Source organism: Silvimonas amylolytica, assembly GCF_014645555.1.
Classification (GTDB): Bacteria; Pseudomonadota; Gammaproteobacteria; order Burkholderiales; family Chitinibacteraceae; genus Silvimonas; species Silvimonas amylolytica.
Genome location: NZ_BMLY01000010.1, coordinates 1 through 57,671, shown reverse-complemented (window position 1 = coordinate 57,671; position 57,671 = coordinate 1). Strand labels below are relative to the sequence as shown.

The 57,671-nt window shown below is 58.2% G+C and carries 48 protein-coding genes (1 of these 48 running past the window's edge); 17 read left to right on the top strand and 31 right to left on the bottom strand.

Features of this window, described 5'->3' with window-relative positions:
• Together IEX44_RS19860 and IEX44_RS19855 are read left to right on the top strand one after the other, a co-directional pair.
• On the top strand, positions 1-454 hold the 3' end of the coding sequence (locus IEX44_RS19860; RefSeq protein ID WP_188698341.1) for a hypothetical protein. Its footprint begins 773 nt before the window's first position; only the last 454 of its 1,227 coding nucleotides appear in the window; its start codon lies off the left edge, out of view; its stop codon occupies positions 452-454.
• A gap of 164 nt (positions 455-618) precedes the next feature.
• Positions 619-1,536, top strand: a complete 918-nt coding sequence (locus IEX44_RS19855; RefSeq protein WP_188698338.1) for a bestrophin family protein — start codon at positions 619-621, stop codon at positions 1,534-1,536.
• Positions 1,537-1,549: 13 nt separating this feature from the next.
• Here IEX44_RS19855 and IEX44_RS19850 read toward each other — a convergent pair whose 3' ends face one another.
• Positions 1,550-2,575 carry a sensor domain-containing diguanylate cyclase gene (locus IEX44_RS19850; RefSeq protein WP_188698337.1) on the bottom strand — a complete coding sequence of 342 codons (1,026 nt, stop codon included), beginning with the start codon at positions 2,573-2,575 and terminating at the stop codon, positions 1,550-1,552.
• A 467-nt stretch (positions 2,576-3,042) separates the two neighbouring features.
• On the opposite strand from IEX44_RS19850, the gene IEX44_RS19845 reads away from it, so the two are divergent.
• Together IEX44_RS19845 and IEX44_RS19840 are read left to right on the top strand one after the other, a co-directional pair.
• Complete coding sequence (locus IEX44_RS19845; RefSeq protein WP_188698335.1) at positions 3,043-4,692, top strand: sensor domain-containing diguanylate cyclase; 1,650 nt, start codon at positions 3,043-3,045, stop codon at positions 4,690-4,692.
• Entirely contained in the window at positions 4,685-5,104 is a 420-nt protein-coding gene (locus IEX44_RS19840) for a YybH family protein (RefSeq protein WP_188698333.1), read from the top strand. Before IEX44_RS19845 ends, IEX44_RS19840 begins: the two co-directional genes overlap by 8 nt.
• On the opposite strand, the gene IEX44_RS19835 is transcribed toward IEX44_RS19840, so the two are convergent.
• Together IEX44_RS19835 and IEX44_RS19830 are read right to left on the bottom strand one after the other, a co-directional pair.
• Entirely contained in the window at positions 5,101-5,748 is a 648-nt protein-coding gene (locus IEX44_RS19835; RefSeq protein WP_188698331.1) for a DUF429 domain-containing protein, read from the bottom strand. The two genes, IEX44_RS19840 and IEX44_RS19835, sit on opposite strands and share 4 nt — an antisense overlap.
• A complete protein-coding gene (locus IEX44_RS19830; RefSeq protein WP_188698329.1) occupies positions 5,745-6,437 on the bottom strand; it encodes an ArsR/SmtB family transcription factor in 693 nt (230 codons plus the stop codon). Before IEX44_RS19830 ends, IEX44_RS19835 begins: the two co-directional genes overlap by 4 nt.
• 176 nt (positions 6,438-6,613) lie before the next feature.
• On the opposite strand from IEX44_RS19830, the gene IEX44_RS19825 reads away from it, so the two are divergent.
• Both IEX44_RS19825 and IEX44_RS19820 read left to right on the top strand, forming a co-directional pair.
• Positions 6,614-8,113: a hypothetical protein gene (locus tag IEX44_RS19825; RefSeq protein WP_188698327.1), complete on the top strand. Its 1,500-nt coding sequence runs from the start codon at positions 6,614-6,616 to the stop codon at positions 8,111-8,113.
• 169 nt (positions 8,114-8,282) lie between these two features.
• Positions 8,283-8,621 (top strand): DMT family transporter, encoded by a 339-nt coding sequence (locus IEX44_RS19820; RefSeq protein ID WP_188698325.1) that lies wholly within the window; start codon positions 8,283-8,285, stop codon positions 8,619-8,621.
• 11 nt (positions 8,622-8,632) lie between these two features.
• Here IEX44_RS19820 and IEX44_RS19815 read toward each other — a convergent pair whose 3' ends face one another.
• On the bottom strand, positions 8,633-9,412 hold the full coding sequence (locus tag IEX44_RS19815; protein WP_188698323.1) for an SDR family NAD(P)-dependent oxidoreductase: 780 nt from the start codon (positions 9,410-9,412) through the stop codon (positions 8,633-8,635).
• 137 nt (positions 9,413-9,549) lie between these two features.
• Here IEX44_RS19815 and IEX44_RS19810 point away from each other — a divergent pair, with 137 nt between their 5' ends.
• Positions 9,550-10,467 carry an AraC family transcriptional regulator gene (locus IEX44_RS19810; RefSeq protein WP_229679353.1) on the top strand — a complete coding sequence of 306 codons (918 nt, stop codon included), beginning with the start codon at positions 9,550-9,552 and terminating at the stop codon, positions 10,465-10,467.
• A 94-nt stretch (positions 10,468-10,561) separates the two neighbouring features.
• A complete protein-coding gene (locus IEX44_RS19805) occupies positions 10,562-11,320 on the top strand; it encodes a COG4705 family protein (RefSeq protein WP_188698320.1) in 759 nt (252 codons plus the stop codon).
• Positions 11,321-11,330: 10 nt separating this feature from the next.
• On the opposite strand, the gene IEX44_RS19800 is transcribed toward IEX44_RS19805, so the two are convergent.
• The 11 genes from IEX44_RS19800 to IEX44_RS19755 form a co-directional block, all read right to left on the bottom strand.
• Positions 11,331-11,948: a TetR/AcrR family transcriptional regulator gene (locus tag IEX44_RS19800; RefSeq protein ID WP_188698431.1), complete on the bottom strand. Its 618-nt coding sequence runs from the start codon at positions 11,946-11,948 to the stop codon at positions 11,331-11,333.
• A 52-nt stretch (positions 11,949-12,000) separates the two neighbouring features.
• Positions 12,001-13,065, bottom strand: a complete 1,065-nt coding sequence (locus IEX44_RS19795; RefSeq protein WP_188698317.1) for an MBL fold metallo-hydrolase — start codon at positions 13,063-13,065, stop codon at positions 12,001-12,003.
• Positions 13,066-13,124: 59 nt separating this feature from the next.
• Positions 13,125-13,781 (bottom strand): peroxiredoxin, encoded by a 657-nt coding sequence (locus IEX44_RS19790; protein ID WP_188698315.1) that lies wholly within the window; start codon positions 13,779-13,781, stop codon positions 13,125-13,127.
• A 113-nt stretch (positions 13,782-13,894) separates the two neighbouring features.
• Positions 13,895-14,560, bottom strand: coding sequence for a Crp/Fnr family transcriptional regulator (locus IEX44_RS19785; protein ID WP_188698313.1), 666 nt, complete (start codon positions 14,558-14,560; stop codon positions 13,895-13,897).
• A 50-nt stretch (positions 14,561-14,610) separates the two neighbouring features.
• Positions 14,611-15,180, bottom strand: a complete 570-nt coding sequence (locus tag IEX44_RS19780; RefSeq protein ID WP_188698310.1) for a cysteine dioxygenase family protein — start codon at positions 15,178-15,180, stop codon at positions 14,611-14,613.
• 126 nt (positions 15,181-15,306) lie between these two features.
• Complete coding sequence (locus IEX44_RS19775; protein ID WP_188698307.1) at positions 15,307-15,849, bottom strand: thioredoxin family protein; 543 nt, start codon at positions 15,847-15,849, stop codon at positions 15,307-15,309.
• A gap of 86 nt (positions 15,850-15,935) precedes the next feature.
• On the bottom strand, positions 15,936-16,352 hold the full coding sequence (locus IEX44_RS19770; protein WP_188698304.1) for an organic hydroperoxide resistance protein: 417 nt from the start codon (positions 16,350-16,352) through the stop codon (positions 15,936-15,938).
• Positions 16,353-16,643: 291 nt separating this feature from the next.
• The gene (locus tag IEX44_RS19765; protein WP_188698301.1) at positions 16,644-17,654 is read right to left on the bottom strand and encodes an alpha/beta fold hydrolase; all 1,011 of its coding nucleotides are present in this window, start codon (positions 17,652-17,654) and stop codon (positions 16,644-16,646) included.
• A gap of 118 nt (positions 17,655-17,772) precedes the next feature.
• Positions 17,773-19,107 carry an ATP-binding protein gene (locus IEX44_RS19760; protein WP_188698298.1) on the bottom strand — a complete coding sequence of 445 codons (1,335 nt, stop codon included), beginning with the start codon at positions 19,105-19,107 and terminating at the stop codon, positions 17,773-17,775.
• Positions 19,104-19,226 carry a hypothetical protein gene (locus IEX44_RS21210; RefSeq protein WP_268238911.1) on the bottom strand — a complete coding sequence of 41 codons (123 nt, stop codon included), beginning with the start codon at positions 19,224-19,226 and terminating at the stop codon, positions 19,104-19,106. The genes IEX44_RS19760 and IEX44_RS21210 overlap by 4 nt, the downstream gene beginning before the upstream one ends.
• Before the next feature lie 183 nt (positions 19,227-19,409).
• Positions 19,410-20,873 carry an HD domain-containing phosphohydrolase gene (locus tag IEX44_RS19755; RefSeq protein WP_188698295.1) on the bottom strand — a complete coding sequence of 488 codons (1,464 nt, stop codon included), beginning with the start codon at positions 20,871-20,873 and terminating at the stop codon, positions 19,410-19,412.
• Between the two features lie 149 nt (positions 20,874-21,022).
• Between IEX44_RS19755 and IEX44_RS19750 the strand changes: the two genes are divergently transcribed.
• Complete coding sequence (locus IEX44_RS19750) at positions 21,023-21,799, top strand: alpha/beta fold hydrolase (protein ID WP_188698292.1); 777 nt, start codon at positions 21,023-21,025, stop codon at positions 21,797-21,799.
• A 67-nt stretch (positions 21,800-21,866) separates the two neighbouring features.
• On the opposite strand, the gene IEX44_RS19745 is transcribed toward IEX44_RS19750, so the two are convergent.
• The 6 genes from IEX44_RS19745 to IEX44_RS19720 form a co-directional block, all read right to left on the bottom strand.
• Positions 21,867-22,616 (bottom strand): response regulator, encoded by a 750-nt coding sequence (locus IEX44_RS19745; RefSeq protein ID WP_188698289.1) that lies wholly within the window; start codon positions 22,614-22,616, stop codon positions 21,867-21,869.
• 217 nt (positions 22,617-22,833) lie between these two features.
• On the bottom strand, positions 22,834-23,703 hold the full coding sequence (locus IEX44_RS19740) for an HDOD domain-containing protein (RefSeq protein ID WP_188698287.1): 870 nt from the start codon (positions 23,701-23,703) through the stop codon (positions 22,834-22,836).
• Between the two features lie 169 nt (positions 23,704-23,872).
• Positions 23,873-24,061, bottom strand: coding sequence for a hypothetical protein (locus IEX44_RS19735; RefSeq protein ID WP_188698284.1), 189 nt, complete (start codon positions 24,059-24,061; stop codon positions 23,873-23,875).
• An 83-nt stretch (positions 24,062-24,144) separates the two neighbouring features.
• Positions 24,145-25,560 carry an efflux transporter outer membrane subunit gene (locus tag IEX44_RS19730; RefSeq protein ID WP_188698280.1) on the bottom strand — a complete coding sequence of 472 codons (1,416 nt, stop codon included), beginning with the start codon at positions 25,558-25,560 and terminating at the stop codon, positions 24,145-24,147.
• The gene (locus tag IEX44_RS19725; protein WP_188698276.1) at positions 25,547-28,693 is read right to left on the bottom strand and encodes an efflux RND transporter permease subunit; all 3,147 of its coding nucleotides are present in this window, start codon (positions 28,691-28,693) and stop codon (positions 25,547-25,549) included. Before IEX44_RS19725 ends, IEX44_RS19730 begins: the two co-directional genes overlap by 14 nt.
• A 9-nt stretch (positions 28,694-28,702) precedes the next feature.
• Positions 28,703-29,896, bottom strand: a complete 1,194-nt coding sequence (locus tag IEX44_RS19720; RefSeq protein ID WP_188698273.1) for an efflux RND transporter periplasmic adaptor subunit — start codon at positions 29,894-29,896, stop codon at positions 28,703-28,705.
• A 155-nt stretch (positions 29,897-30,051) separates the two neighbouring features.
• Between IEX44_RS19720 and baeS the strand changes: the two genes are divergently transcribed.
• Together baeS and IEX44_RS19710 are read left to right on the top strand one after the other, a co-directional pair.
• A complete protein-coding gene (gene baeS / locus IEX44_RS19715) occupies positions 30,052-31,428 on the top strand; it encodes a sensor histidine kinase efflux regulator BaeS (RefSeq protein ID WP_188698270.1) in 1,377 nt (458 codons plus the stop codon).
• Positions 31,425-32,093 (top strand): response regulator, encoded by a 669-nt coding sequence (locus IEX44_RS19710; RefSeq protein ID WP_188698267.1) that lies wholly within the window; start codon positions 31,425-31,427, stop codon positions 32,091-32,093. Before baeS ends, IEX44_RS19710 begins: the two co-directional genes overlap by 4 nt.
• Here IEX44_RS19710 and IEX44_RS19705 read toward each other — a convergent pair.
• Both IEX44_RS19705 and IEX44_RS19700 read right to left on the bottom strand, forming a co-directional pair.
• The gene (locus IEX44_RS19705) at positions 32,075-33,385 is read right to left on the bottom strand and encodes a cytochrome-c peroxidase (RefSeq protein ID WP_188698264.1); all 1,311 of its coding nucleotides are present in this window, start codon (positions 33,383-33,385) and stop codon (positions 32,075-32,077) included. The genes IEX44_RS19710 and IEX44_RS19705 overlap by 19 nt on opposite strands.
• A 9-nt stretch (positions 33,386-33,394) precedes the next feature.
• Positions 33,395-35,965, bottom strand: coding sequence for an alkaline phosphatase family protein (locus IEX44_RS19700; RefSeq protein WP_188698261.1), 2,571 nt, complete (start codon positions 35,963-35,965; stop codon positions 33,395-33,397).
• Between the two features lie 420 nt (positions 35,966-36,385).
• Here IEX44_RS19700 and IEX44_RS19695 point away from each other — a divergent pair, with 420 nt between their 5' ends.
• Positions 36,386-38,464 (top strand): putative bifunctional diguanylate cyclase/phosphodiesterase, encoded by a 2,079-nt coding sequence (locus IEX44_RS19695; RefSeq protein ID WP_188698259.1) that lies wholly within the window; start codon positions 36,386-36,388, stop codon positions 38,462-38,464.
• Positions 38,465-38,615: 151 nt separating this feature from the next.
• Here the strand turns inward: IEX44_RS19695 and IEX44_RS19690 are convergent, their stop codons facing one another.
• Both IEX44_RS19690 and IEX44_RS19685 read right to left on the bottom strand, forming a co-directional pair.
• A complete protein-coding gene (locus IEX44_RS19690; RefSeq protein ID WP_229679351.1) occupies positions 38,616-40,874 on the bottom strand; it encodes an SdiA-regulated domain-containing protein in 2,259 nt (752 codons plus the stop codon).
• A gap of 373 nt (positions 40,875-41,247) precedes the next feature.
• Positions 41,248-42,600, bottom strand: coding sequence for a carotenoid oxygenase family protein (locus IEX44_RS19685; protein ID WP_188698256.1), 1,353 nt, complete (start codon positions 42,598-42,600; stop codon positions 41,248-41,250).
• A 421-nt stretch (positions 42,601-43,021) separates the two neighbouring features.
• Here IEX44_RS19685 and IEX44_RS19680 point away from each other — a divergent pair, with 421 nt between their 5' ends.
• On the top strand, positions 43,022-43,657 hold the full coding sequence (locus IEX44_RS19680) for a hypothetical protein (RefSeq protein ID WP_188698254.1): 636 nt from the start codon (positions 43,022-43,024) through the stop codon (positions 43,655-43,657).
• A gap of 115 nt (positions 43,658-43,772) precedes the next feature.
• On the opposite strand, the gene IEX44_RS19675 is transcribed toward IEX44_RS19680, so the two are convergent.
• From IEX44_RS19675 to IEX44_RS19660, 4 genes are all read right to left on the bottom strand, one after another.
• Entirely contained in the window at positions 43,773-44,585 is an 813-nt protein-coding gene (locus IEX44_RS19675; RefSeq protein ID WP_188698251.1) for an MBL fold metallo-hydrolase, read from the bottom strand.
• On the bottom strand, positions 44,582-45,295 hold the full coding sequence (locus IEX44_RS19670) for a cysteine hydrolase family protein (RefSeq protein WP_188698425.1): 714 nt from the start codon (positions 45,293-45,295) through the stop codon (positions 44,582-44,584). The genes IEX44_RS19675 and IEX44_RS19670 overlap by 4 nt, the downstream gene beginning before the upstream one ends.
• A gap of 10 nt (positions 45,296-45,305) precedes the next feature.
• A complete protein-coding gene (locus tag IEX44_RS19665) occupies positions 45,306-46,268 on the bottom strand; it encodes an aliphatic sulfonate ABC transporter substrate-binding protein (protein WP_188698248.1) in 963 nt (320 codons plus the stop codon).
• Between the two features lie 95 nt (positions 46,269-46,363).
• The gene (locus tag IEX44_RS19660; protein ID WP_188698246.1) at positions 46,364-47,353 is read right to left on the bottom strand and encodes a LysR family transcriptional regulator; all 990 of its coding nucleotides are present in this window, start codon (positions 47,351-47,353) and stop codon (positions 46,364-46,366) included.
• A 332-nt stretch (positions 47,354-47,685) separates the two neighbouring features.
• On the opposite strand from IEX44_RS19660, the gene IEX44_RS19655 reads away from it, so the two are divergent.
• On the top strand, positions 47,686-48,870 hold the full coding sequence (locus tag IEX44_RS19655) for an NHL repeat-containing protein (protein WP_188698244.1): 1,185 nt from the start codon (positions 47,686-47,688) through the stop codon (positions 48,868-48,870).
• A gap of 372 nt (positions 48,871-49,242) precedes the next feature.
• On the opposite strand, the gene IEX44_RS19650 is transcribed toward IEX44_RS19655, so the two are convergent.
• Entirely contained in the window at positions 49,243-49,623 is a 381-nt protein-coding gene (locus IEX44_RS19650; protein ID WP_188698240.1) for a VOC family protein, read from the bottom strand.
• A gap of 551 nt (positions 49,624-50,174) precedes the next feature.
• On the opposite strand from IEX44_RS19650, the gene IEX44_RS19645 reads away from it, so the two are divergent.
• From IEX44_RS19645 to dsr1, 3 genes are all read left to right on the top strand, one after another.
• Positions 50,175-50,564 carry a hypothetical protein gene (locus IEX44_RS19645; RefSeq protein ID WP_188698237.1) on the top strand — a complete coding sequence of 130 codons (390 nt, stop codon included), beginning with the start codon at positions 50,175-50,177 and terminating at the stop codon, positions 50,562-50,564.
• Between the two features lie 232 nt (positions 50,565-50,796).
• The gene (locus IEX44_RS19640; RefSeq protein WP_188698235.1) at positions 50,797-51,951 is read left to right on the top strand and encodes an RpiR family transcriptional regulator; all 1,155 of its coding nucleotides are present in this window, start codon (positions 50,797-50,799) and stop codon (positions 51,949-51,951) included.
• Positions 51,952-52,047: 96 nt separating this feature from the next.
• Positions 52,048-55,872: an anti-phage defense-associated sirtuin Dsr1 gene (dsr1, locus tag IEX44_RS19635; protein WP_188698232.1), complete on the top strand. Its 3,825-nt coding sequence runs from the start codon at positions 52,048-52,050 to the stop codon at positions 55,870-55,872.
• A gap of 465 nt (positions 55,873-56,337) precedes the next feature.
• Here the strand turns inward: dsr1 and IEX44_RS19630 are convergent, their stop codons facing one another.
• Positions 56,338-57,363 carry an alpha/beta fold hydrolase gene (locus IEX44_RS19630; protein ID WP_188698228.1) on the bottom strand — a complete coding sequence of 342 codons (1,026 nt, stop codon included), beginning with the start codon at positions 57,361-57,363 and terminating at the stop codon, positions 56,338-56,340.
• Positions 57,364-57,671: the final 308 nt, after the last annotated feature.

The window sequence follows — 57,671 nt, the reverse complement described above, 5'->3', positions numbered from 1 at the left end:
TGCGCCGACATCCTCCACGCCAGCGCCCGCCCCAACCAGCGGGAGCAGCACGGGCAATGGCCAGAACGACTGGCTGGGCTCCTTGTTGCAGTTTGAATCCAGCGCGGTGAGTTTTCTCGTGAACCTGAACGACACCTTGTTCAAGCAAATGAGTGACTGGCTGTCCGCACTAAACGGCGCCACCGTCACGACGAGCAATGCCGGTAGCGGTGATACGTCAGGCCATACAGGCACAACGGGTAACAACGCGGATACCGGTGTGGGCAGCACCAGCACGGCAACCGATGCCAGCGGCACGACAAGCGTCACCATCACCGACGAAAACGGGCTGCATCAACTGGGTACCGGTACCAGTCTGACCAATTACACCCCAACGCCGGCATCCTCCAGCAAAGTGGGCGACACGTATTCCGGCAGCAGTCCGACGCCCAGTTCAGTCAGCGTTTCTGCCTGAAGCCATCCACCAAAGACCAGGTTGCCCCGCCTTATCTGGCGGGGCTTTTGTTTTTCAGTACCTGAATCCGGCAAAAGTTAAAAATTGCCATTACAACGCTTGAGCAGCATCAAAGCGCTCAGGAGTAACATACCAACCCGTCCTCCCGCAGCCATGACAACGCCATGATCATCCGCCCCCACGGCCACTGGATTTCCCTTCTGTTTGTCTGGCGCGGCTCCGTGCTCGGCCGGATTGCGCTGCGGCTTGCTGTGGTGGCCGGCGTGTCCGTGATTGCCGTGCTGGCGCGCGGTTGGTGGTCTTTGGAGCATGCCAATTCATCGCTCAGTATTCCGCCATTCACCCTGATGGGCATCGCACTGGCGATTTTTCTGGGTTTTCGTAACTCGGTCAGCTATGAGCGGTATTGGGAAGCCCGCAAACTCTGGGGCGGCATGCTGGTCGCTGCACGCTCGGTCATCCGCCAGGTGCATGCAGCCGCGCCAGACCACCCTGCGGTGGTCAGATTGGGGCGTGGGCTGGCCGCTTGTACTTATGCGTTACTGGGCCAATTGCGTAATACCGATCAATCGGCCCACATGGCACGCCTGTTGCCGCCAGAAACGCTTGAAAGTGTGGCGCAGTCCCGTTTCAAACCCGCGTTTATCCTGCACTGGCTCGGCACCGAATGTGCGGCGCTCCTGCGTGATGGCACGCTGACTGCATTGCAATATCAGTCCATTGACGAAAATCTGAACAAGCTTTCAGAGATGATCGGCGGTTGCGAGCGTATTGCCAGCACGCCCATTCCATTCAGTTATCGCGTGCTGTTGAACCGGACTGTGACGCTGTATTGCTTGCTGCTACCCATTGGTCTGGCGACGAGCATCGGCTGGCTGACCCCGTTGATTGCGGCGTTTATCGCTTATACCTACATGGCGCTGGATATGATCGGGGAAGAGCTGGAAGATCCATTCGGACTGGAGCCCAACGACCTGCCGCTGGCAGCACTGAGCCATACCATCGAGTCATCGATCATGGATGTCCTGGGCGAGCCCATGACGCAGCCCACGCCGCAGGCTCATCATTTCATCCTGAACTAGGCGTACCGCCCGATCAGCAGGCCGACGGGGTGCGACGAGCGCGGCGCTGCTTGACCTTGTACATGGCCGAATCGGCCTGGCTTAAGGCTTCACTGATGGTGGCCGCAGCCGGGTCGATCGCGATGGCACCCACGCTGGCCCCCGCGTAATCAAACTGGACCTTGCCCGCGCCAACTGTCGCGCGGGTTCTCTCAAACAACCGCAAACCAAAGGCCTCAGCGGCATCGTCGGCTTGTTCACCCGGACGCGGCCCTACGCCCACAGCAACAAACTCATCGCCTCCTACGCGCGCAATGAAATCACCGGCGCGCCGTTGCTGCGCCAATTGCTGTGCGATGGTCTGCAGCAACGCATCACCCGCGTCGTGGCCCCATGTGTCGTTGATCTGTTTAAACCCGTCCAGATCCAGAAAGGCGATCAGTACGCTGCGGGTTTCGCGCTGGGCAATGGCAAACATCCGTGCCAGTTCATCCAGCAAAGCCCGACGATTGGGCAGGCTGGTGAGGGGGTCGGTCAGCGCCATGGCAGACAGTTCGATATTGGCTTCACGCAACTTGTTCAGCAACGACTCTCGCTCGACATGCTGGGCAATCAAGCGCGCAAACAGGTCGATGATCTTGCGGATATCAGGGGTGACTTCGCGCCGACTGGCACTGGCTGCACACAAGGTGCCGTAGAGATTGCCGCCACCGGTCCGGATGGGCGTGGAGAGATAGGTCTGGATACCCAATGCGCGCGCGGCGTCCGAGTCTCCCCAGCAATCACTCACTTCATTGGTAAAACCACGGTTCTCATCCAGCGCCCGCTTGCACAGGGTGTCATTCCAATCCACCGTCAGCCCTTCCGGAATCGCGAAAGTGCTTGATGTATTGCGTGCATACAGAATGTGCTGGAGGCCTTTCTCCAGATCAATCGACGTCAGATAAGTAGATTCCAGCCCGGTCACGGCGTGGAGCATTTCCAGCAATGGCCGGGTCAGTTCTTCCAGTGTCTGTGCACCGGAGACTGAATCAGACAATTTGAGCAGAATCGATTCCATGTTTGCCCCTCCCTGAACTGGCTTCGCTCCAGCGCATGGGCAAATGCGCGGAACCAGTAATCTGGCGATGTTTTTGTCGGTGGCTGGGCGCCGGTTGGTCTGAATCACGCCCCATGTGTTGCGGCAACACCGTAGGACATGTCCGGCTTTTCCCAGATTATGCCGTCAGAATGGTCTGAAGAGGGTGCGGATTTCCCCCGCAATCAGGACATACAGCACAGAGTTTTCGACAATCGGCAGCTTCCGTTGTGTGCAATCTGTTTTCTTCACAATCTGACACCGATTGCAAACCCAAGCGGCCAGAGAAATGCGACACATTCGTCGGTGATACTGCGCAACAAGGCATTGGCGGCATGCAATTGGCGAGCGCGTCGACTACATTGTCAGCTAACCGTATGAATTTTCTGCGCCAGTGACGGTTTTCTGACAGAACCGAAGTGTGGTTTTCTTCCCGGGATTGTGTGTTCATGGCTAGCCTTGCCAGCACCCGTTTTGCCTCTCGCGACAACACAGGCCGCATGCGCATGCTGGTGTTGGTGGCGGCGATCATCCTGGTGACAGGCGGGTTCTTGAGCGGCGTTTACCGCTTTGGCCAGAATCTGAAAACCGAGTATCGCGCCACGGATGAAGCCGGCGCGTTTATCGCGGCCAATCTGGATCATGAACTGGACTTGCGTCGGCAGTACCTGGAAACACTCGCCGATGAAGCCAGTGAACTGCTGAGCGGACGCTATACCCTGAACCTGGATATCACCCGTTATCTGAAGCCCACCGCAGACCAGCAAAGTTATCAGTTGGCGCTGCTGCCTGGTTTTGGCCCTGATGACCAGGGGCTGTTAACAGGTCACGGAGCCCCTCCGGAACATGGCTCGCCCCAAGCGCACGAGATGTCCATGGCGCTCGGTCTGACCCCGATGTTCCGCGCGCTCAAACAGCGCGACGTCCATTTGCCCTGGGTGTATTACCGCTCTGAAGCAGGCTTTGTTTATTTTTATCCCCCGCCCGACATCAAAACCGGCGCGCTGCATTTATATCGGGCGCAAGACCTGGCGGCACGCACTTATACCGAGGCCGGGCCCACGGCGAATCCTGCACGGACCACGGTCTGGAGCGCGGTCTACGATGACACCGCCGGCAAAGGCAAGATCGTGACAGTGAGCAAGCCACTCTACGATCACGGCCAATTCATGGGCGTACTGAGTGTGGATGTCAGGCTGCAAACCCTGGTCGACACGCTCAAAGTGCGTCATATCCGCCATGCAACAGAAAGCCTGGTCGACAAAAGCAACGGGGTGAATCTGCTGCAGCCCGACAATCCCCTGCTACCCGCCGGTGTGCTGGGCGCGGCACGCGGTCAAGCCGTCGGCAGCGGCGATACACGTTATCTGGTGTATCCGCTCAAATCGGCCAATTGGTTGCTGGTGGTTGAGGTGGATCACCATGCCATGCTTTTGCAGGCATTCAGGGTGACGTTGTTACTGGTCGGCGCGACCATTGCATCCATGGGGTGCGTGGTGTTGCTGCTCTTGCTGGTACGCGCCATGCGTGACATGCAGGATATGTCGATCCGTGATGGCCTGACCGGCCTCTTTAACCGGCGTCATTTTGACGATATCGCCCAGCGCGAAGTGGCGCATAGCCAGCGCAATGGCCAATGGCTGGGTATGGCTATCCTGGATATCGACCATTTCAAGAAGTACAACGACTTTTACGGCCACCAGGGGGGCGATCAGACCTTGCAACGCGTCGCCAGCACCTTGCGCAGTACCGTCAAACGCGCCACCGATGGCGTGTTCCGGGTTGGCGGCGAAGAATTCGCCGTACTGGTACAACTGAACGATCCGCGACACCTCGCCGGATTGATGGATAACATTTGCGAGGCGGTGCGTGCGCTAGCCATTGCGCATGAAAAAAGCAGCTGGGGCAAGGTGACCATTTCTTTGGGCGCGACGCTCATCGGCCCAGACAACGCGCTGGCCCTGGATACCGCTTATCGCGAAGCCGATGCCGCGCTGTACGAAGCTAAAACCAGCGGTCGTAACCGGTATATGCTGTCTCCCGCAGCAACACGCTACGCGTCGCAGTCCGAACCCGACGAGGGAGTACAGCATGAGTGAGACAGAACACGCCATCCGGCTCGTACTGGATCAATACAAGCAGCGGGTGTATGCCAAAGATGTCAACGGCGTACTTGCCTTGTACACGCAAGATGTCCGCATCTTCGATGCATGGGCGCACCAGCAGCACGATGGCAAGGCGGCACTGACTGCCATGATCACGCAGTGGTTGACGACACTGGGCGATGTCGTCGTGACCGTGGAGTTCGACGATGTGCGCACGCTGGTAAGCGGTGATCTGGCCGTGGTGCATATGTTTGTGCAATATCGCGGCGATTCGGCAACAACGCACAATGCCATGAAAGACCGGCAAACCTGGGCGTTTCGCCACGGCGCGCAGGGCTGGAAGATCGCGCACGCCCATTCCTCCTTGCCGATGGACCCGGCGACCACCCAAGGTATATTCGGTTAGCCATTGCCCGGTTGCGGGATGGCAATGAACCCACCGGCGACATCGCCGAATGTCTGCACTTGCCCCGCAACCAGATACCGCGCGCTGAGCGCGCAGATTGCGGCGTCGATATCGTCCTGGCTGGTCAGCCGTGCCGGGTTGATCCTGGCTTGTTGCAAGACCTGCAAACGCTGGGCGCGTTTGAGCCTGGCCTCTACGTGCTCGCCAGCCAACAAGGCGCTGGTGATCGCATGCGGGAAGGTCTCAAAGCAGACGGGCGATGTGACGGGTTGCCCCTCCCAGAGCGCATAGTGCGGCGCCAGCGCGGCAAATACGCGCTCCCCATTGAACATCCAGCCGTAGAACCCGGTCACGTTAGCCAACGCTTTGTCGCGGCTGGGCGTGGCAAACACAGACCATCCGGCCCGCGCGAGTTCCCGCTCTGCCCGTCGGGGTTGATCGGGTTGTGCCCAGATGGCGGGCGCATCGATGCCAATGGCGACCGCTTTGTATTCCAGACACACGTCGACCAGCTTTTGCGGGTTCTGGTGATGCGTGTGATGCAGGATGTCCGACCCGCGCAGCACCACCAGATGGCAGCCTTTACGCTCGCCACCCACGTCAATACCGGCGACCACCGGCGCGATATGCAGGGATGCGTTCATGCCTGGCTAACGGAAAAAACAAGACCAAACTGCGCAGCCAGCGCTTTATGCCCGCGCTGCGTCAGCAACAATTGCCGGCTTTCTGGCACGCGCTCCACCCAGTGATGTTGCTCGAAGCCACGCAGCAGCGCGGCCCCGAGTTGCCCGCCCAGATGCGACTGGCGCTCGCTCCAGTCCAGACAACCACAGGCAAAGCGACGGCGGCTGACCGACGGCCACTCGACCCCCAGGTCCATCAGCGCCTGCCGGCCCGACTCGGCAAGTTGATAGCTATCAGGCGCCAGCCAGCCCAGATCAAACAGACGGTCATGCAAAGCCACGGCGACCTCGCCAGCCATGTGGTCGTAACAGGTACGGGCAAAACGCAAATGCTGCGGCGCGCTGGATCGCACACTGCTCATGCGTCCGCCCACAAGGCCCATCAGCGTTTCCAGCGCGCTGGCAACCTCTTTGCTGGCAATCCGGAAGTAACGGTGCCGCCCCTGCGGCAGACATTCCACAAGGCTCTGCTGTGTCAGACGTGCCAGATGGCTGCTGGCCGTCGAGGCGGCAACAGACGTCGCTGCCGCCAGTTCTGTCGCGGTATAGGCTCGGCCATCCATCAGCATGCACAGCATGCCTGCGCGGGTTTTGTCTGCCACCGCAGCGGCCAGGTTGGCCAGACGTTGTTCCAGGTGTGCTTCATCCATGTTTCGATACTAGCCAAAGTGTGCATGGCGATACATCAAACCGCCAGATTGAAGCAGTAGACGGCCAGTTGTCAGCCTGTCATCAGCTTGAAGGCGACGCCTGAGGGGGTGATGCACGACTTCCAAAGCGCCGCTCCGTACCATTGCCCCGATCAAATTTTGACGGAATCACGAGTATGTTCAGGTCTTTGGCGGTGAAGACAGGTTGGCATCTTGCGGTGTTCAGCAGCGCGTTGTTGCTGGCAGCATGCGGTGGTGGTGGCGGGAGTGACACGGCCACCAGTGCGCCCACACCCACGCCCACACCGGCTGCTGCCGCACATTTTGCAGTCAGCAGCCACACGGTCAGTGTGTCGGGTGGCAAGGTGTTTGGTATGGCGGCAAATTTCTTTGACGATCGTTTTGTGCCTGCCGCACCGGTTTCCAACTATGGCTTCCCCAATCCGCTGATCCAGTATGTGAACAACGATGGCAGTCTGGACGTCGCCTGGCTGGATTACACCAGTGGCGGCGCGGTGCCTTCCGCCTCTGGCCTGGCCACGCCGGGCAAGGTATTGATCACCCATATCACGGCAGATCTGAGCAGCAGCACCACCACAGATACCGGTATCCAGACCTATCGCTTGCTGGGCTTTACGCGTGACCCATCCGGCAACTACTACCTGGCATTCAATGTCGACAGCGCGTTCAAGTCTTCCGTGTCTGGCAATGCCAACAATGTGAATGGCAATGAGTTCCATGTTGCGCGCTCTGCCACAGCCAGTTTCACCAACGCGGTCTGGAACACCACCGTCTTTGGCAACAACGACAATACGACCGCCGATAGTCCGGGCAATCCGGGTGAAGCCGGGAGTGGCGTGCTGGGCTTTGACGCAACCAACGGCTATGTCGTGGCGTATGTCTCGCACCAGATGGCCTGGGCGGCAAACAGCACTCGCCATCAAGCCGGCTTGCTGCGCTTGCTGAATGCCAATACCGGCGCTGTTCAAACGCCTACGGGGCAGTTCGATACCTGGCAAGCGGGCTCTGGCTGGTTCTATTCCCACAATTTTGATCAGCGCCTGATTATCGATAACGGCACGTACTACACGCTGGCACATGGTGATGCGTATTCCCGGCAGTTGGGTTTCTCTGCTTTCACGCCTGCGAGCTACCAGAACTTTACGGCCACCGTGTTTGATCAATCGTACTGGACCATTCCAGGTACCGTGGGTGATAACGCGACCAACGCGCAAACCGGTCAGTTCATCAAACTGGCCAATGGCAGTTTCGCCATTGCGCACACCACATCAGATACGCGCAACGCGCGCGATGTCCGCCTTTTGATCGCCAACGGCAGCACCGGGGCGACATCGGCATCGGCCTGGCTGACCAGCAACACCGGCACCACACAAGCAATCATGCCCAAGATTGCACCGTTGCAATCCAGCTTCCTCGTCACGTGGGGCACCTGGGATTCATCCAGCCGCACCAACCACACCGTCAAGTGGTACGCGCAGTTGGTGGATCAAAACCTGAACCCGCTGAACACGCCAACCGCGTTGAGTGGTGTCGAGTTTGTCACCGGCTTGCCACTGTTCACCTTCCCGGCCGGCCCCAACCAGGGTGCGGTGGGTTGGGTATCGGGCAATGCCAATGGCTCGATCACGGTAAACGTGGCTCAGGTCAGCAACTGATTGCACGCACGCTACCCGTGAATGAAAAAGCCCCGGCAAATTTCCGGGGCTTTTTCATCGGTGGGGTTGATTGCACCGGATGCGGCCACTAAGCTACGACGCAAACGGGTACCGCTGATCTCCCCATTCACCTTCTGTTCGGTATAAACGGAGGATGGCAGGAATCATCATGCCCGCTTACGCTTTTGCGTGGTGGATGCTTGTGATCAGCATTGCAGCTGAAGTCACCGGCACCATCGCCCTCAAATACTCCCACGGTTTGTCACGCTGGTTTCCCACCTTGTGCATGGGTGCGTGTTATGCCACCGCTATCTGGCTGATGGGGATTTCCACGCGCGTCATCCCCATCAGCACCGCTTATGCCGTCTGGGCCGTCGCCTGCACGGCGTTGACGGCCGTCATTGGCGTGATCTGGTTTGGCGAGGGCATCAGCCTGATCAAAACGGCAGGGCTGGGCTGCGCCTTGTTCAGCCTGGTATTGCTGAATCTGGCCGACGCAGCAGCCTGAGCATCACCGGGTTACAGCACCATGCCGCCTGAGGCTTCAATCCGCTGACCATTGACCCAGCGCGCGGCATCAGACAACAACGATGCGATCAGCGGGCCGATATCGTCCGGCACACCAGGCCGACCCAATGCAGTCATGCTGGAGACCACCTGGTTGACCTGCGGGTTGTCACGCACGACGCCCCCGCTAAAGTCGGTCTGGATTGCGCCCGGTGCCACCGTATTGGCGGTAATGCCACGCGGGCCCAGTTCTTTGGCCAGATAACGGGTCAACACTTCTACCGCGCCTTTCATGGCCGCGTAGGGGCCGCTTTCTGGTACGGAAAAACGGGTCAGGCCAGACGAGATATTGATAATGCGGCCCCCGTCGTTCATCAGCGGCAGCAGCTTTTGCGTGAGGAAAAACACGCCTTTGACATGCACGTTGTACAACCCGTCCAGCTCTTCTTCCGTGGTTTTCTCAATGCTGGCGTGATGCGAGGTGCCGGCATTGTTGACCAGATAATCAAAGCGGCTTGCGCCTAACTGGCTGAGTGCTTGTCTGGCTTGCGCCACAAAGCCATCAAACGCTGCGGTATTGCCGGTATCCAGTTGCAGCGCAATGGCTTTGACACCCAAAGCAGCGGCTTCGGCCACGACTTCATCGGCCTGAGTTTGGGCGCTGTTCCAGGTAAAAATGATCTGCACACCGCGCTGAGCCAACGCCAGCACGGTACTGCGGCCCAGCCCGCGGCTGCCCCCGGTCACGATTGCCACTTTTTGAATTTGGGTATTCGGTGTCACTTGCGTCATGGTTTACTCCAGAACGTTGATTTACCGACACAGATTACGCCGGCGCGCTTTGATGGTGTATGCCGGATGCAAGCCAATTCTTGCCTGATCCTGCTTTGCACCTTATGCTGGGTTGCTGAAAAAGGAAGGCAAAGATCATGCAGATGCGGCAACTGGCCGATGCGGTCAATCACTATATGGACAGCTACGGCAACGGCCAGAGCCCGTTTTTCACCGCCGTGCCGGGCCTGATTTTGCTGCGTGCAACGCAAGAGCATCACCCCACGCATTTGATCCATTCCCCCGCCTTGTGCGTGGTGATTCAGGGCGCCAAGTGGACCACCTTCGGCAACGCCCGTTACGACTACGCGGCCGGCGAAGCCTTGCTGGTCAGTCTGGATATGCCCGGCTTTAGCCAGGTGGCCCAGGGCAATCCGGATACCCCCTACCTGAGCGCGGTGATCGGGCTGGATGCAGGCATCCTCAGCCAGGTCCTGGCAGAACTGGAGCACCCGCCCACCCCGCCAGTCGACGCCACCCCGGGCGCAGCCGTGACCCGGATCGAGGGCCCGCTGGCCGATTGCACCTTGCGCGCGATGCGGCTGATCGACAACCCCGCGGCGATCCCGGTGCTTTACCCTGCCATCATGAAAGAAATCTGCTATTGGCTGCTGACCGGCCCGCACGGTAGCGCGCTGGCGCGGCTGGCATTGGGAAGTGGTAACGCGCCCAATGTCATCAACGCAATTCATCACCTGCGCCACCACTTCGCACGGGCCATCAGCGTTGAGGAACTCGCTGCGGTGGCCGGCTTGAGTGCCTCGGCATTTCATCGCCACTTCAAGGCGCTGACCGCCATGTCACCCCTGCAGTACCAGAAGCGGATGCGCCTGCTGCAGGCCCGCAAGCTGATGATTGTCGATGCCGCCAATGCCGAGGAGGCGGCATTCCAGGTCGGTTATGAGAGTGCATCACAGTTCAGCCGCGAATATGCCCGCATGTTTGGGCAACCACCGCGGCGCGACATCACGGCATTGCGCACCGAAGCGCGCCGGGTGGTCGAAATGGCGGGCTGACAGAGGGGAAGGTCTATGGCTGAGCTAAGTTGTGCCGGCCAGACTGCGGACCTTGTCCTCTTTGTAATGACCGGCAATGCTGCCGCCCCCTGCCATGACTCAACATACACAACACCCGCTGGTTAAAGTCCCGGAAGTCACCCTTTTATTCTGGATTATCAAGATTGCCGCCACGACCCTGGGAGAAACCGGGGGCGACGCGGTATCCATGTCGATGAATCTGGGCTATCTGGTCGGCACCGCTATTTTTGCAGTGATCTTTCTGGTTGCCGTAACGGCGCAGATCCGGGCAAAACAATTCCGCCCCATGTTGTACTGGACCACCATCATCGCCACCACCACAGTGGGCACCACTCTGGCCGACTTTGCCGACCGCTCGCTGGGCATCGGTTACGCCGGTGGTTCCAGCCTGCTGCTGGCGTTACTGTTGCTGTCACTCTTCGTGTGGCACCGGGTCATGGGATCGGTGTCGGTCAGCACGATCAGTTCTCCCAAAGCCGAAGCGTTCTACTGGGTTACCATCATGTTTTCGCAAACGCTGGGTACCGCGCTGGGCGACTGGATGGCCGATACCGCTGGCTTTGGGTATACCGGTGCGGCGATTGTCTTTGGCGGCTTGCTGGCCCTGGTGATCGCGGCGTATTACTGGACACGCATTTCACACACGGTACTGTTCTGGATGGCCTTTATCCTGACCCGCCCACTAGGTGCCGTGGTCGGAGACTTCCTGGATAAACCCCTCAACGCGGGCGGACTGGCGCTGAGCCGTTATGCGGCCTCAGGGAGCTTGCTGGTGTTCATCACCGTGTGCGTATTGTTATTCCGGCAACGGCCAGCGCGCGCCAGGCACTAAGCCAGGAGGATTAAGGCAAGATCGCCGCCGCTGCATCGGCTGCGGCCAGCATCTCTGCCTGGTTGCGGCCGCATTTACCCAGCACGCGTAATCCTTCCAGCACACTCAGTAGCGCTAGCGTGAGGGTGTGCGCATCAGCATCAGCCGCGATCGAACCATCTGCCATCCCTTCTTCAATCAGCCCACGCAGCAGCGCTTCAGAACCCTGCAGTGTACTCACCACGTGTGCGGCCAGATCGGCATCAAACGTGCTGATTTCCACCACGCTGCCTACCACCAGACAACCATCCCGCCCCTCCTCGCCATGCGCGGCTTGCGCATAAAACTGCAGCATGGCGCGGACTTTCTCGCGCCCATTGGGCGCAGCCGCCAGCAGGGGCGCCATGATCTGTCTGCGTTGCGTCGTGTAGCGATCCAGAGTTGCGACAAATACGGCACGCTTGTCCGCAAAGGCTTTGTAGATACTGCCAGGGGTTAACTGCATGGCCGCGCCCAGATCGCTGATTGAGGTCGCATGGTAACCGCGCTGCCGGAATACCCGCACAGCACGATCCAGCGCGGTATCTACATCAAACTCTCTGGGGCGGCCTGCATTGCGCGGCCGGTTTTTTGAGGGGTGTCCAGTCATCGGCCCATTATAGGAAACGGTCATTTCCTAAACAACGTGGGCGGCTGGCCGGTTACATGCTGTCGGGCGCGACAGGCAGCCCTTCAATTTTCCAGCGCAACATGCCACCGGCCAGATTGGCCACTTGCTCAAATCCTGCCTTGGCCAGCAGCACGCTGGCCTGTGCGGAACGAATGCCAGAGCGGCATACGGCGACAACCGGGCGCGCACGATCCAGTTCAGCCTGGCGCGCGGTCAGTTGTGACAACGGGATCAGCATCGCACCCGCCAGGTGTCCAAGGCGATCAATAAACTCCGGTGCCTCGCGGACATCCACAATCTGGACGTTAGCAACATGCTCCAGCAATGCCAGTGGTTCGATCTCCCAGACACCGCTAAAACGCAATGTCAGCGGCGCCCAGTCTGGCGTCGGCGGTAACGGGGTATCGCCTTCGGGCTGGCCGCAACGCAAGTTGGCTGGCACGGCCACTGCGATCAGTTTGGGGTGCGGCAGATTGAGGTTGTTCATGTGACCGGCAAAGTCGCCCAGATCCGCATCGCCGCCCAAGCGGGGGTTAAAGCGCCGTTCCTCAGCCACGCTGGTTACGGTAATACCGCGATAGTCGTGAGCTGGATACAGCAAGCAGTCATCCGGCAGTGTCAGGATCTGTTCGCGGACCGAAGCAAACAACTGCTCTGGACTACCACCTTGAAAATCAGTCCGCCCACAGCCGCGAATCAGCAGGCTATCGCCGGTGAATGCCATGCTTTCGTCATCCAGCACATAAGTCAGACACCCGCTCGTGTGGCCAGGCGTGGCGCGCACGGTCAGGTAACGTCCGCCGAAGTCAATGCGGTCACCGTGCCGCAACGGCCGGTCAACGCCGCTGGCGCCAGCGGAGGCTGACAGCCCGATATGGCTACCACTCCGCTGATTCAGTCGCCACGCGCCGGTGACATGATCGGCATGCACGTGCGTATCCAGGCTTGCCAGCAGGCGCAACCCAAGTTCCTGTAACAGAGCCAGATCACGTGGCACTTGCTCATAAACCGGATCAATCAGCACGGCCTGGCCGGCATCACCCAGCAGATAGGTATAGGTGGATGAAACCGGATCAAAAAGCTGGCGGAAAATCATGATGTCACCCCGCAAGAATCCAGCACAGCAGCAACCGGCCACCGTGCTGTTGTGCGTGCTTAACCAGGTTGTTTGGTGGTACGCAGATAAGGCTTGATGGTCTTGAAACCGGGGAAGTTTTGTTCCGCTTCTTCGTTGCTCACGGCGGGCGTGATGATCACGTCTTCACCGTGCTTCCAGTTCACCGGCGTCGCCACCTTGTGTTTGGCGGTCAGTTGCATGGAATCGAGCACGCGCAGGATTTCATCAAAGTTGCGGCCGGTGGTCATGGGGTAGGTCAGCATCAATTTGATGCGCTTGTCCGGGCTGATGATGAACACCGAGCGCACGGTGGCATTGGTGGCGGCGGTGCGGCCTTCGGCCCCGCCGGCTTCATCCGCTGGCAGCATGTTGTAAAGCTTGGCCACGTTCAGATCGGTATCACCAATCATCGGGTATTTCACGGCCGCACCCTGGGTTTCTTCAATGTCAGCGGCCCACTTTTCGTGGTTTTCCACGGCATCGACCGACAGACCAATCAGCTTGGTATTGCGGCGAGTGAATTCCGGCTCGATTTTGGCCATGTAGCCCAGTTCAGTGGTGCAAACCGGCGTGAAATCTTTGGGGTGAGAAAACAGGATGGCCCACTGGTCGCCAATCCAGGCATGAAAATCAATGATGCCGTGCGTGGTCCGCGCGGTGAAGTTCGGGGCGATATCGTTGATGCGCAGTGACATGATGCGTGCTCCTGTGGAACCGGTTGAAAGGCTGACGAGAGACCCGTCCTGGATCTGGTCGGAAGTATCCGGCAGGAGCTTGCAAAAACTTGGTGATAAAAATCACCAAGCTTTCACAAATTGACAAATTTTTTCAAAGCCGGGGTATCAAGCACGCAAACCTGCCCCCGTTCCAGTTGCACCCAGCCGCGGTTTTCAAAGTCTTTCAAAAGCCGGCTGACCAGTTCGCGAAAACTTCCCAGCTCATCGGCAATGGCCTGATGAGTCAACTCAATGGGCGATTCGCGCGAAATCAAAAACGCCGCCAGACGTTGATCCAGTTTCTGGAATGCCACGGCGGTCACAAGGTTCATCAACTCTGTCAGCCGCTCCGAAAAACGGTTGAACACCTGGTTGCGGAACACTTCCAGCTGCTCGAACAATTGCTTGAAACTGCCAGGCGGCAGCACCACCAGTTCCAGCTCATCCTGCACCACTCCACGTGCCTGATAGGGCGCATGAGACAACAGGCAACTGCTGGTCAGGATGCACGTCTCGCCGGGCAGCACGTGGTACAGGTACAGATCACGCCCGCTTGGCGATGATTTGATCACCCGGGCGCTACCAGACAGCAACAGCGGAAAGCCCATGCAGGGCTGGTTCTCGTCAAACATGAGTGCACCATCGGGCACCCTCATATACGTGGCGTTGGCGAAGAGTTTGTCGCGATCTGCGGCCGGCAGCTCGCCCAGCAAAGGGTAGAGCGCCAACACACGCGACTGGATGTCCGGACTGATCAAAGCATCACCTTCAGTAAACTGTCAGCACAGGATTTACGCCTTCTGCGCATTCAACTCTCATTATGTGACACGTCGATACGTTGGCGGGTCCGCATGCCCACATCATAAATGTTGAAGCTGTTCATGGTGCGGCCATACAAATGCAAACTCACCGCCCGCCCTCTTCCCGACGGGACGCCGGTGACGTGAATATGGTCTGGATTGGGCACGAAACTCGTCACCGCGCCGCGCCCCAGCAACAAGGTGCCACCCCGGGCCAGATCGATGTCTTCGTCGGCATGTCGATCCGGCGAGAGCCGCACATAACTGCGCTCCTCCAGCACGCCCTCGACTACGCCGACCACGCCCCAGCTGCCGTGGTCATGCACCGGCGTCCACTGCCCGGGCAGCCACACCAGCGCATACAAAGACAGGCCGGCATCCGGCGCATTGTAGATGAGGTTGCGGGTGTAACTGGCGGGGTCACTACGAAAATGCTGAGGCTCCAGGAAGGAGCCCGCATGTTCAATCAAGTCCAGCATCAGCGGTGCCAATGCCAGCACACAGTCAGCCGGTTCTGGCTGATCGTGACTGCACTGACTGGCTTGATGAATGAAGGATTCCAGAGCAAAAGTCGTCATGGCGTATTCACGGTGATTGAGGCCAACCGGACCGCAACAGGCTGCGAGCCCGGACCAGGCGTGCTGTAGCGCTCAGCCTGGTATAAACCTCAATGACAATCAAATACCACATCACGCACGTGGTTTTTATGCCTTGGCCTGCGCCAACAATTTCTGGATTTCGGCTTCGGTGTCTGCGTAGTTGCCTTCGCCCACGGCGTGATAAACCACCTTGCCCTGAGCGTCGATCAGATAAATCGCAGGCCAGAACTGGTTTTGCCAGGCGTTCCAGGTGGCGTAGTCATTATCTTGTGCCACGGGGTAATGAATACCGTAACGCTTGATCGCGTCTTGCAGGTTGTTGCTGGAGGCCTCGTATGGATATTCCGGCGTGTGCACTCCGACCACCACCAGCCCCTGATCCTTGTACTTCTCATACCATTGCTTCACATATGGCAGCGTATGAATGCAGTTGATGCAGGAGTAAGTCCAGAAATCGACCAGCACCACCTTGCCCCGCAGCTTGTTCAACGTCAGCGGCGGTGAGTTGATCCATTGGTTGATCCCGGTGAACTCTGGAGCTGCGCTATTGCTGGCTACAGTCTGGCCAGAGGCACTGGCGCCAGAGGCAATCACAAACGCGCCAATCAGGCTGGCGGTCAGCGCGGCAATGCAGATAAATGTACGCATGATGGTTCCCCTTATGGGTTGGAACGCAACGGGCAGCGGCATGGATGAACACCGCGCCCGGGCGTCACAGCAGGTCTGACTTGTGATCAGGCCAGCAAAAGCTCGATGTGGATGTTGTTACGCAAGGCCTTGGAATACGGGCAAATCTGGTGGGCCCCGTCGACCACGGCACGCGCGGTTTCAGCATCAATGCCCGGCAGGCTGACGGTCAGACGGGCTTGCAGAAAGAACTCATCCGCAGCCGTGCCCAGATCAATCTCGGTATGCAAAGACACATCTGCCGGCAGCTTCACTTGCAGCTTGGCCGCAGCGCGATTCATGGCGCCAATAAAGCATGCAGACCAGCCGGCAGCCAGCAGTTGCTCCGGATTGGTACCCGCGCCCTTGCTACCCGGCGGCGAGAGCTTGATATCGAGGCGAGCATCATCGCTCTGCGCCTGGCCTTCGCGGCCGCCGGTGACGTTGACCTTGGCGGTGTACAGCACGTTTTCGATACGAGTCATGAGTTTCTCCTTGATGCACTGATGGTTGGCTGGTGGTTTGTTCCGGCCCGGTTGTGCCTGAACACGGAACCCATTTAACCCGCCCGATGTATCGGCGATGTAGCCATTTGGGCCGGGTTGCGCATGCAACTGTGTACAGCGCGCGCTTTACTACAAAACCCTACAAATCTGTTTGCGCCTCGTACGCTGACCGGGTCAGCGTGCATTGGGTGTTGCCCCTGAACACGGGCGGCGGCGCGGCAAAAAGAAAGCACCACACGGGTGCTTTCCGGGTATGGCAATGCCTGAGGATCAGAAGCGATCCACGTCTTCAATGGCTTTGACGAACGCGGCGGGCGCTTCTTGCGGCAGGTTGTGGCCAATGCCGCCATTGACCTGGCGATGTTCATATTTGCCGGTAAAACGCTTGGCATACGCGGCGGGTGCCGGGTGCGGAGCACCGTTGGCATCGCCTTCCAGCGTGATGGTCGGCACGGTAATGGCCGGGAAGGCAGCCAGCTTTTGTTCGATGGCATCGAACCTGGCTTCACCCTGGGCCAGACCCTGGCGCCAGCGGTAGTTCTGGATCGTCAACGCCACGTGATCCGGGTTATCGAAGGCCTTGGCAGAACGGTTGTAGGTCGCGTCGTCAAATTTCCACTGTGGCGATGCGGTCTGCCAGATCAGGCGATCAAAGTCATGGGTGTATTTGGCGTAGCCGGCTTCGCCGCGTGGAGTAGAGAAGTAAAACTGGTACCACCATTGCAGTTCAGCGGCAGGCGGCAGCGGTGCCTTGTTCACTTCCTGGCTGCCGATCAGATAACCGCTGACCGACACCAGCGCCCGGGTGCGTTCCGGCCACAGCGCGGCGACGATGTCTGCCGTGCGGCCACCCCAGTCATAACCGCCCAGAATGGCCTTGTCGATGTGCAGTGCATCCATGAAGTCGATCACATCGGTCGCCAGCGCGGCCTGCTGGGCATTGCGCGGGGTATCTGCCGAGAGGAAATGCGTGGTGCCAAAGCCGCGCAGATACGGCACGTAGACGTGGTAACCCGCCGCCGCGAGAGCCGGGGCAACATCGACATAGCTGTAGATGTCATACGGCCAGCCGTGCAGCAAAATCACCGGCTTGCCATCCTTGGGGCCGTCTTCGGCGTAGCCGACATCCAGCACGCCAGCCTTGATGTGCTTGAGCGAGGCAAATTCGGTGTGTGCACCCGGGACAATGGGGTCGGCCGCAAGGGCCGGTTGCGCCAGCGAAATACCGGCAAGCGCGGCGGCAACAAGGCCATAACGCAATTGGCTAAAAACATTGGACATGACGTTTTTCCTTTGAAGTATGAAAACAAGGCGCGAGTGTCACCTGACCCACTGCGCAGGTGGCCTGCGGGGGCTTCGGTCATTAACGTAAATGAAAAAAACAGGCCTGGTTCGGGGCTTACCCGGATGGGTGGGACTGGGTATCACCCGGAAAGCGGAGTCTTGCCTCTACTCCACCTTCAGGGCGGTTTTGCAGGGTTAAAACGGCGTTCATGGCCTGGCTTAATTGCCGGGCAATGGCCAGCCCCAGACCCGTGCCTCCGGTCTCGCGGTTACGCGATCCTTCAAGCCGGAAAAAGGGCTGGAATACGGCCTCAAGCTGGTCAGCCGGAATGCCCGGGCCGTTATCGCACACGCTGACAATCACATCAGCGCCATCCCGGGCAACGGCAACCGTTGCGTCGCCACCGTATTTGAGTGCGTTATCAATCAGATTACCCACCACGCGCTTGAGCGCTTGCGGCCGCGTAACGATCTTGGTGCCGATACTGCCCGCCAGCGTTACGGGCTGACCGGCGTCCTGATAGTCGTACACCATGCTGCTCAAGAGCGCGTCCGGATCAATGCGTACTGGCGGTTCATTCACGCCTTGCAACGTACGGGCGTAGGTCACGCCCTCTTTCACCAGCGACTGCATCTCGGTCAGGTCTTTATTGAGTTTGTCGCGCAGTGCGGGGTCGTCCAGCAAGTCCGCGCGGACCCGCATACGGGTGATGGGTGTTTGTAAATCGTGTGAGATCGCCGCCAGAATCTGCACGCGTTCAGCCATGTATTGCGCAATTCGCGTCTGCATGGCGTTAAAGGCGCGGGCAGCACGGACCACCTCGCTGGAGCCGGTTTCCGGCAGTTGCACCGCTTTCAGATCAGGGCCCAGCGTATCTGCTGCTGCGGCGAGTTTTTCCAGCGGCTGCGTCACAAGGCGCACGCCCATCCATACGGCGGCGGCGATCAAGATCAGCTGCGTGATCAGTACCAGCGGCAACCAGGCCGGAATCGCCAGCGGCGCAGGGATCATATCGATCGTCAGCGCGGTGCCATCATGCAAAGTCACATGCGCCTGCACACGATCCCGACTACCGGGTACTTTGCTTGCAGTCACGCTGTAATGTTGGCCAATGGCATCCACAAACGCCGCGGCAATGCGGCGGGATAACACAGTGTCCGGTGCGCCGCCAGAGAGCCCCTGACCCAATTCAAACTGGTATGTGCGACGCTCCAGGCGTGGCAACCACGCTGCGCGCTCAGCCGCTGGCAGGCGGTCAAGCAAGGCGACAGAACTGGCCACATCTTTTTCCAGATAGCCCAGCATCATGTCGGTGGTGGCCGCGCCGCGTTCACGCATGATCAACACGTAAGTGAGGCCATGCGCCAGCAACAGGCCGCCCAGAAAAATCAGCGAGAGGCGGGTAAACATGGCGCGAGGCCAGCGGGCGCCGGTTTGGGTCGTGGTCATTTGGGTTGCCGGTTCTTGCGTGAGGTACTGTTGGTAATCAACTGGCACTGCACCGGAAAAACCGTTTCCACGATGGCAGTACAAGCCAGAAAAGAAAGCAGCAGCAAACAGCGTTTCATGTGGGTCTCCTGGCCGGTGGGCTGCTTTGATCACGGTGATTTCAGGCTTGCCCATGGCGCGCTCCAGTGGTTCACGCTCTCTTTATACCCAGCCTCAAAAACCGCTTTGTATGACAATGTATATACGCACCCACAGCACACAAAACATTTCACTTGCTGCTGTTTTTTCGCTGTTTTGCCCTGTTACAACACGCCCAGCGTGAACGCTTTGAGCGTCGCTGCTGCGCGCGTGCTGCACTCCAGTTTGCGGAAAATGCTCTCCATATGTGTGCGCACGGTGCTCGGGCTGATCACCAGCGCGCGGGCGACTTCCTTGTTGCTTTCACCCAGGCTGATCCGGCGCAGGACATCCGTTTCGCGCTCGGATAACAGAGTCGATGCCTTGCGGGTGGGCGGCGCTGACTGTCCGGTGGCGCAGGCAATCAGGGTATCGACGGTGGCGGTATCCAGTCGGCCCGCAGCGGCCTGAGCGCGCAATACCGTGGCGGCTTCTTGCGCGGTACACGCGGCCCGCCAGGGGCGGCGCGACACCAGCGCACACCAGGCCACGACAGCAGCCAGTATCCGGCGCTCAGTCGGGATCGCCTCTGCGGACACGCTGCGGAAATACCCGCTGCCATCCAGCCGCTCATAGGCGTACGACGCCAACTCCGCTTCAGCGGCCAGCGCCGCCGTGTGCTGCGCAGCGCGGCGCGTCCAGTACGGCACCAGCCGCACGCGTTCCCACGCGGCGTAATCCAGCGGGCCAGAGGTATTCCACAAGGCATTGGGCAAGGCGGCACGGCCGATATTATGAATAAGCCCGGCGCGGTACAGCATGTGGCTTACCGCGGGCTCCAGGCCCAGCGCGGTGGCTACGGCGTGCGCCAGCGTGGCCACCTGACGCGAATAACCAGCCAGCCAAGGCAGTTTAAGGTCGGCAATATCGGCCACCAGCTCCAGCGCCACAGGCTGGATGGTTGCGTTGAGCGCGGGCGGCAGCAGCGAGCCCGCCGTGCTGAAGGCATCCAGCTGCGCGAGCCAGTCACCCGCATGCCCCAATAGCAGCGCGGCCAGTTCCGCCGGGTAAACCTGCCCGGCGCGGCCTTCAATCAATTGCACTGCACGCGGCAAACCATGGGCACGACTGAGGATTTCCAGATCGCTGGCCAGCGCCACGATATAAACCGCCAAGGGGACCGCATCGCCCCGCAACACGCCCGGCAAGCCGTGGCCGTCGTAGCGTTCGAAGGTATGACGCAAGGCGCTTTCAATACACTCGCCCAGATCCAGCATACGGGCTATATCCCCGGCCACCTCGCAGTGAATCTGCGCCATTTCCGGCATCTGGCTTTGGGCTTCGGCATTGAGCGGGGGCAAGGTCAGCGCCATCATCGCTTCGCGCCCGCCGACGTCATCCCCCAGGATGCGCTCAAACCCGGCTGCGTTGGCCGTACACCCGGACCAGCGCAGCAGCGCAGCGATCTCGACCGCAGTCACAATGTCTTCATCACATCCGGCGGCACGCGCCAGCGCCATCGCCAGCCAGGCCGTGCGCGGAGACTGATCCGTAGCGCGGCCCATACTCAAGTCGCCAATAAAGGCAATCGCCACAATGGCATCTCTGGCCGGGATCAACGCTGCGTTACCTGCATCAAATGACTGCATCAAATACGTCCGCTTGCCGATGGGTTGCCGTCACAAGACATGAAAGCGGATGGAGACGCGCATCGGATATCCGACCGATGTTGCCCTGCCCCCGCCCTGCGCATACTTCGTCCTGTCTTGTACACAAACACAACCCAAGGAGATTCATCATGACTGCCCGTACTTTCATTTCTGCTGCTGTTGCCACACTTGCCTTGTCCGCTGGCGTTGCTCACGCTGCCGATGCCGCCAAGGCTGACGCCCCCACCGTCGTGATCGTGCACGGCGCATTTGCAGACGGCTCTGACTGGTCCCGCGTGATTCCGTACCTGCAAGCCAAAGGCATCAAGGTGACTGCCGTACAAAACGGCCTGGATTCCTTGTCTGGCGATGTGACCGCTGCCCAACGTGCCATTGCCAATGCGCCTGGCCGTGTCGTGCTGGTCGGCCACTCCTGGGGTGGCACCGTGATTACCCAGGCCGGTAACGACCCCAAAGTCGCCGCACTGGTCTACGTCGCTGCCTTTGCACCGGATGCCGGCCAATCCACTGCAGATCAAGGTACGCAGTATCCGGTTCCGGAAGGCATCAAACACTTGCAAGCCGATGCTGCGGGTTATCTGTCGCTGTCAGCGGATGGCGTTGCCAATTTCTTCGCCCAGGACTTGCCACGTTCTCGTACTGACGTGATGGCGGCGACCCAGGGCCCGATCCAGTCCAAGGCCTTTGGCGAGAAAGTCACTGCTGCTGCCTGGAGCACCCGTCCGAACTGGTACATCGTGTCGTCCAATGACCGCATGATCCAGCCAGATCTGGAACGCGATTACGCCAAGAAGCTGAACGCCAGAACCACCGTGCTGCCATCAAGCCATGTGCCGCAACAATCGCACCCGGAAGAAGTGGCCAAGGTCATTATCGACGCTGTGCAAACCGTCGCAGCCAAATAAAGAGGCCAGCAACAACAAGGCGGACCGCAAGGTCCGCCTTTTTCATACTTTATATTTCATTGCGAATTCAGAATTCCTGCCTGGCTTCAGTGATTTCCACCGGCACGGCAAACACATAACCTTCGCTGCGCACGGTCTTGATAAAGTCAGGCTCGCGCGCATCATCGCCAAGGCGCTGACGCACGCGGCTGACCAGAAGGTCGATGGAGCGATCAAACAGATCAGCCTCCCGCCCCTGTGTGAGGTTAAGCAATTGATCGCGGTTCAACACCCGCTGCGGGTGATCGACAAACGCACGCAGCAGGCGGTACTCCGCACCACTTAACGCCACCACCGTGCCATCCTGGTCCACCAGGTGACGTGCCGTGGTATCCAGCCGCCATCGACCAAAGGTCAGCACCTGCGCCGCTTCGGTGATCTGCAAATTGGGCGGCAACATGCGGGTACGGCGCAGCACGGATTTGATGCGCGCCAGCAGCTCACGCGATGCAAACGGCTTGGTCAGGTAATCATCCGCCCCCATTTCCAGACCCAGCACGCGGTCGGTTTCATCATCACGCGCGGTCAGCATCAGAATGGGCACGAGCTTGTGCTTGCCGGCGCGTAGCTCCCGGCACAGGGACAAGCCATCTTCACCTGGCATCATGATGTCGAGCACGATCAGATCAACCGGGGTGACCTCCAGAATGGCGCGCATATGGCGGCCACCTTGCGCCACAGAGACGCGCAGGCCGTTCCTGGTGAGATAGGTCGAGACGAGTTCGCGGATTTCGCGGTCGTCATCCACGACCAGAATGTGATCGATATGGGTATCCATGAGCGCCTTCAAATGCAAACAAACGGCACAACCGCCGACAAAATGGCAGTGTACGGAGCAGATCCGGCTGGCGTGTGTTGCATTGTAGTGAGTGCCGGAATTTGTACACTATGGTACAGAGCAATGACACAGGCATTGAGGGCGGCGGGTATGCCATTCGGCCGAGAGCCGGCTCTACGCCCCCGCAGACGTCAGCTCGCGTAGCGCAGACTTGCAGTCACGAATGATGCGCCCCCTGTCCGTGCTCGTTCTCGCGCGCAATGGCGACCAGCACTTCATCCCGGTACTTCTCTGAGAGATCCAGCGGCGCCAGCAAAGTGGCGTAGCTGGTATTGGGCAAGAAGTGGTGCAGCGCGATGATGTCCGACGGGATAGCGGGGTTTTCCGGATCGCTTTGCAGGTGGCGGGCTGTGTCGTTGGCAATGCGGGCGATATTGGCACGAATGTTGTCGACACCCTTGATCAGCATGGCGATCAACGGCGGCAGGTGCCAGGCAGCGGCCAGAGAGAGTGACAGTGTCTTGAAGGCAAAACCGGCCACCTGTTGCTGCGCTTGCAGTGTTCTGGTGGCGCGGCCACTGGCCATTTCATCCTGCACCGCCAGCGGGATTTCCGGGGCGAAATGCCACAGCAACATTTCGCCCATTTCCGCCAGTAACGCGGCCAGTGCCACTTCTTCTGGCGATATATCCGCCCGCCAGCCGGCCCATTGCCGTGCCAGGACACCGGCGCGAGCACAGCGGGATTCGCTCAGCAGCAAACCTTCTTCATCCTCGTTGCAGACCGGGGCATCCGCAATCAATGTGATCAGGTTGTCGGTGCCCGTATGCAAAATGGCCGAAAGCGGCGTGGTGCTCTCGCGCCCCAGATGATGTGAGCGATGGGCTTCGGCGTAGCGTAATAACCGCAGCGCCAGGAATGAATCACTGTTGGCCAGTTCAACAAGGCGTTTGGGCGCAACGGTGTCGGCATGCTCGACGAGCAGGTCCAGCAAACCTTTGGTCCGTGGCATCACGGGGAGTTCCTGCACTTTGAGATAGTGCGTCCACTGCTCTACATCCCAGTGTTTCTGGGCGCTGGTGAGCATGATCGTGCCTCGCTGGGGGCCGGGAATAAGGAAAACGACGCCAGAGCGGCGGCTTGCCAGGCGGCTCGCCTGCAAACCCGCGCCTTGCTCTAACCTCTAGTATCACACTCCAGATTAACTTGTGGATAGCCGACGTGCGCCGGAGCGGTTTTTCCACAGACCGGGCCCGCTAGCGCCAGGGCGTTTGCCGCCAACGCTGCCAGTCGGTTATCAGGATGACGGCCCAGGCACTGAACAGATCAACGCTGCCTCCCGCGGGTGCCGTCCCGTCGGGGTCGGCTTGTCCACCTGGCGCGGTCTGTTCCGGGACAAAAGACGCGGATGACAGCAGCAGCGCCAGCACAGCGGCGATCAGCATGGGTCTATGCATCTTGGGCAAGATGCCGTGCACTCCGGTCGGTTGCCCGCAAGATCGCGTCACCTTGCCCACGCCCGCTGGCATCAACTGCGCGCATCTGCCCCTCCACCCAGCACCTTGAACAGGGTCACGCGGTTGGTCGCCTCGCTCAGTTGCAGCGAAATCAGGTCTTGCTGAGCGCTGTAGAACGTACGCTGGGCAACGAGCGTCAGCAGGTAGCTGTCCACACCGTTTTTGTAACGGGCATCGGCCAGGGTGTAGCTACGTTGCGACGCAGACACGAGTGCGCGCTGGGCATCAAGGCGTTCATCCAGCCGGGCGCGCACTGCCAGCGCATCCGAGGTTTCCTGGAAAGCGCTCTGAACGGCTTTTTCATATTGCGCCACGGCGATATTGCTGGAGATTTTGGCGACGTCCAGCGAGGCCTGTAGCGCGCCCGCGTGGAAGATCGGCACGGAGATCGTCGGCACGAATGACCAGGTCCGCGTGCCCGCACTGAACAAGGTAGACAAGGCGTCACTGCCCACACCGGCAGAGCCCGTCAGCGAGATGGTCGGAAAGAACGCGGCGCGCGCAGCGCCGATATCGGCGTTGGCGGCTTTGAGCGTGTATTCGGCAGACAATACATCCGGGCGCTGCAACAAGACGCTGGAGGACATATTGGCCGAAACCGGTGCCAGCGCGACGGCGTTGTCATAAGCGGCGGCGTCCGGCAACAAATCCGCCGATACAGCGGTACCGACCACCAGATCCAGCGCATTGCGGGCTTCATCCAGGCTGGTCGCGTAGCTGGCGACATCCGCCCGCGCGCTTTGTACGCTGGCTTCAACCGTGACCAGGTCGGTGCCGGCTACCGCGCCAGAATCATGCATTTGCTGCGTGAGCGTCAGCGTTTTTTGCTGGCTTTCCAGTGTCTGTTTCGCCAGGGCCACACGTTGCTGATACGAGGCGACGGTCAGCCAGTCACCAGCGACTTCTGCCACCAGACTCATCCGGGTACTGCGCTGTGTTTGCGCTGTAGCCAGATACGTTTGCAGGGCCTCATCATTCAGGCTGCGGATGCGGCCAAACAGATCCAGCTCCCAGCTGCTGAAACCCACGGTGGCCGTGGCGCTACGGCTGATGCTGGTTTTGCCGTTATTGCTCGTTGCAGACGTGGTTTGCGCGCCAGTGCCGTCAATCGAGGGCAACGAGTTAGCGCGCTGGATTTGATACTGTGCTCGTGCTTTTTCGATATTAAGTACGGCTACACGTAGATCCCGGTTGTTCTCTAGCGCCAGTGCAATCACTTTACGCAGGCGTTCATCCAGGAACACATCATGCCAATCCATGCTGGTCAGCGACGTCGCCGGTTCAGACACCGCCGTGGCGGTCGGGAATTGCGCCGGTACGGGTGATGCAGGCTGGGTGTATTGCGGCGCCATGCTGGCGCATCCGGCCAGGATGCTGGCACAGATCACGCTCAGCAACAGGCGGGGGAAACGGTCAAACTGGATCATGGTGTGCATCCTCATGCGCGGTGTGCTTTTTTTTGCCCGGGAACAGGCTGCGCACGATCACGTAAAACAGCGGAATAAAGAAAATACCCAAGAGCGTAGAGGTCAGCGTGCCGCCAAACACACCTGTACCCAGCGAGTGCCGACTGCCAGACCCCGCGCCGGTGCTGACCACCAGCGGCAAGACACCCAGCAGGAATGCCGCAGAGGTCATCAAGATCGGACGCAGCCGCTGGCGGGCGGCCTCAAGCACAGCAGTAGTCACGCTGGCGCCTTTCTGTTCCAGTTCGCGTGCAAATTCCACGATCAAAATGCCGTTCTTGGCCGCCAGGCCAACCGTCGCCAGCAAGCCGACCTGGAAGTACACATCGTTGTTCAATCCGCGCACGGTGGTGAACAGCAACGCGCCGACAATCCCGATCGGGACCGCCAGCATCACCGAAAACGGAATCGACCAGCTTTCATACAACGCAGCCAGGCACAAGAACACAAACAGCAGGGAGACGGCGTACAGCAGCGGTGCTTGCGCCCCGGCTTGCTGTTCCTGATAAGACAAGCCGGACCACGAATACCCAAACCCCGCCGGCAGTTGCTTCACCAGCTTGACCATCTCTGCCATCGCAGTGCCGGAGCTAACGCCCTGACCCGGTTCACCGCTGATTTCCATGGAGGCCGTGCCGTTAAAGCGGGCCAGCGTGGCGGCGGCGTAGCTCCAGCCGCTGCTGGCAAAGGCCGAAAACGGCACCATGGCGTTATCACTGTTGCGCACGGACCAGCGGTTGATGTCTTGCGGCAGCATGCGTGCGTCGGCCCCGCCCTGTACGTACACCTTCTTGATACGGCCTCGGTCGACAAAGTCGTTCACATAGGTGCCACCTGCGGCTGTGGCCAGCGTGCTGTTGATATCACTCTGGGTGAGGTTGAGTGCGCCCGCTTTGGCGTCGTCGATCTTCACGTCAAACGTCGGTGTGTCTTCCAGACCGGCGTAGCGCAACGCGTTGAGCCTGGCGTCGCTGGCCGCGAGCGAGAGCAGTTTTTGTTTTGCCGCAACCAGCGCATCGTGTCCGGCGCCGCCAAAGTCCTGGAGTTCCATGGTAAAGCCCGTGGATTGGCCCAAGCCCGGAATGCCCGACGGGGCAAATGCAAAGATCTGCGCATCCGGGTGCTGGCTCATCATGGCGCGGGTAATACGCATACCAATTTCCGTGGCGCTGGCCTTGCGCTCGTTCCAGCCCTTGAGCTTGATAAACGCCATGCCCGCGTTCTGACCGCTACCACCCATGCTGAAACCGGATACCGCCATCATGGTGCTGACTTCAGGTTGCTTGCGTACGAAGTCCGAGACCTGATTGACTACTTTCTGGGTTTTTTCTGCCGTTGTGCCAGGCGGCAATTTGACGGAAACCATCAACTCGCCCTGATCTTCTTCTGGCAGAAACGAGGTGGGCAGATGCCAGAACAACACGCCCATCAGCGCGATCAGCACGACATACATGCCAATCCCCATCCGGCGATGTTTGATGACACGTTCAACACCGTGTTCGTAGCGTTTGGCGCTACGCTCAAAACAGCGATTGAACCAGGCAAAGAAGCGCCCCAGTACGCCCGGTGCGCTGACATGCCCCCCTTTAACAATCGGGGTGAGCAAGGTGGCACACAGCGCCGGGGTCAACGTCATGGCGACCAGCACTGACAACATCATGGCTGATGCAATGGTCACGGAGAACTGGCGGTAAATCACGCCGGTAGAACCGCCAAAGAAGGCCATGGGCAGAAACACGGCGGTCAACACCAGCGCAATACCGACCAGCGCGCCAGTAATCTGCGACATCGATTTGCGCGTCGCCTCTCGTGGCGTCAAGCCTTCCACGCTCATCAGGCGCTCAACGTTCTCCACCACCACAATCGCATCATCCACCAGCAAACCAATGGCCAGCACCATGCCAAACATGGTTAATGTATTGATGGAATACCCCAGGGCGGCCAGCACGCCGAATGTCCCCATCAGCACAACGGGTACGGCAATGGCCGGGATCAGGGTCACGCGCCAGTTCTGCAAGAACAGGTACATGATGGCCACAACCAGAATCACCGCCTCGATCAGCGTTTTGACCACTTCTTCGATCGATATCTTCACGAACGGCGTGGTGCTGGACGCAATCTTGTAGCTGATGCCAGTGGGAAAATACGGTTTGAGCTCATTGAGGCGCGCTTCCACGGCTTTGGAGACCGCCATGGCATTGGCGCCGCTGGCCAGCTCAATGGCAATGCCGGAAGCGGGTTTGCCATTGAAAAGACTAGTGACGGTGTAGTCTTCACTACCCAGTTCAACCTGCGCGACGTCCGCCAGCCGCACCACCGCGCCCGCATTGCTGGATTTGACGACAATCGCCTTGAATTCATCGACTGTTTTCAGGCGGCTGCGCGAGGTGATGGTCGCGTTCAGCGCCTGCCCTTTGGCGGCCGGCAAGGCACCGAGCTGCCCGGCAGAGACATCCGCATTTTGCGCTTCGATTGCGCTGATCACGTCTGAGGGCATCAGCGAATATGTGCGCAGTTTCTCCGGCGACAACCAGATGCGCATGGCGTACTGCGACCCCAGCACCTGCACATTCCCCACGCCAGACACCCGGCTGATCGGGTCCTGAATGGTCGACACCATGAAATCGGCGATATCCTTGTCGCTCAGGCTGCCATCGTCCGAAGTAAAGGCCAGAACCTCAAAAAAACTGCCGGCAGAAGACTTGCTGACCGACAAACCGGTCGCCTGCACCGAGGAGGGCAACATGGCCTGTGCTTGTTGCAGTTTGTTCTGTACCTGCATCTGCGCGACATCCGGATCAGTCCCGGCCTTGAAGGTAAGTTGCACCTGCGCAGAACCCGAAGACGAACTGCTGGACGACATGTACATCAGGTTATCCAGACCTGTCATTTGCTGTTCAATCACCTGGGTGACCGAGTTCTCGACCGTCTGGGCCGAGGCCCCGTCATAGGTGGCGCGAATCGAGACCGTGGGCGGTGCAATGTTCGGGTACTGTTCAATCGCCAGGGTAAAAATGGACATCGCCCCTGCCAATGTAATGACAATGGCAATAACCCAGGCAAAGATCGGACGATCAATAAAGAAGCGTGACATGGTGCGTCCTTAACCGGCAGTGGCAGGTTGGCTGGCCGGTGGCACAGAGGCCGTATCACCCGCACTCAGTACCTCATGAACCAGAACCGACTGGCCACCACGCACATTGCTGCCACCTTCCAGGATGACCCGTTCGCCCGCCTGTAAACCGCGGGTAATCACCCACTGGTCTTTCTGCGCGTCACCGGTCTGCACCACACGTTCAATCACCTTGCCATCCGCCCCCACCAGCTTGAGCGTCGCTTCGCCCCTGGTATTGCGCGTCACGGCCGACTGCGGGACCAGAATCGCCTTGTCATTGAGCGCCATGGGCAGCACAGCCTGTACGTACATGCCCGGCAACAGTAGTTTGTCCGGATTGGGCACCAGAGCGCGCAGAGTGACGTTACCGGTGCTGGTATCTACCGTCGCACCGACAAACTCCAGCGTGCCCTTGCGGCTATACGTGCTGCCGTCTTCCAGTTGAATCTGTACCGGCACTTTGCCGCGGACATTGGTGAGCTGACCGCGATCCAGTTGTTGACGCAGCGCCAGCATTTGCGCGGCAGACTGGGTGACGTCCACGTAGATCGGATCAAGCTGCTGAATGGTCGTCAACGCATTGGTCTGGCCGGCGGTCACCAGCGCGCCCGGCGTGTACGTAGAGGTGCTGATGCGACCGGAAATCGGCGCGGTGATGCGGGTGTAATCCAGGTTGATCTTCGCCGTTTTCAACGAGGCCTGCGCAGCCACGACGGCAGCCTGGTTCTGCCGCAGCGTCGCGACGGCGTCGTCCAGATCTTGCTGGCTGACGGCGTCTAGCTTCACCAGGTTTGCATAGCGCTGCGCTTTGGGCTGGGCAGAAAGCACGGCAGCCTGTGCAGAATCCAGATTGCCCCTGGCATTGTCGTACGCAGCTTGATAGCTGGCGGCATCAATCTGGTACAGGACCTGACCGGCCTTGACGTCCTGGCCCTCTGTAAACAGCCGTTTCTGAATGAGGCCACCCACTTGCGGGCGTACGTCAGAGGTCATGAACGCCACAGTGCGCCCCGGGAGCGTCTGGCTCACGGCCAGCTTCTGGGTGTGTACAGTCCAGACGCCCACCTGGGCTTCTGGCATTTGCGGGGGGCGCTGATCGGAACACGCGACCAGCCATAGCAAGGCGGGAATCGCCAACAGCCGCAGGCGTGGGGCAAGAGTGAAAACTGAACTGGAAAACATGTGCTGCATCCGCCGGGTAGAGGTAAATGGTCAGCACACACCGTAAGCGCACAATGTGGAGCGAATATGGAGTTTTGTCCGGGACGTGGACTTCTACCGCACACCCATGTATTTCTTGAAAAAGCCAAACAGATCATCAGGAGTGGGACTGCATTATGAAACCGGGGCTGACTGCCAAGCTGTTCATTGCCATTCTGGCCTCGTGCGCCGTGGTCTTGCTCGTCAACGGCGTCTTGGGGCGGATCAGCTTCGAGCGCGGGTTTCTGGGGTACCTCAACGATCAGGGGCTGGAACGCATGCGCGCCGTCGTCCCCCGCCTGGAAGCCGCTTACGGCCAGCATGGCAACTGGGATTTCCTGCACAACAATATGCAAGGCTGGTTTGACTTCATGCGCCCCTCCCCGGGTGAATGGCACATGAAAGAATCCCCGCCGATCTCTGACCAGACCGGCGCGGTGCCGCGTTTTGCCTTGCTCGACCAGAACTACCACCTTGTCATCGGCAACCCGGACGCCAGCCGGCAATCCATCCTGTTGCCGGTCGTCGTCCAGGGCCGCAATGTAGGCTGGATGGCTTTGGTGCCGTTTCAGCAAGCCATTGCTGCAGGTGATGTCCGTTTTTTCAATGCCCAGCTACAGCTGTGGTGGCAGATTGGCTTGTTTTCGGTCATTGTGGCCGCGCTGCTGGCCGGCTGGCTGGCGCGTACGCTGCTGCGCCGCCTGTACGGCCTGACCACTGCGACCCATCAGCTCGCCACGGGCAATTACAAAACCCGGGTAGTCGATGACTCACGCGATGAAGTGGGTGGCCTGGCCCGAGACTTCAACCAGCTAGCCCAGGCCCTGGAGCACACCGAACGGTCACGCCGCAATTTCATGGCGGATATCTCGCATGAACTGCGCACGCCGCTGGCCGTCATGCGCGCAGAGGTTGAAGCCATGCAGGACGGCATCCGGCCAATGAGCGCAGAGACATTGCAATCCGTGGCCTCACAGATCCGGCAACTGGGCAAACTGGTCGACGACTTGCATGACCTCTCGTTAACCGATGTCGGCGCCCTCACCTACCGGCGCGAACAACTGGATATCCGGACACTACTGGAAAGCACACTGGTGCCCTTGCAAGGACGCTTTACGAAAGCGGGTCTGGCGCTGACCTGGCAGCTGGACTTCGATATTGGTCTTATCTATGGTGATGAGCGCCGTTTGCAGCAGTTGTTCACAAATTTACTGGAGAACGCGCTGCGATACACCGATGCCAGCGGCGCGGTGAAGGTGCACGGTTGGGTAGAGAAAAACCGGTTGATCGTCACCATTGACGACAGCGCACCGGGGGTTGATCCCCAAAAGTTGCCGCGCTTGTTCGAGCGGTTTTACCGTGCCGAAACCTCCCGCAACCGCAACAGTGGTGGTAGCGGACTGGGGCTGGCTATCTGCCGGAATATCGTGGAAGCGCACGATGGGCAAATTGATGCCCAAGCCTCGGATTTGGGGGGCTTGCGCGTGACCGTTGCGCTGCCGGAGGCTGCATGAGTGACAGCAAGATCCTGATTGTAGAAGACGAGCCCAGCTTGTCCGGCATCCTGCGGGATTACCTGCAAGCGGCGGGTTACACCTGCGCACAAGTGTTTGATGGCGCAGAAGCCGTGGTGCAATTCAAGGCATATGCCCCAGATCTGGTTCTGCTGGATCTCGCTTTGCCTGGCAAAGATGGCATGGATATCTGCCAGGAAATCCGCGTCTTTTCTGATACCCCAATCATCATGGTCACGGCCCGGGTCGAGGAAGTAGACCGGCTTGTGGGGCTGGAAACCGGCGCAGATGATTATGTCTGCAAACCTTATAGCCCGCGGGAAGTGGTGGCGCGCGTCAAAGCGGTTTTGCGCCGTCATCAGCGCGCGCCAGGTGATGCCGTCGCAGCGGGCCTGGTACTTGATGAGGCCGCCGGCCGCGCCAGTTTGTTCGGGCAAGATCTGGGTCTGACCCAGGTCGAATTTCGCCTGCTGCGCACGCTGGCCTCAGAGCCCGGACGCATCTACTCACGCGATCAATTGATGGATCATCTTTATCTGGACCGTCGCGTCGTGACAGACCGTGCCGTGGACAGCCACGTCAAAAACCTGCGCCGCAAACTGGGCGAATCGGGTGATGCCTGGATTCACTCCGTCTACGGCGCGGGTTATCGCTTCGAGAGCTGATTGCTGCCAGCCGCTTGAAGCGGCTTGCGTGCGGGCCCGCCAGACACACTGGAAAACCCGTCGTCGAGCGTCTTCAGAAACGTCACAATGTCGCGGATTTCCGCATCACGCAGCACCGGTTTTGTGGGGTTGTGGTTAAACGGCGGGTCCGTGTGGTCAACGTTGACCCGGTAAGCCACCGGGAGGTCGTTGTAGGTATCGACCTTGCCGCCGGCCTGCCGCGGGAACCACTTTTTGGCGTTGCTATCGCGTTCGCTGTAAAAGCGCACGGCGTCTTCCATTGTATGGAAAACCCCATTGTGAAAGAACACGCTCCGGCCGGCCGAGTTACGCAGCGTAGGCGTTTTGAACATGCCGCAATACTGCGTTTCTTTGGCCATGTCCGTGCGCATCGGGCCGCACAAACCCATATCGAAGTAGGCCGGGTCGCGATTGGCGGGGATGTCCATATTGCGCGGTAAACCCAGCGCAACGAACGAATAATCTGTAAACGCCGCAGGCCGACCGCCAGGGCCAGGAGACGCAACATGGCACTGCGCGCAGTTGCCTTTGTCCGGATCACTAAATGCCGTCAGCCCGCGCAATTCAGCCGGGCTGAAGGTGGCATGGCCCGACATGACGGCGTCAAACTTGCTGGTGAACGGGTGAAAGCTGGGGTCTTCGGTTTCAAACGCTTCCAGGGCTTCGCCAGCATGAACAAACGCTTTGGCCGGATCAGCCCAGACGTTGGCACCATAGACGCGCGCAAAATTGTTGGCGTACGGTGCACGACGCAGTTTGGCCACCACGGTTTCCCGGCTGGTGTTGGCCATTTCATTGGGGTTGAGCATGGGCATTGCCATCTGCTCTCGCAAAGAGGGCATGGACCCGTCACGCATAAAGCCGCCCGTCGGGCCTTCGTCGTCGCTGTCTTCTGAAGCCGGCACGTAGTAATGGCGGGTAAACAGCGGCGTGAACGTCAGATAGCGCAGCGAAGGCACGGCACGGGCGCCGGCGTGTTTCATGTCGGCACCCCCCGGTTGCACCGCCAGCCCGTTGGTTGGCCCGTAGGCGTGATCAGGGCTGTGGCAGGTGGCGCATGACATCTGGCCGGAACCCGATAATGTCGCGTCAAAGAAAATCTGCTTACCCAGTTCGGCAGCCGGGCTGAGCTTGTCAGGCACGGTCGGGTAGCGGACCCAGGCCGATGGCTTGGGTTTGGGCGAGGGAGTCGGCGTAGCGCCCGATGCGTGACCACAAAACAACAGAAAACCCGCCGCGAAGGCGGCGGGTGCAAAGGTCTTCAAAGTCATGGATACCAATCAGAAGTTGAACATGGCCATCAAATCACCCACCGCCGTCTTGTTGGTTGGCAGATAGGCTTTTTGCGCTTGCACCGGGTTGGGCAGACGGTCACGGCTGCGGTTGGAGAGCGGCGAGAGCTTCCAGTTACGCTCAATGAATTTCAGCACCGAGGCGTGATCGTAGTAGGTGTGATCAACCATGCCAGCGCGGGCATACGGCGACACCACGATCATCGGGATGCGCGGGCCATCACCAAAGAAGTCCAGGTTCTGGATCGGGCCGGTATCAAAGTGGCCGCCGCCTTCATCGGTGGTGATCAGGATGGCGGTATTGGCCCACAGCGTCGGGTTGGCCTTGACCTCATCGACGATGTGCTTGAGGTAAGCCTCAAGGTCAGCTGGCGCGGAGTAACCCGGGTGGCCGCTGGCCAGGTTCTTGGGCACCACATAAGACACAGCGGGCAGCGTGCTGTTGGCCACATCGTGATCAAACGTCGTCAGGTTGACGAGGTTTGCCTTGAGTGCGGCGTTGGTCATGATTTTGCTGGAGGCCACCAGCGGATCACCAATCACGTTGTACTGCGCAGCGATGGCGCTCGGGGAGAACTGGGCCAGTATGCCCGGGTTCGCCCCCACGTAGGCCACGGCCTGGGTTTGCGTCATGCCCTGCTGGGCCATCAAGTACGAAATCGCCAGCAGGGTGCTTTCTGTCGTCACGTCAGCCGCATCACGCCCGCCGGTATACCACTTCCAGCTGATGTTTGCGTTGGCCAGTGCTTCGGCAATCGTCGGCACGGTCTGCGGCGGGTAGTTGTAATTGTTGGGGCCAATCGGGTTGATGGTGCCGTCTGTGGCATAACCCGGGTTGTAGTTGTTCACCAGGTAATACTTGCCGGCATCACAGTTACTGGCCACGCCCTTGGCCGTCAGGAAACCCAGAATGGCTTGAACGCCCGGCTGGCTGGCATCGCCACAGCCCACGTAAGAGCCGCCCGAATACCCATCCTGCGTATAGAAGTTGTCCGTGCCCGAGGTCGGGTCCGGGTTCGGGTTTTCGATCTGGTTGGCCGGAGGCGTGGCAACGGCACCGGCGTTATTGAAGTAAGGCATGTCCCCGGTTGCAACCTGGAAGAAGTTCATGCCCGTGCCGCCCATGACGGACTGGTGATAGTTGTCGCTGATGGCGTAGGTTTTAGCCAGCGTATTGAAATACGGCGCGTCACCGGCGGACATATTCATGAAGCCCATCAATTCGCCACCCTGGGCCGGGTTGGACGGTGTAATGCCCGAGGTATCGCCCCCCTGGCCGGTCTGCGCGGCCACCCACATGAACATATCCAGCTTGCTGTTATCACCACCGGTCTGCTGCCACATCTGGAAGAAGCGATGGACCGGGTCACCGGTCGCAGCGCTCAGACCCAGTTGTGCGCCCAGCGCGGAGGAATCCTGCTGGGCGTATGGCACATACTTGCTGATCTGGAACGGACCATTGGGCAGGTTGGCCGGGAAACGGGTGTCAGCCACGCCGCCGGCGGTGCTCAGTGAGGAAAGATCAACAATGCCGATCTTCTCTGGCTGCAGCAAAGTGGCATAGGCGTTGCCACGGGTCGGGTTCAGCGTATAGGTGGTCTGGGTCGTGCCCTGACGTTGTGCGGCCTGGGCAAAGTTCGGGCCCGGCGTCCCATCGGCATTGACGATCCCTTGCGACAAGAGGTTCTTCACCGTTTGGTCAGAGGTGGTCTGGTAGGTTCCGAACAAACCGTCGAATGTCTGGTTTTCAGCCACGATCACAATCACGTGCTTGATCGGGGTGGTGGTCGCACCGTTGCTGATGCTCTGGGCCGCGACAATCGGGCCATTCGCCAGCGGATTGGGCATTTTGCCCGTCAGCGGCAACTGCAATGTCTGATAGGTGCTGGAGCCGTCTGCGGCCACCACCTGGCCATTGGCATCAATGCGTTGGCCGACGCTGATCGTGTTGTTATGTACCGTGATGTGCGCAATCTCGAACAACTTGTCGAGCGCCGAACCAATCTGGTAACTGGCGCCGACAGGATCATTTACCGCGCTCGAGGGGACACCCAGCGCGGTGAAGAGCGGCTGCAACACGGTGTCTACATCTGTGGCGGCCTGCGCAATGCTCGTGGCCGACAGGTTGGCTGCGGTCATCTGTGCAGCGGTCGGCACGGTCGTCAGCGTCTGACCCAGCGCACGCTGCGTCACCAGCGAGGTCAGCGGGTTCAGATTGGCCACCGTGGTTGTACCAGACGAAGCCAGAATGGCTGACAACACCGCCGGCGAGCCATCGGTATCGTTCACCGGCACGGTGAGCACAAAGGGAGCCTTGCCGCCTTTGAAACTCAACGTGAAGTTACCATTGGCATCGGTCGTACCAGTTTGTACCGTGGTACCCGTGGCGTCAGTCAGTGTGACCGGCACACCGACCACCGCAACACCCTGGGCCGCAACACCAGAAATGGTCTGCTGGGACGCGGAAGGAGACGAGGCAGATGAAGAAGAATCGCTACCACAGCCCGCAAGGGTCAGCAGGGCAGCGGCACAGGCAAGGGTCAGGAGAGTGGGTTTCATGTTGTCGGCGAAGTAATGGAAATAGTTATTCGCCAATACGACAGAACCACCGCTTGTACTGGCCGGCAGATGGTTGCAACTTTGTGTGTCATCACCGTGAATGGGATGTGTCATCGCAGTGAAGGATGTGTGACCTGCCCATTTGGGTTGCTCCCGGATGTTTGCCGCTGCTCCAGATCGGGCCGCGGCCATGCCTGGTACCAAAATGTCGCGTCTGGATGCCTGCGAACCCATGCAATAAAACACCCCGAATCACTGATTGCACCTGTGTCAGAATCGCGTTGTATTACATCCGGTTCTTTTGTTTGTTCCGCCATTGCCCTGTTCACCACCCCACACACTCAAGTATTCATGCTGGCTTGCTACAATTTCCCATTCCCGGTGACACACCGCTCCCAGACCTCCCCAGGACAAGATTGAATGCTGTCGGGCAGTTACAACCCTCTCCTTGTTTTGCTTTCCATCCTGGTCGCCATTCTTGCCTCTTACACGGCACTGGATATGGCCGGCCGTCTCGCCATGAGCACCGGCCCCGCGCGCCGGTGGTGGTTGGCAGGCGGCGCGACCGCCATGGGCATGGGTATCTGGGCCATGCATTTTGTCGGCATGCTGGCATTCAGCCTGCCTATTGCGCTGGGTTACGATCCGCTGTTGACCGCCCTCTCGTTGCTGATTGCCGTTTCTCTCTCGGCCTTTGCACTCTGGCGGGTTAGCCAACTGGCGTTGCCGCTACGCAAACTGGCTACCGGTGCATTGCTGATGGGCGCGGGTGTGGCCGCAATGCATTACACCGGCATGGCGGCCATGCGCATGGCGCCGGGCATCCAGTACAACCCTGGCTTGTTTGTGCTGTCGGTGTTGATTGCCGTCGGGGCATCCGGCGCTGCGCTTTGGGTGGCACACCACTTGCGCACGCAGGTACACGGCGCGCGGGCGTTGCGCGCTGCGGCGGCCGTAGTGATGGGGGCGGCGATTTCCGGCATGCACTACACCGGCATGAGCGCCGCAAGGTTCCCGTTGGGCAGCATCTGCACTGTCGCCCGCGGCGGGATGCAGGCCAACTGGCTGGCGTTGATGATCATCATCGTCACGCTGCTGGTTCTGGGTATGGCATTGCTGATTTCGGTGCTCGACATGCGCATGGCCGCCCGTACCGGGGCGCTCAGCAACTCGCTGGCACTGGCCAATGAGAAACTCGCCTATCTGGCCTTGCATGACAACCTGACCAAGTTGCCCAACCGCATGCTGCTGGAAGACCGTCTGACCCATGAACTGGGCGTCGCGCAACGCGATAACACCAGCGTTGCGCTGATGTTTCTGGACCTGGATGGTTTCAAACCCGTCAACGATGCCTATGGTCATCATGTGGGCGATTTGTTGTTGATTGAAGTGGCCAACCGGATCTCGGCACGGGTCCGCCAGCGCGATACCGTTGCCCGCATCGGTGGGGATGAATTTGTAGTTCTGGCCGGGATCAACGATCCCGCCGACGCGGGCGCGCTGGCAGAGTCTTTGCTGGAAGAAGTCCGCAAGCCGTTCATTGTCGAAGGTCTGCAACTGGGGATCTCAAGCAGTGTGGGCATCGCGCTGTACCCGACAGACAGCCTGAACCAGCACGATCTCATGACCCATGCCGATACGGCGATGTATCACGCCAAGCACGCAGGTCGGGATGCCTACTGTTTTTTTGAAACCTCCATGAACGTGAATGTTCATCGGCAATTGCAGCTGGTGCAGGATTTGCGTCAAGCGGTCAGCCGCCATGAACTGGTGCTGCATTACCAACCCAAATTCAAGGCCCCGTTGGGCCCGATTCTTGGCGTGGAAGCACTACTGCGCTGGCAGCACCCTCAACTGGGTTTATTGCAGCCCAGTGAATTTATCGAACTGGCCGAAAAAACGGGACTGATCGTACCCGTCGGTGCCTGGGTGCTGAACGAGGCCTGTCGGCAAATGGCGCAATGGCAAGCAATGGGTGCCGCGACGTCCTCCGTGGCCGTCAACCTCTCGGCCGTACAGTTTGGTCATCCGGGACTGGTTGATACGGTACGGGAGGCACTGGAACGCAATCGGCTGGACCCTCGCCTGCTCACCCTGGAGATCACCGAATCGACCGCCATGCGCGACGCAGCGGCCAGCGTGCATATTTTGCAGCAACTGCGGGACATGGGCCTGCAGGTATCGATAGATGACTTCGGGACCGGTTACTCCAGCCTGCTCTATCTCAAACGGCTGCCCGCCAATGAACTCAAGATTGATCGCGCCTTTGTCCGGGATCTTGCGCAAGACACCGAAGACGCAGCGATCGTTTCCGCCATTATCGCGCTGGGTCAGACGCTCAATTTGCGTATCGTGGCCGAAGGGGTCGAAACCCACGAGCAGCGCGATTTCCTGACCAATCTGGGCTGTGATTCTTTACAGGGCTATCTTCTGGGTAAACCCAAGCCGGGCAGCATGCTCCCGAGCCTGATGCTGCATGACGATGACGAGGACATGTAATCCATGTCTGATTGCCTTGGTGAGCCGCTCAACCCGGTCTTTTCCTGGGCATGATCTGTGAACAACAACCCGACATCGCAAAAGAAAAACCGCCCGGGCACACCGGGCGATTTTTTATTTCGCGTCGATCTACAGCAACATTCACCGGCGTTTATTGGCCAGGCGAACCCACCGATGTCGACTTGAGCGGTTCTGCAAAGCCACCATGTACACCCACAGCAGCGGCCACGTAGTTTGGCGAGCTGGTCGACAGGGTATCCCACACGGCAGAGTACTTGGCATTACCACCCGTAGAGAAGACCGCGCCTGCGTGGTTGCTTGCGGCAACCAGCGCCGGGTCTGCACCGGTGACCGTCGGGATCGCTTTGAGTGTACCGTCACCTTGCGTCGCGCTCAGTGCTGCACCGTAGTTCACGGCGGCGACCACGTTGCCGTTCGCGTCGTACACGATGACCGCATCACCCTTGCCCAGACCGATCAGGTTGGCTGGATCCTGGTTGACGTTCCACATCGCCACGACCGGTACCGAGCCAGTCAGCCCCCACGTGTTACGGAAGACGGCTTCGTCCGTGCCTGGCACGCCGGAAACCACGACCAGATGCTCGCCCACACCCAGGGTTGTGCCGGCAGCGAAGGCCGCGCTGTTGTTGGCATCGTTCACGTCGGCGTGATTGTCGCCCCACTTCCAGCCGGTCAGGTCGATCGGGGTGCTGCCATAGTTATACAACTCGAAGAAGTCCTGGCCGCCATCCGCGTTGGAGTTCACTTCCGTGATCAGGACCGTCGGTGCAGGCGCACCTGCAGCTGCGGTCGTGAAGCTTTGCGTCGTGCCGGCATACGCGTTGCCATACAGATCAGTGATCACGCCACTGGCCAGTTGCACGGTGTAGCGCGAGCTATCCTGCAGCGGCGAGGTCAGCGTGATGGTCATCCGGCCACCATTGAACTTGACTTGCGTGGTGTCGTTGATCGAGACGGTACGCGTATCCGAACCATTGCTGATCACCACATTCCCGCTGCCCGCCTGCACGATCTCGTTGAACTGCATGGAGAAGTGACTGCCAATGATGCCTGTCGCACCATTCACCGGCGCGGTGCTGGTCAGCGTCGGCGCGATCTGGTCAGTGGTACCGATGGTGGTGAACGAGAACGTCGAGGCGCTGGATACCGCAGCCACATTCGCGCCCGCAACCGTCTTGATCGCACCAGCCGGATAGGTGATGCCATACGTGGTGCCGGCCACCATGTAGAACTTCGGGTGGATCTTCATCACGCTGCCGTTGAAGGTCACTTGCGATGTGTCCGTCACAGCGATTGTCCGCGTGTCACCGGCGCCATTGCTCAGAACCAGATTGCCCGCCCCGGCCTTCACAGCCTGATCAAATGTCAGGTAGAGGTTACTGCCAATACCCACGCTGGTTTTGCTGGTGGTCGGCTTGAAGATGGTCAGACCCGGCAGGCTTGGGCCAGCGGCCTGTTCACCCACCGCATAAATGGTGCCATCCGGCGCCATGGTGACGCCTTCGTTCTGGGCAGTGGCGCTCATATACAGCGCGCTGATCATGTTGCCGGCCCGGTCCATCTTGACGATCCGGCCATCCGGCGCGCCAATGATCACCACGTTATCGTAATCAGGCGCACTGGCCGGGACGATATTCGACACGGAGAACACGTCGTTGAATGCCGACAGACCCGTCTTGGCTGCGTCAAACATCACCGGCGGATTATCCGTCGTTGCCAGGATAGGCGAGCCGTCCGATGCGGTTGCCGTACCACCGGCAAAATTGACCGCGGCCTGGAAAATATTGGTGGGTTGCGACTGGCGCACTGCAATATAGCCGCCGGTTTTGGTATCAAACGTCACGCCTTCAATCCCGACGTTACCCACCGTCGTCCCCAGCTTGACCGATTGCACATCCGCCCGATGCAGCGTGCCGCCTGCCACATAGGTAAAGAGATTCACCTGGCGCAGGCGCTCTTCAACCAGCACAAACTTGCCGCCGCCGACGTAGGTGATGCCTTCCGTATCCTGGAAATCACTGGCGTTCAGCGTCATGGAATCAATCACATGACCATCCACCTTCGACACCTGCACGACAGAGGTTGCACCATCACCAATCACAAACAGGGAGTCGGTGTCTTTGTCGTAGGTGACGCCAGAGGCTTCTGCGTTCAACAGGTTGGTGCCAGTCCCGACCGAGAGGGCAAAACTGCCTGTCTGCGTGTAGTTGTTCAGATCCCACGTGCTTTGCGGATCGGTAAAGGCCAGCGCGGGGACTTTGCTATCGACTGGAAGACTGCTGTCGGTGGGGGAGCTGGTGCTGGTGCTACCACCGTCGCTACCGCCACCACATGCGGCAAGGCTGGCCGCCAGAATCGCCGGGACCAGAAAATTGAGAGTTTTTTTCACGATGCTCTTTGGGAGGGGAGTTTTTATACGTAATCGCGACGTGTTCGGCTTCGTGCTCTTTGTCTTTGCCGAATCAGTGGCGGCTGATCAATCTTCGTTACCGGATCAAAACGGTGGCTTCCTCGTGGGCAAACAACGGGTCTTCTTCGGGTATCAGAAGACACATGAACCATCGGTAACGCGCGGCGGATTGTGGCAGTCGCAAATGTACGTACCGTGACAATCCGGTTACTTTACAAAGCGTTTACACACGAGCGTGCCTGTGCTCGCGATCCGCGACGCTGGCGCATAGCGGCTCTGGCAAGGCAGATTTTGATCTGAACAGATAAAAGCGCCCGTCGGGGCCCAGGTCTGAAAGAGGGTCAGCCGTGTGCTAAGGAGACGGGCTATCCGCCACCCAGGCACCGTGAAAACCAAATGGCACACGTACCGGCAGATGGATGATCGCGAGGGGAGCCCCGGTGAAATCCAGCGCATCCAGGATGACTACATCGCTGAGATTGCGGTTGCCGTCATAGACGTAAGACATGATCCAGCCGTCATCTTCCCGTGTTGCGCCGGGGCGTTGCACGAACACGGGCTCCAGCGTCACCCGGCCGGAACCATAGTCGTGGGTTTCAGACACCCCACGCAGCATGTCGTGTTTTCTGGCGGGGCCAAAGCTGAGCTGCTCGCCCCAATGGGCCGTATAGGCATACCGGTAGGCTTGCCCCTCAAAACGTCCGTTCATGCGTGGGAATTCGTTGCCACGTTCGTCCAGGATGGTTTCACTCAGCCTGCCGCTCTGACGTTCCAGCGTCCACCGCGCCAGCACCCCGGCTCCCTCACCAGGACCATGACGGTCGTGAACAAACAGACGCTGGTGCCGGATCAAGTCAATGATCGTTCGGTCGCCCTCATCCCACGCGTTGACGAAATGAAAGACAAAACAACGCGGCGCGGCAAACCATTGCAGCCGCGAGACATCACCATCCCGGGGCAAAAGGCCGATTCTGGCATCGCGGTTTTCATCCCAGAGCCACGGAAACGCAGCCAGCGCACGTTGTGGCTGGAAAGTCACAGGCAGGTCGGGGACGACGATGAACGACGCCGTAAACGCGAGGTCGTGAATCAGCGGAGTATGTGGCAAATCGATACTTGCCCTGGTCTGGGCGCGGCCATCCCGCCCGACGGACACATAACGAACCGGTTCGCCTGGTTCGTAGGTCAGCGCATGCTGCTCGCCTGTGACCGGATCAAATTTGGGATGTCCGGTAAAACCCGCCTCCAGCGTCCCGTCAAAGTCAGAACGCCTGACGCTTTCCAGTTCGTCATCGAGTTCAACGGGCAAACTCCCCGCTTCCGACACCGCATAGAGCCTGCCCCCAATCCGGGTGAAACTGGTATTCACCGCCCCGTCACGGTATTGCGGCCCGGGAATCGGCGCGAGCCCCAAGACGGCAGATGCGCTTGCATCTTTGATAAAACGACTCCGGAACCACTCCGCCTTCCCGTCACGCAGACGCAGGCCATGCGCCATGCCTGTTGCGCCAAACCAGTGATAGTTCGTTACATCCGGCGCCATCACCGGATTGGGACCAATGCGCAAAAAACGACCATGCAGCGCCTCAGGAATACGGCCAGTGACTTTCAGATTGAATGCCGTGGTTTCAGCCTCTATCGGCGCGAAATTGCCCGTCAGATAAGGGCTACCCGATGGCTGAGCATGGAGAAGATCATCGTTCATTGGCTTGGTGATTCCTGGCGTGACATGACAGACACTGCGCTGCATATGGCGAAATGGCTGTAAAAAATAAAGCGCCCAATAGCGGCGCTTTATTTTTAGTACGTCAATGCCCAATCCCCTTTGCCCCGATTGCCATCCCCTGCTGGTTTCCAGCTTTGTTTTTATTGCATTGATGCCGGTAGCGATCTTGCCTGCGCTTTTAATGCAGTGCGGGCCAGACCAGATTGCCGTGGCCAAAAACCAGCCCGGCCAATCCGGAATTGATACAGGGCGACACATTAAACAAGCTGGCAGTTATTGCAGGTGAAATTGATTTCATACGCGGTATATAAACCCCGTGTGAATAGACCGTGTTTATTGGTTCACCCGCAACACAACCAAACAGCGTGAGGCGGCTTCTGATTTCACCAAGGGGAATCTCATGAGTGTTTCTTATGTCCCGACCACGGGCGGCTCTACGCTGAGCCTGGGGCTAACCACCCCACGCATTGATGACTCGAACAAGCTGACGGGGGTTAATCCCCAGATTGCCCCGCAGCATGATTACATGGCGGATTTCGACCATGACATGACCACGTACATCAGGCCAGCAGCCGCCCTTGCCAACAATGCCATCCAGACCATCTACGACCAGCTAACGCAGGTTCAGGCCAGTTTGACGAAACAACACCCACAGATCGCTAACAGCAACTGGGATGTCGTACTGCAGGATGGCCAGCTCAAAGTCACCGGCAAGCTGTCGGATTCTGATCGTACCTGGCTGCAAAACTCGTTGAACGCCAACACCAATCTGGTGAATGCGGCCAGATCGTATAGCAGTGCCATCGTGACCTACTACCAGGGTGCGCCCGATCATCAGCAGGTCCCCTCCCTGATGGGGCAGGATGGCCGTGCGTACGATGGTGTCGCCGACAACATTAATGGCCGGCTGCCCCTGCGCTATATCGCCAACTGGTCGCTCGTTAGCAAGCCTGGCATTACGCAACAGGGCAGCGCCCAGACGGTAAACATCGCGCGCAAGTTCATCACTGCACCCCGTTACAAAGTCACGGCCTGAAAAAGGAACGCCATGAGTGCTCTGCAGAACCCGACAGGACATTCCACCCGTCAGCCCTGACCAGGTTATTGCAGGGTTTGCGCTGTTGACGAATGAAAGCGGCCGCTTCAGCGTCCTAATTATCCTTGTTCCAGCGCCGTAGATAGGTATCGACGATTTCAATCAATCTGGCGCGATCAAAACTGGGGTCGTGTCCTGCGTGGACGGTCTGGATCGGCATGGCTTTCAGGCGCCGCAGCGACTGCGCGTAGATGTCCAGATCCATCCCCGGACCTTCATAAACCAGCGGGCCATCATAGATCAGGTCGCCTGAATACAACGTCGCAGTCGTTTCCTCCCAGATACAGATACTCCCGGGAGAGTGGCCCGGCAGCTGGATAATCTCAAAGCGCCGGTCGCCCAGGTCAATGATGTCCTGGTCGCTGACAAGATGCGTCGGCTCGGCCCCGCGCAAACGGTATTGGCGCGGGTCGTAACCTTCATACGGCATCGCATCGATCAGCAGCTCGTCAAAGGGCGGGTACCCGGCTTCAACGAACAGCCCGGCCAATTGGGGATGAATATCCGCGCAGACCAGCGTCGTCACGCCAGAGGGGTGCGCCATCTGGTGAGCCTCAGCACCATGCACCCACCGTTGTTCAAATTCATGGATAGCGCCGATATGGTCGATATGCGTGTGGGTTGCCAGCGCAATGACTTCTTTGTCGCTGAACAAGTCCGGAAAACTGGGGCGCAGGGGCACAATGCCCATGCCGCTATCAATCAAGAGGTCTCTGTCACGACCGCGGATATGCCAGAAATTGGCCTGCTCAAGCGGATGGACATGCGGCTCCCAAAAGCGCGTAACGCCGTTTTCCAGATCCAGACGTTCATACCAGCGCGTGGCCACCGGGTAGGGCCTGTGCGTACCCCATGCCGGCGCGTTCATGCTTTTTCCTCAATGGCACGGCGAGTGGTTTCGATGGTCTGGTTGTCCAGCGCCGAAATCACGTTTTCACCATTCGCGATCCATCCAAACAGATGCGCTTCACTGGCAATGATCTGCAGCGTTGCATCGTGCAGCGCTGGCTCGAAACTCGCGCAACAATCAGCCAGCGTCAGGCAGGAAAACCCGCGGTCGACCGCCTCCCGCAAGGTGGAATGCACGCAGCACTGCGTGGTCACGCCCGCCAACAGCAAATGGGTGATGCCCTTGCTGCGCAGCAGGTGCTCCAGATCCGTGGCGTAAAAGGCACCGTATCCGGGTTTGTCGATAATGGGCTCACCCACGGCGGGCTGCAGTTCATCAATCAAATCATGACCGAACTCCCCACGCACCATAAACCGACCCAGTGGCCCGGACGAGCCGACCTGGGCCCCGGCCTCGAGCGTGCGCTGCCGCTTCGTTGCGGATAAATCCGCCAGATCTGCACGGTGCCCTTCACGGGTATGGAACACGCTCACACCGTGCCGGCGTGCCGCACCCAACATGTTTTGCACACGGGGAATGATGGCGCGCAGCGGGGCCAGGTCAAACCCGCTGACTCCGCTGGCACCTTCCGGTGCCAGAAAGTCGCGCTGCATATCAATCACAATCAATGCGGTCCGCTGCGGGGCAAAATCAAAATGTCGATCGTAATGACACGAAACCGAAATCATCATCGCTCTCTCAATGCAACTGAACGAAAGAGGCATCGACCATATCGCTGCCCTTGAGGGTCTTCGGAATCGTTTTGCGGCTGCTGTAGAACACAGAGATATTGTCCAGCGTCTGCGCTGCCACCGGGCCATGCAACAGCTTGGCATTGCCAGCCATGTCATAGAGCTTGACGCCCACCAGCATGTCTTTCACTTCGCCGGGTTTGACTTCCAGCCGTTTCGCCACGAGTGGCATCGCTTCATCCGGGTTGGATCTGACGAAAGCGGTGCCTTTATCCACAGCCGCCAGGAAAGCCGCAATGGCTTTGGCCTTGGTTTTGCTGGTTGCCGGGTTCACTGTCACTACGTCAAGAATGAGGTTGGGGACTTGCGCGCTGGAAAACACCACCTTGCCACCGCCAGCAACGGCTTGCGAAATCCAGGGCTCCCACGTGACGGCGGCATCCACTTTACCGGCCACAAAGGCCGCGCCCGCACTGTCCGGATCCATGTTGACGCTCTTGATATCGCCTGGCTTCATGCCCGCTTTTTCAAGCCCTTTGAGCAACAGCAGTTCATTGACCTCATTTTGGGTCACTGCGACCGTCTTGCCCTTGAGATCAGCAAGACTGGTCAAGCCTTTTTTAGAGACCACTGCGTCGGCACCATTGGAGGTGTCTGTGGCGTAAATAATCTTCAGATCCGTGCCACTGCGCGCATTCACCAGCACGACGTTGTCGGCCGTCGTGAGCGCCAGATCAATGTGGCCGGATACCAGCGGCGGAATGGCATCACTGGGGCCTTTGAAGGGCACAAATTCGACATCGACACCGGCTTGCTTGAAAAAGCCCTTTTCCTGCGCGACGAACACGCCGGCAGAGCCAACCCAGTTGTTGTAACCAATCTTCAGTTTTTCGGAGGCATGCGCTAGCGGGCTGGCAAGCCCGGCAGAAAGCAGGACGGCGCCAGACAAAAATTTACAGAGGTCTCGCATGATTAGCTCCAGATTGTTGAGGGTGCCGCGAGACCAGCGTCGCGCGGAGGAATATCTCGTGAGCTCATCCTATGCAGCGCACATCACCCGTTCAATTACAGAGCTTCAATGTTGACATCGGCCTGAGCGAAGTGAGTGCGCACGCGGTCATGGGCAGCGCCTTTGCCCTCAGCGCCCATGTCTGCAAGCACGACGTCAACGCTTTGCAGAAAACCCGCCAGTGAGCGCGAAGGCGTGGGTTGATGGGCCCGCGTGACCAGCGAAAAATCAGAATAGCGGGTGCACTGCCCGGGCAGCAGCGCCACCATGTCGCCCTGTTCGATCCAGTGTTGCGCATAGTGCTCAGGCAAGAAGCCGATGTAAGCGCCACTGCGAATCAACAGGGCCGCTGCTTCGACATTCGTGACTGTGGCAAAAATGGTGTCGGCATCGGTATCCAGAGGGACGAGCTCCTGGGTGCCAAGGAACGTTCTGATGACCTTGCGGGCCCGGCTGATTTCACGCGCTAGCGACGGGCCGGAGGACATCGTGGCGAGTGGGTGGGAGTGGTGACAAACCAGTAAATCCCGCTCGCGGTATAGCGGCTGGTAAGTCAGCCCCGAGAGCGGGCTACAAAAGATGCCAAACGCGACATCGATGCGGTTATCCAGCAGTTGCGCCTCCAGCTCCTGCGGCGACATCACCTGCAATGACACGTGCACCGCGTTATTGGGCTTGCGTGCGAACTCTGCCAGCGCCCGGCTGACCGGGCACGCCGGATCCGTAATGATGCTGTCGATCATGCCGATACGCAGATGCCCGCACAGCCCACCCTTCAACTCATCTGCCTGCAGCTGAAACTGCTGCAACGACTGAAAAAGCTGCACGACCTGCCGGTACATCAAATCGCCCTGATCAGTGAGCCGGAAGCCGCTGCGCCCACGGTGACAAAGCGTGAAGCCAAGGCGGGTTTCCAGCTGGGACATCTGCGTGCTGATGGTCGACTGGCTGATGTTGAGCAAAGCTTGCGCATTTGAAAAACCACCGGCCTCAACCACGGCACGAAAAACACGCAACAAACGCAGATCGATGTCACTGATGACCATGTTTACACCTGAGGGGAACACAGACAAAACATGGACGACCTGGATGGCGCCCATGCGTAGAGATGAAACTCACGGTAGAACGGTTCGACTCTACATCAAACCGGGAAACCGTAATTTCATAACCGCTTTCGTGTGGCGCACCGGCAAGCACCAAGAAGCCAGGTCCTGGATACCCTACCCCGCCGTATGGGCACCGACGGGATGCTCTACCCAATTGGCGTGAAAACAACATCATATCTTGCAGGGCATGCGGCCCTTGTAAGATACGCGGCAGCCTGGATCGCGCATGACTGCCTGTATTGATCAATTACGCCACTGAGCCGAAGCCCAACATGAAAACATTTGTGAGCACCCTGTGTGTCACCAGCGCCCTGGCGCTCAGCGCCTGCGTGGGCGATAGCCACGGTTCAGCCGCAGCCCCGGTGGCAACGCCGACGAGCACACCAACACCCGCACCAACACCCGCACCTGCGCCCGTCAGCTATACGATTGGTGGTACGGTTACCGGGCTCAGCAGCGGCACGCTCACCCTGCAGGATCATGGTGGCCAGACGCTGGATATCACCGCCAATGGCGCGTTTACCTTTGGCACAGCGGCCAATCCAGGTGACAGCTATTTTGTCACCGTCAAAACGCAACCTGGCACGCTGAACTGCCAGGTCAGCGCGCCCAATGGCAGCAATGTGGCGGCCAATGTCACCACCGTCAACGTGAGTTGCGCCGCGGCCCAGGTCACGCAGATTGCCCCCTTGACCTCGTTTGACAACGTCAGCAGCATGGCGGTGGACAATCAAAACAATGTGTATGTTGTCGGGGTGATCGGGGCAACCCCTGGCTACGTCTATAAAGTGACGCCTGGGGCGACCAGCGGCACGCCACTGGTGCCGGGCACATCGTTGCCAGGTCTGACCGGCGTCGCGGTTGACTCGCAAGGCAATGTCTATATTGCCGGGCCGCTGTCGTATGTGGCCCAGATCGCGCCCGGCGCCACCTCACCGACGCCGATCACCACAGGCACCACCTATGCCTATAGCGATGGCCTCGGTATAGATAGCAGCGACAATCTTTATCTAACCGACCACGGCGCAAACAAGATCTACAAAATCCAGGCGGGCGCCAATATCACGACGGAAGCGCCGATTGAGGTGGGCGCCATTGCGGGCCCTATCTCCGTTGCCGTGGATAACAGCAACAATTTATATGTACCGACCGGATTGACCGGTGGCCTGGCCAGGTTCGTGCCAGGCGTCACCACGCCGACCATCGTTCCGGCTACAGCGTCCCTTTCGCAGATTTACAGCACGGCGGTCGATCACAACGACACACTCTTTATCTCTACCTTTACCACCAACGGCTGCAAACTTTACAAGGTAGTTGCCGGCGCACCTGCACCGTCTGCCATCTCCTCAGGGACGACCACGCTTGGCAACGTCTGCTCTATTCAGGTGGACAGTAGCGGTAATCTTTATGTGGGAGATTATATGTACGGCAAAGTTTACAAAATCGTAAACCCGTAACAGGCAAGGAAAGCACTGCGGCCTGGTCGGCCCGCAACCCGGCGGGCAAACCAGGTACCGCCGCCACACCAGGCGCGGCCCGCCAGCAGCGGAATCCGGATTTGAACAGACAAGAATGGCCAGGTGACACGGCAGCTTGTCGTCGGTCATTCCCTCCTGAATTTCCTTTCCTTTAAAATCAATGAGTTGCCAAACTTCAGATTTTTGTCTCGCCCGTTATGCGTCATTTAATTCTGAAGTTTTCCGTGTTTCGGTCATTAGAAACTGGATTTTTCTAACCTACTGCTTTGCATGGATTTTTCCTGGCAAGCGTCAAAGCAAGATCTCCGAGCCGATCTGGTTGTATCAGCCCCGTCCCCTTTTTCCGCAACATCACACAGGCTCGTTAATGACTGCCTCGATCCGGTAGCCATCGGGGTCGATAATGAACGCCGCGTAGTAGCAAGACCCGTAGTGAGGCCGTAACCCGGGTAAACCATTGTCCCGGCCACCATGCGTTAACGCAGAGGCATGAAATTCATCGACCGCAGCACGCGAACCAGCCGCGAACGCCAGATGAAATCCCTCGCCAGGAATAGAGGCATATGCCGGCACCAGCTTGATGGCAAATTTATCACCGCCACCGGGATACCCATACCCTACCGCTGTGTCATCGGTCCAGGCTCGCACGTAACCCAATGACCGGAGCACAGCGTCATAAAAGGTAGCTGCCCGGTTGATATCTGAAACGGCAAATGAAAGATGGTGGAGCATTCGCCACTCTGTTTAGTTACTGTTGATGGTCAACCAATCTTGAAATGATTGCCCTGAAAGACCTGACAATCCGCCGACTCAATCGCACTCGAGAATAAACATCAGTTTATCGGGCCTCAGGCTTGACTGCCCGTCCTTTGGTTTTGTCTTGGGGGCGCAAACAGCACCGACGATGCCTGACCGGCCGCGCTCAATTCACTGTGAGTTGCTGATCTTGTCTCGTACCTGCATCAGCGCAAACCCCTGCAGGTTTAGCCCACACCACCAGTTTGGATCACCGACCTTCTGATCATGCTGCGCCAGCCCAATACCCGTGTCAGGCACCCTTGAGTGAAAATGTTTCATTCGTCATGAGTTTTGCGAAAAGTTACGCCAAATCATGGCCATAGTACGCAGAAGCAATTTCTGATAGCCATCAAAATCCATTCCATCGGCATTAGCGCCACGCTCAACGCAGTCTCAGATGCGCACTGGCGCTGGTTCTTCCATCCAGTGGACGGGCCTGTGACTAGCCCATTGCATTGAATATTAATTTTTACAGGAATTGAGGAATGCGATTTCTCAGGATCATCACGACACTTGTCTGTTTGTCTGCCTTGTTTGGTTGCGCAACGGGATCATCAATCGTTACTGGAAAAACAAGGCCCGCCGTAAGTCCTTCCCAAGTAAACATTTATCTCGATCCACCGTCCCAGTTTGAAACCATCGGCATCGTAGAGGCTTCCAGCGAGATCGAATTTTCAACGCAGGCGGCACAAGACCGGGCAATCAACGAGCTGAAATCCCAGGCCGCCAAATTAGGAGCCAACGGTGTTCTTCTCATGGGCGCTGAGAGCAAATCCGGAGATGCGTCCGGTTTTTACTCTGGTGGAGTGTTCTATGCGACCGCAAGTGAAAAGAAGGTCGTTCACGGAAAGGCAATATTTCTAACCAATGAGTAACCCTCAAGGTTATCTATGGTCATTTTCTGGTGAGCACCGCCCCATCTACGCGCGAACCCGACCTCCACTTTAAAGCGGGTCACCCCACTATGCTTGCCAAGGACCCAGCGATTTATTGAGTTTCTACGGGGCCGACTGGGCGACTAACTTTACTTACTTCAAACACATGCAATAGTTTATAACTTGGCCGTGTTAATTATAATGGCCATGTTTACCAAGCAGATGAGCAGCGATGGCGAAATCTCTCACATCAGAGTCAGGTGCCAAAGAACTGGAAAAACGGGTCGCCGAATTCTTCCGAAACTCTGGCTGGCTGGTCATCGATGATTTCCCCTCATTCAGCAATGAACCCGTTGGCTTGCTGATTCAACGGGAATTGGTCCGGTACAGTGTTGCGATCAAATCCCTCGCCGAGAGTCGACCGGATCGGGTGATCCCCCTTCTAGCACAAGCTATCCTGATTGCGACGACAAATGCGCGAAACAACATTGGGTCTCACCCACTTGCGGTCGTCTACGTTGAAAGTGCAACCCCATCGCTGGCGAGGGCAGTTGGCGCGTTCAGGGAGAAATACGCGTCCGATGTGTCTGTTGGGATCATCTCTGGAAACGGACTGAGGCAATTTCGGGGAGCGGGGCTTGAAGAACTAAACGCGGAACCCTTGGAGAGAAGGAAAAACAGCAATTCTTCAACCAGTACCCCCGTAAATCTGTTCTCAGACCTCAATCAGTGGATGCTGAAAATATTATTGGCGCCGGACATTGCAGTCAGCCAGCTACACGCGCCCCGACAAAAGTATCGAACCGGTGCTGAGTTGGCAGCTGCAGCACAAACATCCCAGATGAGCGCTTCCCGTTTCTTGCAGCAGCTTCGTAACGAAGGATTTCTGGATGAGTCCTCGCGATCAATCAATCTGGTGCGACGCCGTACACTGTTCCAGCGTTGGCAGGCGGCAACGATGAGGCCCTCACAAGAGCTGCCAATGAAATTCCGATTCCCGGGCAAGAGGGATGAGCAGATCAAGTCGCTATTTGCAAAACTGAAGAGTGAGGCCTGTCTGGGGTTCTTTGCTGCTGCGGATGCACTGAACCTGGGACACGTCATTGGAGTGCCACCTTATATTTACGTGCCCACACTGCCTCGCTCTGAAGACAGCGACTGGCGAGTGCTCAGGGTTGCATCAGCTATGGAACCGCCCGATGTCATCCTTCGGCAGGCATCCACCCCGAAGTCAATCTTCAGAGGGGCCATCCACCAAGATGGCGTGCATGTCGCAGATGTTCTTCAGGTCTGGCTGGACGTAGCAAACCACCCTTCACGAGGCACAGAACAAGCCGCTCTGATTTACGACAAGGTCATTCTCCCTCTTGAACGCAATGGGAAATGAGCGAACGAATTTAAATGGCTGGCAAGACTGGTTCTCACTCTCTCACCTAGCCGTCTCTACACAACTAGTGGGCAAGAAACGATAAGAGGTTAACGGGTGCAATTCATTGCAAATGGGCCTGATATCCCAGATGAGCTGTTACAAGCTCACGAAGATGGGCGCGTAGTTTTCTTTTGCGGAGCCGGAATTTCGTATCCGGCAGGATTGCCAGGATTCGGTGGACTGGTAGAAGCAATTTATAAGCTCACCGGCACCACCTTCAAACCTATTGAAAGCGAAGCTTTCAAAAGAGGGCAGTTTGATGCCACTCTTGATCTCCTTGAACGACGGCTGCCCGAGCAACGGTTAGGGATGCGTCGTGCATTGGCAGAGCGGCTCAAACCCAATCTACGGCTTAAAGGTGCTACAGATACGCATGCAGCCTTACTTCGGTTAGCGCGGGTTGGTACTTCGTTGCGGTTAGTGACTACGAACTTTGATCATCTGTTTCACGCAGCTGCAAAGCGCACAAAACAGGCATTTCAGACCTATTCAGCACCGATGCTACCCATCCCCAAAAAAAGTCGTTGGGACGGTGTGGTCTACCTACATGGACTCCTGGGCGACAAAGCTGATGACGTGGCACTAAACCGTTTGGTTGTCACAAGTGGTGATTTTGGTCTGGCATATCTTACTGAGCGTTGGGCATCTCGCTTTGTCAGCGAACTATTCAGGAACTACGTCGTATGCTTTGTCGGGTACAGCATTAACGATCCAGTTCTTCGCTACATGATGGATGCACTAGCGGCAGACCGCATGCAGGGAGAAACAACACCGGAAGCGTGGGCATTTGGTGACTGCAATCCTGGGCAGGAGAGTGAGAAAAAGATTGAATGGGAAGCCAAAGGGGTTACCCCAGTCCTCTATGAGGTACCCACTGCTTCACACGATCATTCCGCGCTTCACAAGACATTGCAAGCCTGGGCCGAAACCCATCAGAACGGGGTTTTGGGTAAAGAGCAGATTGTGGTGAACCATGCACTTGCCCGACCATCGGCTAGCAGTAAACAGGATGACTACGTGGGGCGGATGTTGTGGGCCATCGCAGATAAAACTGGATTGCCTGCTCAACGATTTGCAGAACTGAATCCCGCACCATCGCTGGACTGGTTTCTAGAGGCGTTCACGCAAGATCGCTTCAGGCATGCTGATCTTGTTCGCTTTGGTGTGACCCCCGACGCCTCAGTGGATGACAAGCTCAAGTTCAGCCTAGTCCACCGGCCTTCTTCATATTCAGCGGCCCCTTATATGTCCTTGGTGTCGCGTATGGCAAACGCGCCTCGGTGGGACAACGTGATGTTTCATCTTGCGCGCTGGTTGCTGCGCCATTTGAACGACCACCGATTACTCATCTGGGTAGCCCAGCAGGGGGCGCAGTTGCCGGACCACTGGATCAACATGATCGAGTTCCAGTTCGGGAAAATTCTCAAGCTTGAAAATGAAGGCAAGGTTGCCGAACTGGCGGAAATTCGCGAGCAGGCACCTAATGCCATACCCAATCAGATCATGCGATCGCTCTGGCGGTTATTTCTCTGTGGCCGAATAAAGTCGACGGCATACTCACCGGATATTTATCGCTGGAAGGAACGTTTGAAGCGTGACGGGCTGACTACAACACTGCGGCTGGAATTTCGCGAAGTCCTTGCCCCAAAGCTGACTATCCGCGCGCCCTTCCGGTTGGTGGAGGAGCAAGACTCTTCAAGCGAACCGGGGAGGTTGAGACATCTTGTTGACTGGGAGCTCGTCCTGAACGCCGATCACGTAAAAGTGACGCTCTTCGACTCAGCAGATGCGGGCTGGGCAGATGCTCTTCCGGCGTTGCTTGATGACATTGAGCTCCTGCTGCGTGACGCACTGGATTTATTGCACGAACTGAACGAAGCGGATGAATTTCAGGATCGTTCTCATTGGGACTTGCCATCTATTAGCTCCCACTGGCAGAACCGTGACTTCAGGGAATGGGTGTGTCTAATCGAATTGTTACGCGATGCGTGGCTGCATGTTCTCGAAGAAAATCTTGCGCGAGCCCAGTCTGTAGCTTCGGGCTGGTTTGAGGTGCCCTATCCCACATTCAAACGTTTAGCACTGTTTGCAGCAAGCCAGGACAACTGCATTGCCGCAACAACGTGGAGCGGTTGGTTGTTGCGTGATACAGCTAAATGGCTGTGGGATGGGCAGACACAACGTGAGGTAATGCGTCTCTTGGTTCTGCAAGGAAAACATCTGTTCCAAGCAGATCAGGAAGCACTTGAGCAAGCCATTCTTGCTGGTCCACCACGCGACATGTTTGTCTCTGATCTCGAAGAAGATAGATGGCAACACATAAAAGACTCCACGATTTGGCTGAGGCTTGCAAAGCTACAACAAGGTGGTGTCGTCCTTGGGGGAGCCTCCTCTGCCTATCTCGATGCAATCACTGTTGAAAACCCGGAATGGAAGCTCACTGAGAATGAGCGTGAGGAATTTTCTACATGGATGAGTGGTACGGGTGACCCCGATTATGTGCAAGAAATCGACTTAGTTGTAACCCCCACCAAGCGCGGCCCACTCGTGGCGTGGCTCCAGCAAACTCGATCAGGAAACAGACCTTTCTACCAAGATACGTGGCGTCAGGTATGTCGCAACCATTTTTGTAATAGTCTTGCGGCGCTATGTGATCTTGGACGACAAGGGATATGGCCCGCTGGACGTTGGGGTGAAGCCCTGTATGCATGGGGTGAATATAGGCCTGCGCTTCGCCGCTGGCTTAGCGTTGCCCAAGTCCTCAGTCAAATGCCTAGTGAGGTGTTGGTGGAGTGTGCCCACGCAGTTACCTGGTGGGTTATGGCCGTTTCCAAAACCATAAAGAAACCAGAACATGAATTTCTCAAACTGTGTGAAAAACTGCTGACTTTTCAGTTTGCTGCTGATTCCACGATGACGACAAATGGTCAGCCGATAGACAAACCCGTGACGGAGGCACTCAATCACCCCATTGGACATATCACTCAGGCTTTGCTCAATGTATGGTTCACAAGTGAACCGAATGACCACGACCTGCTACCCGCTGAACTTAAGCCACTGCTCACTCAACTCTGCGATACCCGGGTAAAGCAATATAGGCATGGCCGTGTTTTGCTTGCTTCGAGGTTAATCGCATTTTTCCGAGTAGATCGTCCATGGACAGAAATTAACCTGTTACCGCTTTTTAGCTGGAGTTCAGACACCAAAGAAGCTAAATACGCGTGGGAGGGTTTCCTGTGGTCCCCTCGTTTGTATGCTCCCTTGCTCAACGCACTTAAACCTGACTTTCTGGCAGCTGCCGCTCGCTACGAATACTTGGGAGAGCATGCGCGGCAGTACGTTACTTTTCTGACCTATGCGGCGCTTGAACCGGTCCCCGGTTTTGCTGAAGAGGACTTCCGTGCCGCAGTGGAAGAACTACCACCCGAGGGATTGCTTCAGTGTGCACATGCGCTGACACAGGCGCTAGAAGGTGCAGGTGACCGCCATCAGGAGTATTGGAAGAATCGGATTCAACCATTCTGGAAGAATGTTTGGCCGAAATCCCGAGAACTTGTTTCTTCCAAAATCTCCGAAGCAATCGCGCGGCTGTGCATTGCTGCACGAACGGAGTTTCCTGTTGCAATCACGTTGCTAGGGGGGTGGCTGCGCCCGATTGAACATCCATATTACGTGATGCACCTTCTTGTGGGATCCGAGTTGTGTAAATCTTTCCCTGATAAAGCGCTGATTCTGTTGGACGCAATCATTGATGGACGAAGTTGGCCGCCGAGTGAGCTAGGTCCCTGCCTGCAATTGATTTCAGCAACCAACCCTGAGCTTGCAAAGGATGCTCGCTACCAACGGCTGCATGCGTTATCGAGACAAATGCTAGGTTAATACTGGAAGAAGCTAGCCATTAGGCTGATTTTCATGCAAATGCGACGGGCTGAATCCAACCTGCCTCTATGGCACTGGCTGGTTTCTTAAAGCCAACCAGTGTCACCCATGGATTACCTGACGTTAATCACGGCAGGGCAATCCACCCCCTGACAGCCTCTATACAAATCCATCAGCATGATGAGCGCACCTAAGACAAACGGTGCCTAGCGAGCAAAGTCGCCGAAGCCGCTCCAGCGTCAGGAGACGTGCTTTATGGACAACGTGGACAACGCTGCAAGGTGCTCCCAGGGTCCGAAGCGTCTACTTTGGCCGATAAGTAGTCGAACCTACAAAACTGCTAAGTGGTGGCAGCGGCAACACCATGTCCGGAATCCACGCGCGGTTTACGCAAGGCACAAAAAACAAGGCGGCCCGGTTACCCCAAACCCGCATCCTGATACAACGGCACGTTTGTGTAGCGGGTTAACGAGTCGCCGCAGCTGGGAGTGCCGCCAGACCGGCCAATAGTGCCTTGTGAAAGGCTTCCGGGTCTTGCATTTGTGGTGCATGCCCCAGGTCTGCAAATTCGACCAGCGTGGCATGTGGAATCTGCCGGGCGGCTGCTTTACCCAACTCCGGGTAACGGCCCAGCGTGGCGCGGATGGCTGGTGCGGCCAGGTCTTTGCCGATGGCAGTGGTGTCTTTCTGGCCAATCAGCAACAAGGTGGGCATACGCAGCTGCTCCAGTTCATAAACTACGGGCTGGGTGTAGATCATGTCGTACAGCAGGGCCGAGTTCCAGGCCACCCGTTCACGATCCGGGCCACGGTACATGCCGGCAAGCATCTGCACCCACGGCTCGTAGGCGGCCCGCCATTGACCCGCATAGTACGTGTTCTGCTCGTAATTACGAATACCTTCTGCGGAGGTTTTGAGTTCGCGCGCGTACCACTGGTCCACGGTGATGGTGGGAACGCCCTTCGCTTTCCAGTCCTCCAGCCCGATCGGATTGGCCAGTGCCAATTGCTCTACCCCGTCCGGGTACATTAATGCGTAGCGGATGGCCAGCATGCCGCCGGTGGAGTGGCCCAGCAGGGTAACCCGGTCAATGCCCAGCGAGGCCAGCAGGGCATGGGTATTGTTGGCCAGTTGCTGGAAAGAATACTGATAGTGCTCAGGCTTGCTGGATTTACAGAACCCGATCTGGTCCGGCGCAATCACCCGATAACCCGCCGCGGTCAGCGCCTTGATGCTGCCTTCCCAAGTTGCAGCACAGAAGTTTTTGCCGTGCAGTAGCACCACGGTGCGGCCATTGGGCGTGGCCGGTTTTACGTCCATATAGGCCATGCGCAATGGCACGCCCTGAGAGGTAAACCCGAACTGCTGCACCGGCGCCGGATAGTTAAAACCCTGAAGCTCTCCCCCGTAGACCGGAGCGTCTTGTGCAAATGCCGGCAAGCTCGCCGCGGCGTACAGGCAAAGAGCAATGGTCAGTAGCTTGAGTTTCATCGTGGTTGTCCGGCTTTGAATGATCGGGGGGGTCCGACCAGCTAGTACGCAGATGGTTCCACCCTGTGTATTCCGATGGTGTTGATCAATAGTTCCGGAGATACTGCGGTGGCATGCCGGTCCTGTTGCGTGATCCGCTCAGCTTCGTCGATAGGCAGAAAAAAAGCGCCTAGAGGCGCTTTTCCGGGGTCACGCCGAAAATGCATAGCTCGCCGTTCATTTGGTCAGAGATGATTTGTCTGCTTATCGGTGTGGATTCAACCGGTCGATGCAACAGCCTGTTGGAATCGTTCAGCCGGTGTTTCATA

What these genes read in the sequence shown, in the direction of transcription:
- IEX44_RS19855 (WP_188698338.1), top strand. Translation starts at nt 619, where the DNA reads ATGATCATCCGCCCCCACGGCCACTGGATTTCCCTTCTGTTTGTCTGG.
- IEX44_RS19850 (WP_188698337.1), bottom strand. Translation starts at nt 2,575, where the DNA reads ATGGAATCGATTCTGCTCAAATTGTCTGATTCAGTCTCCGGTGCACAG.
- IEX44_RS19845 (WP_188698335.1), top strand. Translation starts at nt 3,043, where the DNA reads ATGGCTAGCCTTGCCAGCACCCGTTTTGCCTCTCGCGACAACACAGGC.
- IEX44_RS19840 (WP_188698333.1), top strand. Translation starts at nt 4,685, where the DNA reads ATGAGTGAGACAGAACACGCCATCCGGCTCGTACTGGATCAATACAAG.
- IEX44_RS19835 (WP_188698331.1), bottom strand. Translation starts at nt 5,748, where the DNA reads ATGAACGCATCCCTGCATATCGCGCCGGTGGTCGCCGGTATTGACGTG.
- IEX44_RS19830 (WP_188698329.1), bottom strand. Translation starts at nt 6,437, where the DNA reads ATGGATGAAGCACACCTGGAACAACGTCTGGCCAACCTGGCCGCTGCG.
- IEX44_RS19825 (WP_188698327.1), top strand. Translation starts at nt 6,614, where the DNA reads ATGTTCAGGTCTTTGGCGGTGAAGACAGGTTGGCATCTTGCGGTGTTC.
- IEX44_RS19820 (WP_188698325.1), top strand. Translation starts at nt 8,283, where the DNA reads ATGCCCGCTTACGCTTTTGCGTGGTGGATGCTTGTGATCAGCATTGCA.
- IEX44_RS19815 (WP_188698323.1), bottom strand. Translation starts at nt 9,412, where the DNA reads ATGACGCAAGTGACACCGAATACCCAAATTCAAAAAGTGGCAATCGTG.
- IEX44_RS19810 (WP_229679353.1), top strand. Translation starts at nt 9,550, where the DNA reads ATGCAGATGCGGCAACTGGCCGATGCGGTCAATCACTATATGGACAGC.
- IEX44_RS19805 (WP_188698320.1), top strand. Translation starts at nt 10,562, where the DNA reads ATGACTCAACATACACAACACCCGCTGGTTAAAGTCCCGGAAGTCACC.
- IEX44_RS19800 (WP_188698431.1), bottom strand. Translation starts at nt 11,948, where the DNA reads ATGACTGGACACCCCTCAAAAAACCGGCCGCGCAATGCAGGCCGCCCC.
- IEX44_RS19795 (WP_188698317.1), bottom strand. Translation starts at nt 13,065, where the DNA reads ATGATTTTCCGCCAGCTTTTTGATCCGGTTTCATCCACCTATACCTAT.
- IEX44_RS19790 (WP_188698315.1), bottom strand. Translation starts at nt 13,781, where the DNA reads ATGTCACTGCGCATCAACGATATCGCCCCGAACTTCACCGCGCGGACC.
- IEX44_RS19780 (WP_188698310.1), bottom strand. Translation starts at nt 15,180, where the DNA reads ATGACGACTTTTGCTCTGGAATCCTTCATTCATCAAGCCAGTCAGTGC.
- IEX44_RS19775 (WP_188698307.1), bottom strand. Translation starts at nt 15,849, where the DNA reads ATGCGTACATTTATCTGCATTGCCGCGCTGACCGCCAGCCTGATTGGC.
- IEX44_RS19770 (WP_188698304.1), bottom strand. Translation starts at nt 16,352, where the DNA reads ATGACTCGTATCGAAAACGTGCTGTACACCGCCAAGGTCAACGTCACC.
- IEX44_RS19765 (WP_188698301.1), bottom strand. Translation starts at nt 17,654, where the DNA reads ATGTCCAATGTTTTTAGCCAATTGCGTTATGGCCTTGTTGCCGCCGCG.
- IEX44_RS19760 (WP_188698298.1), bottom strand. Translation starts at nt 19,107, where the DNA reads ATGACCACGACCCAAACCGGCGCCCGCTGGCCTCGCGCCATGTTTACC.
- IEX44_RS21210 (WP_268238911.1), bottom strand. Translation starts at nt 19,226, where the DNA reads ATGAAACGCTGTTTGCTGCTGCTTTCTTTTCTGGCTTGTACTGCCATC.
- IEX44_RS19755 (WP_188698295.1), bottom strand. Translation starts at nt 20,873, where the DNA reads ATGCAGTCATTTGATGCAGGTAACGCAGCGTTGATCCCGGCCAGAGAT.
- IEX44_RS19750 (WP_188698292.1), top strand. Translation starts at nt 21,023, where the DNA reads ATGACTGCCCGTACTTTCATTTCTGCTGCTGTTGCCACACTTGCCTTG.
- IEX44_RS19745 (WP_188698289.1), bottom strand. Translation starts at nt 22,616, where the DNA reads ATGGATACCCATATCGATCACATTCTGGTCGTGGATGACGACCGCGAA.
- IEX44_RS19740 (WP_188698287.1), bottom strand. Translation starts at nt 23,703, where the DNA reads ATGCTCACCAGCGCCCAGAAACACTGGGATGTAGAGCAGTGGACGCAC.
- IEX44_RS19735 (WP_188698284.1), bottom strand. Translation starts at nt 24,061, where the DNA reads ATGCTGATCGCCGCTGTGCTGGCGCTGCTGCTGTCATCCGCGTCTTTT.
- IEX44_RS19730 (WP_188698280.1), bottom strand. Translation starts at nt 25,560, where the DNA reads ATGATCCAGTTTGACCGTTTCCCCCGCCTGTTGCTGAGCGTGATCTGT.
- IEX44_RS19725 (WP_188698276.1), bottom strand. Translation starts at nt 28,693, where the DNA reads ATGTCACGCTTCTTTATTGATCGTCCGATCTTTGCCTGGGTTATTGCC.
- IEX44_RS19720 (WP_188698273.1), bottom strand. Translation starts at nt 29,896, where the DNA reads ATGTTTTCCAGTTCAGTTTTCACTCTTGCCCCACGCCTGCGGCTGTTG.
- baeS (WP_188698270.1), top strand. Translation starts at nt 30,052, where the DNA reads ATGAAACCGGGGCTGACTGCCAAGCTGTTCATTGCCATTCTGGCCTCG.
- IEX44_RS19710 (WP_188698267.1), top strand. Translation starts at nt 31,425, where the DNA reads ATGAGTGACAGCAAGATCCTGATTGTAGAAGACGAGCCCAGCTTGTCC.
- IEX44_RS19705 (WP_188698264.1), bottom strand. Translation starts at nt 33,385, where the DNA reads ATGACTTTGAAGACCTTTGCACCCGCCGCCTTCGCGGCGGGTTTTCTG.
- IEX44_RS19700 (WP_188698261.1), bottom strand. Translation starts at nt 35,965, where the DNA reads ATGAAACCCACTCTCCTGACCCTTGCCTGTGCCGCTGCCCTGCTGACC.
- IEX44_RS19695 (WP_188698259.1), top strand. Translation starts at nt 36,386, where the DNA reads ATGCTGTCGGGCAGTTACAACCCTCTCCTTGTTTTGCTTTCCATCCTG.
- IEX44_RS19685 (WP_188698256.1), bottom strand. Translation starts at nt 42,600, where the DNA reads ATGAACGATGATCTTCTCCATGCTCAGCCATCGGGTAGCCCTTATCTG.
- IEX44_RS19680 (WP_188698254.1), top strand. Translation starts at nt 43,022, where the DNA reads ATGAGTGTTTCTTATGTCCCGACCACGGGCGGCTCTACGCTGAGCCTG.
- IEX44_RS19675 (WP_188698251.1), bottom strand. Translation starts at nt 44,585, where the DNA reads ATGAACGCGCCGGCATGGGGTACGCACAGGCCCTACCCGGTGGCCACG.
- IEX44_RS19670 (WP_188698425.1), bottom strand. Translation starts at nt 45,295, where the DNA reads ATGATTTCGGTTTCGTGTCATTACGATCGACATTTTGATTTTGCCCCG.
- IEX44_RS19665 (WP_188698248.1), bottom strand. Translation starts at nt 46,268, where the DNA reads ATGCGAGACCTCTGTAAATTTTTGTCTGGCGCCGTCCTGCTTTCTGCC.
- IEX44_RS19660 (WP_188698246.1), bottom strand. Translation starts at nt 47,353, where the DNA reads ATGGTCATCAGTGACATCGATCTGCGTTTGTTGCGTGTTTTTCGTGCC.
- IEX44_RS19655 (WP_188698244.1), top strand. Translation starts at nt 47,686, where the DNA reads ATGAAAACATTTGTGAGCACCCTGTGTGTCACCAGCGCCCTGGCGCTC.
- IEX44_RS19650 (WP_188698240.1), bottom strand. Translation starts at nt 49,623, where the DNA reads ATGCTCCACCATCTTTCATTTGCCGTTTCAGATATCAACCGGGCAGCT.
- IEX44_RS19645 (WP_188698237.1), top strand. Translation starts at nt 50,175, where the DNA reads ATGCGATTTCTCAGGATCATCACGACACTTGTCTGTTTGTCTGCCTTG.
- IEX44_RS19640 (WP_188698235.1), top strand. Translation starts at nt 50,797, where the DNA reads ATGGCGAAATCTCTCACATCAGAGTCAGGTGCCAAAGAACTGGAAAAA.
- IEX44_RS19630 (WP_188698228.1), bottom strand. Translation starts at nt 57,363, where the DNA reads ATGAAACTCAAGCTACTGACCATTGCTCTTTGCCTGTACGCCGCGGCG.